Raw genomic sequence first — 54421 nt, forward strand, 5'->3', positions numbered from 1 at the left:
GGGGGGGGGGGCGCGCGGGTTGTTGTGGGTCCGGGCGCGCCCCCTCCACCTCATACCGGCTGTGGTTCGAGGTCGCGGTTGATGCGGCGCCAGGCGCGGGCCGCCTCTGCCACCGGATGGTCCACGCCCAGCTGCTTCGCGGTGGGCTCCAGGATGGAGGCCCGCAGCCGCTGGGCCTCCTCCTCCCGGCCGGCCGCCCGCAGTGTGATCGCCAGGTTGGAGCGGCAGGCGAGCACATCGGGGTGGGTGGGCCCGAACCGCTCCAACAGGCCCTTGAGCGCGGTGCGTTCCCAGCGCTCGGCGAGATCGGGACGGCCCAGGTCGCCGTAGGCGTTGGCGAGGTTGACCGCGGCGCACAGAGTGAACGGGTGGCGCGGTCCGAGGGCCTCCTCCAGTGCCGCGCGCACATCCTCGCCGCCCCGCACCGCCTCCTCCGCGGCGCCGAGGCCCCGCTGGTAGATGTGGACGTTGTTGCGGCAGGCCAGGGTGAAGGGATGCTCCTCGCCCAGCGTGCTCTGGTAGCCCTCGAAGGCCTGGAGGGCCAGGTCGAGCGCGGCTCGCTTGTCGCCGGTGGCCGAGAAGTCGGCCGCCAGGTTGAGGCAGCAGGCCAGCGCGTCGGGCGCCTTGGTCCCGTACCGGCCGCGATAGCGGTTGTACGTTTCCTCGGTCAGCCGCTTCGCCTCGTGCGGGTGGCCCGCCTTGCGCAGGGACACCGCGAGGCTCTTGGCGGTGCGCAGCGCTTCGGGCACATCGGCGTTGAGGACCCGCTCGAACGCCGCCACCACTTCGCGCAGCAGCTGCACCGAGGCCGTGTACTCGCCGCTCTCGCGCAGGTCGCGGGCGAGGTGGCCCTTGGTGGTGAGGGTGAAGGGGTGCTCGTCACCCAGTAAGGCGCTGCGGCGCTCCACGGTCTCCTCGTCCAGCCTGCGGGCCGCCTCGCTGTCGCCGCTCAGCCGGTAGTCGATGGCGAGGTTGTTCGCGGCGATCAGGGTACGCGGGTGGTTCTCGCCGAAGATCTGCCGCAGGCCGTGGTAGATCCGCAGGTCGCGGGTGAGCGCCTCGTCGAACCTGCCGAGCGCGCGCAGGTCGGCGGCGAGGCTTCCTGTGGTGATGAGGATGCTGGGGTGGTCGTCGTTGGGGTGGTCCTTGTGGAGCACGCTGATCTGACGGGCGAGGGTGTCCTCGTCCATCGTCCGCGCCTCCTGGTACTTGCCCTGGGCGCGCAGGGCGTTGGCCAGCTCGAAGCGGATGTTGAGGGTCTGGAGGTCGTTCTCGCCCAGCTCGCGGGTCCAGACCTTGTTGAGCTGGGTGCCGAGCACCCGGGCGCTCTCCAGCTCGCCGCGCTTGAGCAGGTACCGGATGCGGTCGACCATCAGCTGGCGGACCTTCTCCTCGTCGCAGTCGGCGATGCCGGAGGCGGACAGGTGCGGCCAGATCAGTTCGAAACTGGGCCAGCTCTTGGGGTCGTTGACCGGGTTGTCGCGGTCGACGCCCTCGACGGGGCGGGCCTCGGCGAGGATGCGGTGCACCTCGTGCTTGGCGGTGTCGACCTCGTCGTCGCTGAGGCCGGCCCGCACGGCGGCCTGGACGAGCCGGTGCACCTGGATGCTGCTGTCCGCGGGGTCGACCTTGGCCAGCGCGAAACGGTTCAGCGTCTGGATGACCTTGCCCAGCATGTACCGGTCGCGCAGGTCGGGGTCGTACGGCAGCAGGGACTCGAACATCGAGTCGCTGCCGATGAGCCGCATCGAGATCGGTTCGGCGGAGAAGAAGGAGCAGAGCTCCAACAGGCGTACCGCTGCCCGGGATTCATCGCGCAGGCGGCGGATGGAGATGTTCCAGGTGGCGCCGATCTGCTCCGAGTAGTCCTCGGGTTTTCCGAGCGAGAGGACCTTGGTGCTCTGCTCCCTGAGCTGTTCCACATAGGCGTCGACCGGTGTCGCCGTCTCGGAGAGCCAGGCCGCGGCGACCTCCACGGCGAGCGGCAGGTCACCGACGGCGTCGGCGACCCGGTCGGCGTCGGCCGCGGGCAGTTTGGTGACCCGGCGGCACAGGTGCTCGATGCTTTCCGGGCGGGTGAAGACCTCCACCTCGATCGCCTCGACCTGGGTGGAGGCCGGTTTGTTGCGGCAGGTCGCGAGGATGTGCCCGTAGGTCATGCCGGGGATGGGTTCGGTCTCCTCGGGGAGCAGCTTCAGCGCCCGGTCGAGGTCCTCGACGTTGTCGAAGATCAGCAGCCAGCGGGAGTAGGGCGCGCCGCGCCGCAGCGCCTGGAGGGCGGCCGTCGCCGCCTCGGCCACGACGTCGCCCGCCCTGAGGTCCATCTCCGCGGCGAGTTCGGCCAGGGAGGACACGACGCGGTCGGGCTGCTCGGCCTCGATCCACCACACCAGGTCGTAGTCGGCGCGGAAGCGGTGCGCGTACTCCCGGGCCACCTGGGTCTTGCCGACGCCGCCGAGCCCGTAGAGGACCTGCGGGAATCGCTGGGCGGAGCGGCTGTCGCCGCGCAACTGGTCCCGCAGGCGTTCCAGGACCGAGGTGCGGCCGGTGAACCAGGCGTGCCGGGGCCGTACGTTCCAGATCTTGGGCACACTGCCGGGGTAGCGGGGTCCCGCGGGCCCGGCCGCGAGGGCGGCACCCGCCTCGACCCGGTCGAAGGCCTGGAGGACGGCGGCCGCCGCGTCGTGTTCGTCGAGGCGTACGAGGTCGATGACGCCCCGGCTGCTGAGCGGCGGGCTGAGCCGTACGTCGCCGACGCGGACCGGCAGGATCTGACGCCGCCCGCCCGCCGGGTCGAGTCCGGGTCCGGAGTCCCAGGCGGTCCTGGCCCGCTCGGTGTTGAGGTAGGCCTGCGACACGACGGGGATGACCCGGTATCCGGCGCCGGCGCTGAACTCGGCTTCCGCAGCCGCCGATTGGGGCAGGCGGGCGTCGATGGGCACGACGTGGAAGCCGGCCGTGGTGAGGACGTGGACCAGCCAGTCCGCCCACATCTGGTCCTCTGCCACATGGGTCAGCACGATGTTGGAGGGCGGCATGGGGCGGCGCCTGGTGTACGCGGCGACGTGGGTGAGCCGGTCGGCCTCGTCCATCGGGGGCAGCGAGTTGACCAGGCCGCCGGTGAGCACGGAGGTGAGCCGTTCGCAGGCGCTCAGCATGGAGCTGCTCACGTTGGGCGCGTCGCCGAAGGTCGCGAGGATCTCCTCGTAGGCGTAGAAGGGCCGGTAGGGGACCTCGACGGTGCCCCAGTAGTTGCCGAGTTCGTCGGGGCCGAGGCCGCTGGGGAAGCCCGGGAAGCTCTCGCGGGCCAGGGCGCGGCCGGCGTCGGCCTTCTCCTTCTCGCCGTCGTCGATGCGCATCGGGACGGGCAGAATGCGGATGCGCCGCTCGTGGTAGCGCTCCTCGATGTCGCGGGCCACGGCGGAGGCGCCGTCGATGCTCTGGTCGCTCAACGTGAAGCAGACGACGAGGACTTCGGGCATCTGGACGGTGCAGATGTCGGCGATGTCGCTGAGTCCGGTGCGGCTGTCGATCAGGGTGTAGTCGTAGTGGCGCTGCATGTCGTCGCGCATGGCGTCGAAGAACTGGCCGCCGCCGAACCGCTCATGGAAGTCGTCCCAGTCCATCTTCCCCACGATGGAGGGGTAGTCGCGGTTGCGCCGCCCCGCCGACAGGAAGTCGAGGCTGCCGCCCTTGGGGAAGTTCCAGTTGAGGGAGGTGGCGTGGGGCCGCACCCGGGCGTAGTCGCGGTGCCAGTCGGGGTCGCGGTCGGCGGGGCGCCTCGCCTCGTCCTGGTAGTCGGTGATCAGGTTGATCAGGCCCGGGGTGGCTTCCAGGCCCGCCAGGTCGAGGAAGGGGTGGAAGAACCGGTGGAGCCCCGGCGCCTCCAGGTCCCAGTCGACGGCGAGCACCCGGTATCCGTTGGCCGCCAGGATCCATGCGCAGTTGGCCAGCGCCATGGTCCGTCCGGTGCCGCCCTTGTACGAATAGAACGTGACGACGGTCCCGTTGCGGTTCTCAGTCATCTGATGAGCCCTCCGCCTTATCACCGTGGTTCTTGTCCTGGTCCGTGCTCTGACCGCGGCCGCCGGGGTCTCTCACGCCGTAGCCGATCCCGCCCGGAAGGACGCGGGGCATCGGCCCGCCGCTGCCGGGCGGTGGGTAGGTCGGCGCGTTGGCCTCGTAGTGCCGGACCGCGGCCTTCACGGCCCCGGGTATCGCCTTGCTGAAGGCTTCGAGGGTGGGCAGTCCGGCGCCCGGTGTGCGGTGCCCGTCGCTCTCGTCGACCCGGCGAGCCAGCGCGGAGTCGGTCTGCTGCGCCAACTCCTCGTGGCGCGACCGGGTTTCGTCGTCCCCCAGGTTGCCGGGCACCAGGACGCTGATCCAGGGCCGGCGGGTGGCGCACAGCTGGTCCAGCAGTTCGCGGCGGCGCCCGGCATCGAGGGCCCAGCGGTCGAGCAGCAGCAGCCCCGGCGCGGGCGGCCCGGAGGCAAGCAGCCGCTGGGGCTCGGCCTCGAAGTCGCTGAGGTGCACCGTGAAGTTCAGGTTGCGTACGACGTCGACGGTGTGGTCGGCGAGGGGTCTGGAGGAGGCCGGATGGTACGGGTTCCAGTCGAGGGGCTCGGTGCCGTAGCAGTCCGGGCTGCGCCCGGTGGGGAGGGTGGAGCGTGCACAGGCGAGGACGGAGACCTCCATTTCGCGGGTGGGTCCGCCGGTGGGGCCGAAGGCGGACGGCACCTTGGCATAGTCCTGGTGCGGGTCGCCGGGTTCCAGCTGGGACTGCTGCGCCACGTTCACGATGCGTTTGGCCAGCCGGTAGACGGCGCGCTCGTACTGGTCGCGCAGGTAGTTGAGCTTGATGAGGCCGTAGAAGCCCTCGTCGGCGTATTCCTCGCCGAATGTGGCGTGGTTGAACTGGAGCCGCTCGGCGGGCTGCGGCAGCTGTCTCGCCGGTACGGGCACCCACAGCGCGGGCACGACGCCGGTGACGGAGTTGCTGTTGTGGTGGCTGTTACGGCTGTTCTGTGCGGCGGCCCGGCTGGAGAAGGCGAACCACTCCCGGCCGCACTGTTCGCTGAGGAAATAGCGGGGCGAATAGAGCGGGACGAACACCTTGCAGTGGGCCAGCGCTTCGGAGAGCCGTTCCTGCCAGCCCTCGCCGGGCTGCATCTGCTGGTCCATGAAGCCGGCGCTGCCGGCCGGAAGGGGCGTCAGCTGCATCACATGGGCGCAGAGATCCCGGAAGAACCGCTGGACCCAGAGGTTGGGGTCCTTGTCCTTGGGGTCGCTCTTCGGCGTGTGCGCGTAGCTGAGGAAGAAGTAGGGCTTCTGCGCGTCGTCACCGGCCCCCACTGATCCGTGCACCACTGTCTCCCCCGGTCCAAGTGGATGGGTCCTCAGTGTAGGAACGGAAGATTCTCCGAAGGAACAGAACGAACAAACCCATTGGTTGATCCACTCACGGAGCCCCGATCAGATCATGACCGAAATCATGCGGCAGCCGTCGAGTGGATCAATCAAATAGAGGGAGAATTCCCGCAATTCGCTGGGGAATTCGTTTACCTCGCTCCTTCGGTACGTGCCTTCCACTCGGCGCGGTGGCGCCGCGCGGCGTGCTCGGCGGCCGACTGCGCGGCCACGGAGACCGGTTCGGCCAGCCATCCTGCGACCGTGTCGCCCATGCTCGCTACGAAGGTTTCACCCAGGCCGGAGAGGGACCGGGAGGTGAGGAGCTCGTCGACGGCGTCCGCGGTCCGGCTCCGCCAGCGGGCGAACTGGGCCTCCGCGTCGGCGCGTTGGGCAACCGATTCCGCGGTGTCGCGGCGCACCCGCCAGAAGTCGGTCACCGCGATGTGTGCGTAGGTTCCCTGGAGCAGCCCGCCGATCGGGCGGGGATCGGGGCGCCAGGGGGCGTAGTAGAGGGCGCGGTCGGACTTGTCGTAGAGGTCCACCGCATCCAGCACTGCGGCGAGCTTCACGTGCTGGAACTCATGCACGATGAGCAGGGCGAGCTGATCGGGCGACGAGGGCCTGGCCGCGCCGATCGCACCCCAGGCCTCCTTGCAGGCGGCGCTGACGTTGCTTCCGTCGGGTGCGTACAGGGGGGTGATCAGCCGCAGGCCCGCGGCCACGCCGTCGGCGTACGCGGGCAGTTCACGCCGGATGAGCGCCCAGGCGCCGGTGAGGTCCTCGGCCCACAGTTTGATCTCGTCGGACGCGATCCGCCGCGCGACCGGCCAGCTGTGACAGTCCCGCAGCGGGTCGGTGTCCTCGATCGCCACGCTCCAGCCCTCGCCTTCGAAGAGGCGTACGGGCTGCCAGTGCGGGGCCGAGCCGTCGAGGCCCTCGTGCCGGCCGATGGAGAGCCGCCGGGTGCCGGCCCGCACCGTGAACCCTTCGGGCCCCCCGCGCACTTCGGCCTCGTCGACCCCGCCGGGGAGCCGTACGGTGCCGAGCCCGGGCAGGCGCAGCGCCCCGTCCTGCACCGGAACGGTGACGCCCCGGTCGAGTCCGGCCCGCACCACCGTGGCCGCGGCGATCTCGGCGAGGCCGCCCGCGGGGGCCGCGCGGCCTTCGAGCACGCTCAGCGCCCACGGCCGGGTGTAGGGGTGGGCGAGGACGGCGTCCAGCGCGTCGGGCACCTCGGCGTCCAGGTGCGTCAGGAGTTCCCAGGCCGCCGTTGCCTCACGGTCGGAGAGCGCGATGCAGCCGCTGACGGCGGCGAGCAGTTCCTGGTTGACGTCGAGTTGGGCGGCGGCCAGCCGCGTGATGGCGTCCGCTCCCCCGAAGCCGGTGGCCAGAGCGTCGAAGTCGCCCTGAGGGAAGGGGAGTTCGGCGGACTGCTGTCGTGGTGTGGGCGCGGCCGCCGCCCGGTCGCGGATGGTGGTGACCAGGGCCAGCAGATCGGGGCAGAAGACGGACGGGTTGTCGAAGTCGCTGCCGGTGCGGTAGCGGTGGGCGTAGAGGCCACCACCGCACGAGGCCACCACCGGGCAGGCGCGGCACTGCGCACAGAGCTGCTCGATGCCCTGCTGGCGGGCGAGCATGCCGGGGTGCTGGAGCACGTCGTCGAGTGAGTGCGTGAAGACGTCCATGCCGGTGGCCGGCGCCCCGTCGTACGAGGTCTTCAGGCTGTCGGCCTGTTCGAACGTGCCGTCGGTCTCGATCACCACGAGGTCGGCGGGGGCGAGCCCGAGGGATTCGGTGAGGCTGCTCTCGCCCCGCAGAGTGCGCAGGACGGAGTCGAAGATGCGCACCGGCACGGCCCGTCCCGCCGCGTCCCAGCGCCGGTAGACGGCGTCGAGCCAGTCCGCGTACGGGGTGGCGGCGCCGGCGGGCCGGGGCGGTGGCGTGTCCCACGTGGCGTGCGGCAGAAGGAAGTCGATCCGGGGCGGCGAGAGCTCGACGAGCGCGTCGTAGACGGCGACCGGGTCGTTCTCGACGTCGATGGTGCACAGCAGGCCCGCGAACAGGGGGCGGTAGCGCGGGCGGTTGAGCAGCTCCACGGCGCGGACGACTTTGTGGTGGCTGCTGCGGCCGTCGGCGTAGCGGCGGTGACGGTCGTTGGAGACCTTGTCGCCGTCGAGCGAGACGCCGACCTTGATGCCGAGTTCGAGGAAGAGGTCGCAGTACGCCTCGTCGAGCAGGACGCCGTTGGTGTGCATCCGCAGGTCGAGCGCGCTCACCCCGCGCAGCGCCCGCTGGAGCTCCTCGGCGGCGCGCCGCAGCCTGGTGGGACCCGCGAGCAGCGGTTCGCCGCCGTGCAGGACGACGTGGACCGTGGGGAGCCGGTGACGGCGGGCGTGTTCGGCGATGCGGTCCGCCACCTGGACGAGGATCTCGTCGGAGACGGCGCGGGGCCGCCCGCGCCAGCTCGTGTCGGCGTGCTCGTAGACGTAACAGTGATCGCATGCCAGGTCGCAGCGGCTGTGCATTTTCAGGACGAACTGCGACAGAGCAGGCTGCATCGGCCGGTCCATGGGGTGGGTCGGTCCGTTCGTCAGAGGGCCGACTGGAAGGCGGAGGTGCCGGGCACCGCCGTGTTCGTACCGGCTGCCACCACCCTGGTCAGGCTGGCCGGGGCCTTGCCGGCGCTCTGCGCCGCCGCCCGCTTCACCAGCGGCAGCCGCCGGCCGGCCGGCCTGCGGGGCGTGGGGCCGTGCCGTTCGGCCGCCGAGACGAGAGCTTCCACGTGAGCGCCTTTCGGACTGGAGCACCGTTTTTTCAGGAGCGTTGCGACCGGTGTGACCGCTGCCACCTCCTGGGACCACACAACGGTGTGGGCCCGTGCCCGGGTTCGGCGTGCGCGCTGAAATCACCCGCACGGGTGGTTTCGTTGGAGGTGAACACGGCCCGCTCGTCGCCCCGGGGCCACGAAAGCGACGATAGCCAGCGTCCACCCCGCGCGGGCCCGATTACCAGATATGGGCACACATTCACGCGGAATGCGACGGCGAACCGGTCGGAGTACGCACCGGAGCGTGGCGTTTCGCCCCACGCATCAGCCGTGTCCGCGCGGTGGTTGTGCCTTCCGGGGCCGGGCTGCGGTTCCGCTGTGCGGGCGGGCTGTGGTTCCGGTCTGCGGGCTCAGCGTTCGAAGGGTACGGAGACGGCCATCGTCATCTCGACCGTCTCGGGGTCCTCATTACCGTACGTATGGGCCGTGTTGGCCTCGAACGAGGCCGAATGGCCCGCCGGGATCCGGTGGTTGACGCCGTCCACGCGCAGGGTGAGCGTGCCCCGCGTGACATGGAGCAGCTCGATCGTGCCGGCCGGGTGCGGGTCGGAGGGGCTGGCGTCGCCGGGCGCCAGCGTCCAGTGCCACAGCTCCAGCGGGCCGGGCGCCTCGGTGCCGGCGAGCAGGGTGCTGTGGCTCCCGCGTTCGGTGGACCAGAGCCGGACGGCCTGCTCGGGCGGGATGACGCGGACGGCGGGGCCGCTCTCGTAGTCGAGCAGGGTGGTGATGCTGACGCCGAGCGCGTCGCCGATCTTCACGACGGTGCCCACGCTGGGGTTGGTCCTGGCCTGCTCGATCTGGATGAGCATGCCGCGGCTGACTCCGGCGCGGGTCGCGAGCGCGTCCAGGGTGAAGCCGCGCTCGGTGCGCCAGCGCTTGACGTTGCGGGCCAGTGACTGGGTCAGCAGTTCGAGGTCCGACACATTCCGTCCATGGGGTGGGCCCGGGGGGGCCGTCCGGTGTTCTTGGGGTGACAGGACGGGTGGTGCGCCCACCGGTCTTCGCCGCCGCCCACACTCTACTGCGGGGCACCTCGCGGCCTGGCGGCGTGATGGGGAGGTCAGGCCTCCTTCGAGGTCAACTCCGCGATGGCGAGCAGCTGTTGCGGTGTGACGCCCTCGGGGATGGGTACCGGCGCGGGCGTACGCAGCGGCGGCTGCCAGCCGTCCTGCTCGTTCCAGGTGCGTACGATCTTCGCGGGCGCCCCGGCCACCACCGCGTGGTCGGGCACCTCGCCACGTACGACGGCGCCCGCCGCCACCACGACGTTGCGGCCCAGGCGCGCGCCGGGCAGCACCACCGCTCCGGTGCCGAGCCAGCAGCCCGGGCCGATCTCGACGGGATCCATGCGCGGCCACTGCTTGCCCACGGGCTGGTGCGGATCGTCGTAGCTGTGGTTGGTCGAGGTGATGTAGACGTACGGGCCGCAGTACGTGTCCGAGCCGATGGTGACCGTCGTGTCGGCGATGACGTGGCTGCCCCGGCCGAGCACGACGCCGTTGCCCAGGGTCAGGATCGGCTCGGCCCCGAGGTCGAGGCCGGGCATCATTCCGGCGGTGAGGGTGACCTGTTCGCCGATGATGCAGTGGTCGCCCAGTTCGATCCAGGGCTCGCCGAACACGGTGCCCTGCGGGAAGGCGAGGCGGGTCCCCGAGCCGATCCGGCGAAAGCGCAGCTTGCCGGGGTGCTCGGCGGTGACCGCGCCCGCCTCCTTGATCAGGCCCCAACCGCCGTGGACCGCGCGGGAGGCGATCCGGCGCCGCCAGGCGGTCAGCGATGAGAACGTGTTTCTGTTCTTGGGCACTCGCTCACGGTACTCATCGCCGAGCGGTCGATCACCGCCGACGCCTGTGATCTTCCGCTCAGCGCGGTCTCCGGGCGGTCTCAGGGCGGCCTCTGGTCGGTCTCTGTACCGTCTCCGGGCCGCTCTTCGCGCCGTCTCCGGGTGGTCTCTGTGCCGTCCTGGGCGGTCTCTGCGTGCTCTCAGCCCGCGTGCGCCGTGCGGTGGTCCTCGGCCAGGCCGCGGTACATCAGGGCGTTGACCTTGATCCCCTCGCGCTCCTCGTCGCTCAGCTCACGCCGTACCTTCGCCGGTACGCCCGCGACGAGCGAGCCGGGCGGTACGACCATGCCCTGCGGCACGAGAGCGTGCGCCGCGATCAGCGATCCGGCGCCGATGCGGGCGCCGTTGAGGACCGTGGCGCCCATGCCGACCAGGACGTCGTCCTCGACGGTGCAGCCGTGCAGCACCGTGTTGTGGCCGACGGTGACGCGCTCACCGATGGTGACGGGGAAGCCGGGGTCCACGTGCACGGTGCAGTTGTCCTGGATGTTGCTCTCGGCGCCGATGACGATCGGCCCGCAGTCGGCCCGCAGGACCGCGTGGTACCAGACGCTCGCACCGTCGGCCAGGGTCACCTCGCCGAGCACCACCGAGGTGGGTGCGGTGAATGCGGTCGGTGCGATCTCGGGCTTCTTGCCGCCCACCGCCACGACCAACGCCTGCTCTGTCATGCGCCACTCCTTGTACGGACTTCATCGCGCCGGGTGTCACGCTAAGCGACGATGGTGCGCCCCGTGCGGCCGGGGCCCGTTTAGGATCGCGCGATGGCACTCTTCCGGATCGACCGCCGCACCGAGCTGGCCCCCGACGAGGCGTGGCGGCGGCTCACCGACTGGGAACGGCACGGCGACGGCGTCCCGTTGACCCGGATCGTCGTGCGCACCGCGCCGCCCGCCGGCCGGGGCACCGTCTTCGTGGCCCGCACCGGCCTGGGGCGGCTGTGCTTCGAAGACCCGATGGAGATCACCCGCTGGCAGCCGCCGGTCCCCGGCACGCCGGGACGGTGCCGCCTGGAGAAGCGGGGCCGCGCGATTCGGGGCTGGGCTGAGATCGAGGTGGGGGCGGCGGGGGCGGGGTCGTACGTGGTCTGGCGCGAGGAGCTGCGCGTGCGGGGCGTGCCGGGCACCCTCGATCCGCTGACCGCGGTCGCGGGGCGCCTCGTGTTCGGCCGGGCCGCGCGAGTGCTGCTCCGGGACGACGGCTGAAGATGCGCATGCCGCCCGGCATCGAGTAGTCAGGGGGGCGGGGAGGCGGGCGCTCAGTCGCCGGCCGGGACATTTTCCCGTGAGCGTGCCGCCTCCGCCTCCGCCATCGCCTTCTTCGCCCGGTTCTTGACGATCAGCATCGACGCGACGCCGATGAGGAGCGCCGCCACCAGGCCCAGGTAGGAGAAGTTCTTCAGCCAGGACTCGGCGACGATGCCGAGGTAGTAGATGACGGCCGTAGTGCCGCCCGCCCAGCAGATGCCGCCGAGCACGTTGGCGATGAGGAACTTCCAGTACGGCATGTGCAGGACGCCCGCGAGCGGTCCCGCGAAGATCCGGAGCAGGGCGATGAAACGGCCGAAGAAGACGGCCCACATGCCCCACTTCTGGAAGGACCGCTCGGCCATGGCGACATGGCCCTCGCTGAAGTGTTTGGGGAACTTGCGGCCGAGCCACGCGAGGAGTGGCCTGCCTCCCTTGCGCCCGATCGCGTAGCCGATCGAGTCGCCGACCACCGCGCCGGCGGTGGCGCAGGCGCCGAGCACGACCGGGTTGATGTGGCCCTGCTGCGAGGCGAGCAGCGCCGCGCTGACCAGGACGATCTCGCCGGGCAGCGGGATGCCGAGGCTTTCGACGCCGATGACGAGCGCCACCAGGAGATAGACACTGACGGCGGGGATGTGCTCCAGCCACTCCTGGATGTGCAACGCGCTTCCTCCCGCTGGCACCGGGTCACGGCCCGGCGTGCGCCCCCCTGGCGCACGCCGGGAAGCCTACCCGGTCAGGGCCGGGGGGCCGCCGCGCCCGACGGGACTTGGCCACGGCCGACGAGTCGCTGCTCGCGCGCGGAGACGCCCACGCTCACCTCGCGTGTTCCGGTGCCGAGCACCCAGCCGTGCCGGGCCGGGTCCCAGGAGGAGAGCGAGCGGGCCGAGACGCGTACGGTCACGCGCTCGACGGCGCCGGCCTCCAGTTCCAGCCGGCGGTAGCCGGCCAGGGCGCGGGGTGCCTGATCGAGATGGAGGTCGGGCGAGGGGCCGAGGTAGACCTGGGCCACCGTGACGCCCGTGCGGCTGCCGGTGTTGCGGACGGTGAAGCCGACGCTGAGCCCGTCGCCGTCGGGCCGCACAGTCAGGCCGGAGTAGGCGAACGTCGTGTAGGAGAGTCCGTGCCCGAAGGGGAAGAGCGGCGTCACGCCTTCCGCGTCGTACCAGCGGTAGCCGAGGTGGATGCCCTCGGAGTACTCCTGGGTGCCGTTCACACCGGGGTAGCGGCGCGGCTCCTTGGCTACCGGGTGCCGGTCGTCGGAGGCGGGGAAGGTCTGGGTGAGCCGGCCGCCGGGGTCGCACTCCCCGAACAGGACGGCCGCGGTGGCCTCGGCGCCCTCCTGGCCCGGGTAGTACATCTGCAGGACGGCACCGGTGCGGGCGAGCCACGGCATGGTGGTGCTGGACGAGGTGTTGAGTACGACCGCGGTACGGGGGTTGGCGGTCGCGACCGCGTCGATCAGCTCGTTCTGGTGGCCGGGCAGGGCGAGGCCGGTGCGGTCGGCTCCCTCGGTGGCGTCCTCGTACGCGAACAGGACGACGCTCTGGGCCGCCCGTGCGGCGCGCACCGCTTCGGCGACGTCGGCGGCCCGGGTGGCGCCGGTGCTGCGGCGGAGCCGGAAGAGCTGTCCCTTGCCGCCGCCCTTCGCGGTGACGGTGAGCCGGTGCGGGCCCGCGGTGAGGCGCAGGGGGATGCTGCGGCGGGCCTCAAGGCCGTCGGGTGCGGTGCCGACGAGTCCGCCGCCGAAGAGTTCGCCCAGGCCGGGCGCGGGCGGGAAGAGTTCGGTGGTGTCGAGGACGACCTTGGGGCGCTCGCCGCTGTAGTGGATGGTGAAGGTCCACTCGTCGGGTTCGGTCACGGCGAGGGTGCCGTCGTAGGTGAACGTGACGCCCGCGGCGACGCGCTGCCCTTCGAAGTCGGCGCCCGCCGACGTGCCGGGCAGTGGTTTGCCGTAGAGGTCCTCGCCCATGGTGTAGGTGACGTCGGCGTCCTTCCCTGCGTGGGCCCTGATGGCGTCGAGGGGGCTCTGCGCGCGGTCGGGGACGACGTGCGCGCTGCCGCCTCCGCCGATGAACGGGAGCTTTCCGGTGGGGCCGATCACCGCGATGGAGCGGGCCGCCGCGCCGGTGAGGGGCAGGGTGGCGGCCTGGTTCCGTAGCAGCGTCGCGCCCGCCTTGGCGATCTTGAGTGCCGCGTCGGCGCCTGCCTGCGGGTCCCGGGCGGGCCGGGCGGGCGCCTCCGCTGCGAGCAGCGAGAAGCGCTCCATGACGCCGAGGACACGGCGTACCGAACGGTCGACCAGCGCCTCGGGCACGCTGCCGTCTCCCACGGCCTTCTTCAGGGCGCCGCCCAAGTAGGGGCCGCTCGGCATCTCCATGTCGAGCCCCGCGGTGAGGGAGGCGACGGTGCTGTGCGCGGCGAACCAGTCAGTCATCACCCAGCCGTCGAAGCCCCAGCCGTCGCGCAGGATGTCGCTGAGAAGTGGCTTGTTCTCGCAGGCGTAGACCCCGTTGACCTTGTTGTACGCGCCCATCACGGCGCCCACTCCCGCCGTGACGGCCGCCTCGAAGCCGCGCAGCTCCATTTCGTGGAGGGGCTGTTCGGCGATTCGGACGTCGATGGAGGTGCGGTTCTCCTCCTGGTTGTTCAGGGCGAAGTGCTTGACGGTGGCGATGAGTCCCTGGCTCTGGATGCCGCGGACCTCCTCGGCGACGAGGTCCGCGCTGAGCAGCGGGTCCTCGGAGAAGGTCTCGAAGTTCCGTCCGGCGTACGGGGTTCTGATCAGGTTGACCATGGGAGCGAGGACGACGTCCTGGCCGAGCGCGCGGCCTTCGCGGCCGAGGACTTCGCCGTATGCGCGGGCGAGCTCCGGGTCGAAGGTGGCGGCGAGCAGGACGGGGGCGGGCAGCGCCGTCGCGTGCTCCTTGACGCGCAGGCCGGCGGGTCCGTCGGCGAGCCGGAGCGGGGGGATGGCGAGGCGGGGGACGCCGGCGAGGTAGCCGGCCTGGCCGAGGCCGTGCGGGTCGGCCGTGCCGTGCAGCAGGGCGATCTTCTCGTCGAGGGTGAGGCGGGTGAGCAGTGCTTCGACCCGCGGGGAGGCCGGGGGCCCGATGCGGACCCGGGGCAGGGCGGCGGCTGGGGCGGTGAGGGTGCCGGTCGCGGCCGCCGCGACCGTGGCGGCGCCACCGAGCAGGCGCAGCGCTGACCTTCGGGAAACCGGGTGGGACATGGACCGTCACTCCTTTGTGCGCGGGCTTTGTGCGCGGGCACGCCGTGATGGACCGCGGCACGGCCTGCGGTCTCCGATCAGCGTGTGAACGCACTATGCGTCACGACGGAGTTGACCTTCCGTCAGGCGCCCCGGGCGCCGCGCAACCTGGGACCGTCCGGTGGAAGAGGCCGGGACGGCGATGCGGGAGAAACGGCGAAGGCGCCCACGGCTGGGGGCCGGGGGCGCCTTCGGTTGCTTCCCGGGGGCTCGCGTTCTTGCGCCGGCCCCAGGGGCTCGCGTGGGGCCGCCTGCCGCGGGGGCTGTCGTTCGGCCGCCTGCCGCGGAGGCTGTCGTTCGGCCGCCTGCCTCGGAGGCTGTCGTTCGCGCGCCTTGCGGACCTCGGAGGGTAGGAGTTGCCTTGCGGGCCTCGGAGGGTCAGGAGTTGGGGCGCAGGGTCCACACCACCGTCATCTCGCCGGTCACGGCACCGTCCGCGCGGGTGATCTTGATGACGACCGGGAACTCCGGGCGCTGCCCCGCGTCCAGTTCGGCCACGACATCGGCGATCGGGCGGCCCAGGGTCGCGGTCGCGGTGACGACGCCCATGGCGAGCTTCTTGTAGCCGATTTCCGCCTTGACGGCGAGCGGGACCGCGCGGCTCATCTGGTCGCCGAAGGCCGCGATGACGATCGCGCCGCTGGCGGACTCGGCGAGTGTGAACATGGCGCCGGCGTGGGGGCCACCGACGTGGTTGTGGTAGTCGCTCCGGTCGGGCAGCCGTACCACGGCACGCTCGGGGGTCGTTTCGAGGAACTCCAGGTTGAGGGTCCTCGCCATGGGAACGGTGGCGGCGAGCATCTCGCCCACGGACATCTGATCAGCGCTCATGGGGCCTGATGTTACCCATGGGTAGCAGTCATTGGCCATCCCCCGGCGGGGGCGGCCGTAGCAGGAGCACCGGTGCACCTCTATGGTTACTGGCCATGTGGCCAGGACAGCAGCCGCCCGGGGGCGAGCAGAACCCGCAGGATCCGAATCAGAACCCGTACCAGCAGCCGGGGTACCAGCAGCCGAATCCCTATCAGCAGCCGGGACAGCAGCCCGCGCAGCCGGGGTATCCGCCGCAGGGTTACCAGACGCCCAACCCGTACCAGCAGCCGACGGTGCCGCAGTACCCGGTCGGTGGCCCGCCCGGGCCGCCGCAGCCGCCGAACAACGACAAGAAGAAGACCACCCTCATCGCCATCGTCGCGGCGGCCGCCGTGGTCGTGGCCGCCGCCGTGACCGGCGTCGTGGTCCTCAAGGACGACGGTAAGGGCAGCGATCAGGCCGACGGCAAGGACAAGAAGTCGCCCTTGGCGTCCAGCCCGGCCGCTCCGTCCTCCCCCGCTCCCAACCCGCGTGGCGCCGGCACCGACGTCAAGCCGGTCATCGCCGGCTGGAAGGTCGTGGTGAACCCCACCAAGGGCGACGCCTTCGACGTACCGCCGGAGTGGGAGGTCGACAGCCCCGGGATGAGCGTCGGCTGGTCCGACAAGGCGGACCCCAACGGCTTCGGCGGCATGATGATGTCCTCCCCCGCCTACTACAAGTCCAAGTGGTGCACCACCAAGAGCGGCAGCGGCAGCGACGAGAACACCGCGCTCGCCAGCGTCGGCACGAAGGGTGCCAACGGCGCCAAGTCGACCGCCGACGCGGCGGAGCAGGCCGACGACTGGCTGTACTTCGCCTACACCCAGCCGGACAAGAACCACATCACCTCGGAGAAGCCGGTCCCCTACACGACCAAGTCCGGACTTCAGGGCAGCGTGGTCCGGGCCAAGACGACCGGCGTGAAGAAGACGGACAAGTGCTCCACCGAGGGCCAGGCCGTGCTCTTCGGCTTCAAGACCGCCAAGGGCGACCTCGCTGCGTGGAGCTTCATCGCCAACACGGGCGTGCCGGACGCGGTCCCCGAGGACACCATCCAGAAGATCCTCAGCACGATCCGTCTGGTGCCGACCTCCGGCTCCGATTCCTGACGCGCATCGCTTCCGGCGGCGCGGTACCTTTCCCGGCGGCGCCGTCGTTTCTCGGCGGCGCGGTTACTTTCCGGCGGCGCCGTCGTTTCGCGCACGGCTGCATGCCGGCACGGCTCCACTCCGGCACGGCCGTCGTGATCAACCTGGGCAGCCAGACTTCGCTGATCGCGACGGCGTTCGCCGTGTTGCGCTGCGCCGCCGATGCCCGCGGCTTCCAGTCAGCCGATGCTGAAGGCTCCGTGGGGCGGCTCGGGTGAGGGCTGCGCGTCGGCGTCCGTGACCGGCTGGGCGTTCCCGATGAAGCGGCGCAGCGAGTCGCCGTGCTCGACCCGGGCCGGGAAGGCGTCCCCCGCCGTACGCCGGGCCAGCGACGCCACGTCCAGAGGATGGGCCGACGCGAGCAGCACCGCGTTCCCGAAGCGCCGGCCGCGCAGGACCGACGGTTCGGCGATCAGCGCGACCTCGGTGAACACCGCCTGGAAGGTGGCGAGTTGGGAGCGAAGGAAGGTGAAGGGCGCGCCGTCCGCGAGGTTCGCCGCGTAGACGCCGCCCGGCCTCAGGACTCGCTGGGCCAGGCGCGCGTAGGCGAGGGAGGTGAGGTGCGCCGGCACGCGCGAGCCGCCGAACACGTCGGCGACGAGCAGGTCGGCCGAGGCGGCCGGCGCCCGCTCCACCCACGCCCTGGCGTCCGCCGCGTGCAGGGCGATCCCGGCATCCGGGGACAACGGGAGGTGTTCACGGACGAGTTGGACCAGTGCCCGGTCGGCGTCCACCACGTCCTGGCGCGAGCCGGGCCTGGTCGCGGCGACATAGCGGGGCAGGGTGAGGGCGCCGCCACCGAGGTGCAGTACGTCAAGGGGCGCGCCGTCGTCGGCCACGCAGTCCACGACGTGGGCGAGCCGGCGCAGGTACTCGAACTCGATGTGCGTCGGGTCGTCGAGGTCCACGTACGACTGGGGGGCGCCGTCCACGGTCAGTAGCCAGGCCCGCTCACGGTCGATGTCGGGCATCAGTTTGGCGGTGCCCCCGTCGACCTCCCGGATGACGGGAATCGGCTCGGCGTACGGGTCGTCGTTCACAGCCCCATTGTGCGCCCGGCGGCGCGGGGCTGTGACATTGCGCGGCTCCCCGCGGTGGGTGCGACCGGCCGGCACCGGGTGCCCTACAGGGGCGCGGGGCTGTGACATGTGCGCGGCTCCGCCGCGGAGGGCGCGACCGGCCGGCCCCGGGCCCCCTACAGGGGCGCGGCGAACTGCGCGGGTGCCCCAGCACGGTCCGCACCCGAAGGCCGGGTCTCACCGGCGCGGCACCCGGGAGACGAACCCCGATCGTGCCCCCGGTCAGGGTGAGGATGCCTCCGCGGAGCAGCCGGCCGACGCCCCCGGCCAGGGGCGCGGCAACGGCCCACCCCCGTCCGCGTGTTGGCGGAGGCGGGCCGTCCGGTCACAGCAGCGTGCTCACCGTTCCGGCGCCGACCGTGCGGCCGCCCTCGCGGATGGCGAAGCCGAGACCCGGCTCCAGCGGGGTGTCACGGCCGAGCTCGACCGTCATGGTGACCGTCTCGCCGGGCCGCGCGACCGCGAGCTCGCCGAGGTCCACGTCGCCGACGACGTCCGCGGTGCGGATGTAGAACTGCGGCCGGTAGCCGGTGGCGATCGGGGTGGAGCGTCCACCCTCGCGCGCGGACAGGACGTACACCCTCGCGGTGAACCTGCGGCTCGGCGTGATGCTGCCGGGCTCGGCGACCACGTGGCCGCGGCGGACCGCGTCGCGTGGCACCCCGCGCAGGAGCAGCGCGACGTTGTCGCCGGCCTGAGCCGACTCCATCGGCTTGCCGAACGTCTCCACGCCCGTGACCACGGACTCGGTGTCCGCGCCGAGGATCTGCACCCGGTCGCCGACCCGGACCGTCCCGCGCTCGACGGCTCCGGTGACTACGGTTCCGCGTCCGGTGATGGTGAGCACGTTCTCGACCGGCAGCAGGAACGGCGCGTCGACATAGCGCTCGGGCAGCGGCACATAGGTGTCGACCGCGTCGAGGAGCGCGCCGATCGCCTCGGTCCACCGTGGCTCGCCCGCGAGGGCTTTGAGCCCGGAGACCCGGACGACGGGCACGGTGTCGCCGCCGTATCCGTGCGCGGTGAGCAGCTCGCGCACTTCGAGTTCGACCAGGTCGGTGAGGACCGCGTCCTCGCCGTCATCGACGGCGTCCGCCTTGTTGAGCGCCACCACGATGTGGTCGACGCCCACTTGGCGGGCGAGCAGGACGTGTTCGGCGGTCTGCGGCATGATCCCGTCAAGCGCCGACACGACGAGGATCGCCCCGTCGAGCTGGGCCGCCCCCGTGACCATGTTCTTGACGTAGTCGGCATGGCCCGGCATGTCGATGTGCGCGTAGTGGCGGGTGTCGGTCTCGTACTCGACGTGCGCGATGTTGATGGTGATGCCGCGGGCGGCCTCCTCCGGGGCCCGGTCGATCCGGTCGAACGGCACGAACGTGCCGCTGCCGCGCTCGGCGAGCACTTTGGTGATGGCGGCGGTCAGGGTCGTCTTGCCGTGGTCGACATGGCCCATGGTGCCGATGTTGAGGTGGGGCTTGGTGCGTACGTATGCCGTCTTGGGCATGGCTGAATGTCCCTCGCGTGGTCGCAGAGCGGTGCCGGGACCCCTGAGATCCGGCCGACCCTCCCCCTGCGGGGTCCGCCGGAGTCTCCGGGAAGGGTCAGCTTCGGGCGCCGCCGAGGGGCACCGCGGGTGCGACGGCGCAGATGGCCGTGGCCCTGGTGGAGGCAGCCTTCGGCGCGGCCGCGAATGCGGACGGCGCTGCGAGGAAGGCGTACCTGGACATGTCGCCGATCATCCGTGGTGGGCGGCGGCGCGTCGAATGGTTTTCCGGGGCCGCCAGTTGGGGCGGGCGCCTCGGATCACAGGTTCTTCAGGGCCTCGCGCACGGAGGCCCACCACCGCAGTGCGACGGCCGCGCAGTCCGCTCCGGCGGGCCCGGGAAGCCCGTCGAGCACTGCTTTCGACAGCGCGCGGCGCATGGGGTCACCGTACGCAGGGCCGGTCATGGAGCCGCCGTACACAAAACGGGGGCCGGGCCGGGGCGACGGGGACGCGGTGGGGCGGGGTGGGAGACGTCGCTTACGGCGGGCGAGCACCCCGGTCGGTTAGTCTCCCGGGATGTTCGAGCCCGCCGCCCGGCCCCCGTCCGCTCTCGCCGCCCGCTGCGGCAGAGCGCTGCTGTCGCCGTGGTCGCGGTTCACCCTGCTGGTCCTCGTCCTGGTGGCCGCCGCGTCCACCGTGCTCGTCCTGCAGCCGCAGCGGATGCTCGCCGACGGCTGGCCGCCGCACGTGGGCGGGGCCGGAGCGGTGGCGCTCTTCGCGGTGGCGTACGGGTTGTGCACGGCGGCGTTCGTACCCCGCCCGATCCTCAATCTGGCCGCGGGGGCCCTCTTCGCGACCCAGGCCGGGTTGGTGGCGGCGCTCATGGGCACGGTGCTCGGCGCGGGCATCTCCTTCGGCCTGGTCAGGATGTTGGGCCAGGACGCGCTGCGCCCGCTGCTGCGCGGGCGCTGGCTGAAGGCGGCCGACGGCCAGCTGTCGCGGCACGGGTTCCGCTCGATGATGGCGATCCGCCTCTTCCCCGGGGTGCCGTTCGCCGCCGCCAACTACTGTGCCGCGGTCTCGCGCATGGGCTGGGCCCCCTTCCTGCTGGCGACGGGGGTCGGCTCGGTGCCCAACACCCTCGCGTACGTCGTCGCGGGCGGCAGCGCCGCGTCGCCGACCTCGCCCGCCTTCCTGATCGCGATGGGCTTCATCGTCCTCAGCGGTGTGGCGGCCGCCGCGGTGGCCTGGCGCAAGCGACACCGGCTACGGCGGAGCGAGGGCCCGCCCGGCGCGGACCGCCGCTGACCGGGGGCCAGGGCGAAGCGAGGCCCGTCCCGGAGCGGCCCGACGCCGACTGAGGGCTAAGGCGAAGTGAGGCCCGTCCGGGGCGGCCCGCCGGTGACCGTGACGCGGGGAGCGGTCGCGCAGCCCGCGGTCTTCCGGGGACGCAGCCGCCTCGCCGCCCCCACGCCCCGCACCCCGCACCCCGCACCCCGCAGAGACACCGCCGCCTCCCCGCCCCCGCACCCCGCACCCCGCAGGGACACCGCCGCCTCGCAACCCCGTGTTTCCCCGGGGCGCGGCCGTTCGGCAACCGTCCGTTCATCCGCGGTCGCTACCGTGCGGCTCGATCCGTGCAAGATCACCGGAGCTGTGGTGCGGCCGTGCCGCCCCGAACGCTTCGGCCGATCCGACGTGCCCGGCCGGCCCGCACCCCGACCTCTCTTGGATGGCGCAGCAACCCATGTCTTGGTTCGAATCGTTCATACTCGGGCTCGTCCAGGGTCTTACGGAGTTCCTGCCCATCTCCTCCAGCGCCCATCTGCGGCTGACCGCGGCGTTCGCGGGCTGGCACGACCCCGGGGCCGCGTTCACCGCCATCACCCAGATCGGCACCGAGACGGCCGTTCTCATCTACTTCCGCGCGGACATCGCCCGCATCGTCTCCGCCTGGTTCCGGTCCCTCACCGACCGTTCGCTGCGCGGGGACAGCGACGCGCGCATGGGCTGGCTCGTCATCGTGGGCTCGATTCCGATCGGGGTGCTCGGCATCGTCCTGAAGGACCAGATCGACACCTCCTTCCGCGACCTGCGGGTGATCGCGACGACGCTCGTCGTGATGGGCGTCGTGCTCGGAGTCGCCGACCGCCTTGCGGCCCGCGACGAGTCGGGCGGTCGCCACCGCGCGGCGAGGGAACGCAAATCGCTGCACGAACTCAGCACCAGAGACGGCCTGATCTACGGCATGTGCCAGGCGATGGCACTCATCCCCGGCGTCTCCCGCTCGGGCGCCACCATCAGCGGCGGCCTCCTCATGGGCTACACCCGGGAGGCCGCGGCGCGTTACTCCTTCCTGCTGGCCGTCCCCGCCGTCCTCGCCTCCGGTGTCTTCGAGTTGAAGGACGCGGGCGGCCCCGGACAGGCCCCGATGCTGCCCACGCTGTTCGCCGCGGTCATCGCTTTCGGCGTCGGCTACGCGGTCATCGCCTGGTTCATGTCGTTCATCTCCAACAAGAGCTTCATGCCCTTCGTGGTCTACCGGATCGTGCTGGGCGTCGTCCTGTTCGCCCTCATCGGCGCCGGCACGCTCAGCCCCGACGCGGGCGGCGGACTCTGATCCGGCGCCACCGAGGGCCAGTTGGCCGCTCAACCGGCCGCAGGGCCGGGACCCTCCCCCTTGGCCCCCTCGGCGCGCAGCGCCAAGTCCTGGAGCACATCGGCCGACGACACGTCCTGCTCCCCGGAGTCGTGGACCTGGGCGAGGGCCACGAACGCCAGGCTGAAGGCGGCCACGAGCTGACGGATGGCGCCGCCGACCTCCCGGGCCACGAGGGTCGCCATCTCCTGCGGGGTGGCGTCGGCCGGGATCTCGATGTGCGGCATCGTCTCGTTGAGCAGCGCGGTGACGATGCCGATCTCCGTGTCCCCGCCACCCCGTTCGCCGTCCTGTTCCATGCGTCGGCGGTAGTCCCCGGCCTCGGTGAGGATGCCGATCACTCGCTTGAGAACCTCGCTCTGCTCCATCTCGCGAGGATAGGCGGCGGCCACCGCGGCGTACGTGACAACGCCCCGGTCGCGCCGGGCAGTTGAGCGGGCCCCGCCCGGCCTGTCCGGATCCGGTCCCCGGCACCCGCGCGGACCGGCCCCGGTGTCCGGCTCAACCGGCCGGTGTTGGCTGAGAGTTCCTACTCCGTGGCGCTGGGTCACCTCATGGCCGTAGGCTTGTCCTCATGCCCCCGACTTTCGACCGCCGCTGCCTTCGCCCCGCCGACGTGGTGAACGCGGAGATCCGCTCGCTGTGGGAGCAGTCCGACGGACGCCTCTCCCCCGACGAGGAGGAGCGTTACCGCGGGCTCCTCGTCGAGTGGGCGGCCGCGGTACGCGACGACTCCGCCCAAGCGGCCTGATTCCGCGCCTCCCAAACCTGCCCCGCCTGTGACCTTGCCCACCCCGCACCCCGCCCACCTGGGGTTTGACGCATTCACGCGTCCGGCGGGGCGGCCGGGCCCGTAGCCTGGACGCATGTCTTCCTCCCCCGACCGGCCCGGCACGCCGCCGTCCGACGCGGATGCCGCCAACGACGCCATCCGTGCGCTCGTCGACGGCGCGGACGGCCAGTGGCCCGCGGAGGAGTACGAGCGGCTGCTCGCCGACTGGGCGGCCGCCGTGGGCGACGCGGCGCCGCTCGCCGCGGGGGCCACCGCACGGCCGCGGTCCTGAGCCGAGCCCCTTCCGGTTTTCCCGACGTGTCCCCGCAGTACTGATTCTCGGTCGCCGGGAGCCTTCCCCCGGCGCTGAACCCCCTTGCTGCGGGCCTTCCCCGTGGCGCTGTACTCCGGTTGCCAGCACCCTCCCTCGGAGCCGACTTCCGGTTGCTCCGGGCGTTTCTGCGGCGCCGAATTCCGGTTGCCGGGCCCCTTCGCGCCGCGTCGAATTCCGGTTGCCGGAGGCCTTCCCACGGTGCTGGAGTGGCCCGATGAACACCGACCCCGACCCCGGCCCCCTGGACAGCGGCACCGATGACGAGCTGCTCGCCGTCTTCGACCGGCAGATGCGCGAGTACGCCCTGCCCGACGGGCCCGGCGCCCGGATCGAGCGCAACGGCGACGTCGTGCGGCAGGTCGGCCCCGCACCCGCGTGGAACGGCATCCTCTGGTCGGACCTCACGGCGGCGAATGCGGAGGCCCAGATCGCCGCGCAGGTACGCCACTTCGCGTCCCTCGGCGTCGAGTGCGAGTGGAAGCTGTACGCCCACGACTGCCCCGCCGACCTCGGGCAGCGCCTGGTGGCCGCCGGGTTCGAGGCCGAGCCTGCCGAGTCCCTCATGGTCGCCCGCGTCGCGGACCTCTCCCTCGACCCCGGCCTCGCCCCGGGCATCTCCCTGCACCCCGTGACCGACGCGGCCGGGGTGCACCTGATGGCCGAGGTCCACGAAGGTGCCTTCGGCGGCGACGCCTCCCGCCTGCGGGAGCGGCTGCTCGCCCAGCTCGCCGAAGCACCCGACACCCTCATCGCGGTGGTGGCCATGGCCGCCGGCGTGCCGGTCAGCGCGGCCCGCATGGAGCTGTACCCCGGTACGGAGTTCGCCGGCCTGTGGGGCGGCGGCACTCTGCCCCAGTGGCGCGGCAAGGGCATCTACCGCGCCCTGATCGCCCATCGCGCCCGCATCGCGGCGGAGCGCGGCTGCCGCTATCTCCAGGTCGACGCCTCCGACCAGAGCCGCCCCATCCTGCGCCGCCTCGGCTTCACTCCGCTGACCGTGACGACCCCGTACATCCGCCGTCCGTAGCTGAGCCTCCCCTCGGGTCCGCATGTCATCAACTGCCGTGTGGAGCAGGAGCGTTGATGCCGCTTACGGCGAAGCCTCCGGTCCCGTGCCGGCCGGTTCCGGCCTCCCCGCCGTCCCATCAGGCCCCGCCGTCCCATCAGGCCCCGCCGTCCCATCAGGCCCCGCCGTCCCATCAGGCCCCGCCGTCCCATCAGGCCCCGCCGTCCCATCGGGCCCCGCTGCCCCATCAAGCCCCGTCGTCGAACCTCCCGTGCCGGCCCGCCCCCGCGGCGAACCGGGCCGCTCCCTCGCTCGCCTCGCCACCGAGCGCGTGGACGCCGTGGCGCACCTCGTTCAGGAGGGCTTCCTCCTCGCCCATCCCCTCCTGTTCGCGCAGCGACATCCGGTCGTGGCGCAGGCACGTCTGCGGGAACGCGGCGATCTCCGCGGCGAGCCGTTCCGCCGCCGCGCGGGCGGTACCGGTCGGCACGACGCGGTCGGCGAGCCCGATGGCGTGGGCCTCCGCCGAGTCGACCGGCCGCCCGGTGAGGACGAGGTCCATGGCGCGGCCCGCTCCGATGAGCCGCGGAAGACGCACCGTGCCGCCGTCGATCAGCGGCACGCCCCAGCGCCGGCAGAAGACCCCGAACACGGCGTCCTGTTCCATCACCCGCAGGTCGCACCAGAGGGCGAGTTCGAGCCCGCCCGCCACCGCGTGCCCGGCGACGGCCGCGACGACCGGTTTGGAGAGCCGCAGCCGGGTCGGTCCCATGGGGCCGTCGCCGTGCTCGGTGACCGTGTTGCCGCGTTCGGTGCCCAGCGCCTTGAGGTCGGCGCCGGCGCAGAAGGTGCCGCCCTCGCCCCACAGGACCGCGACCGCGGCCCCCGCGTCGGCCTCGAAGGCGCGGAAGGCATCGGCGAGAGCCCGGGCGGTGGGACCGTCCACCGCGTTGCGCACGCCGGGGCGCGAGAGCACCACCGTCGTGACCGGGCCGTGCCGTTCGCTGCGTACCGCCGGAGAGCTGTCATCAGTCATGGCGCCAGCGGTAACACGGCACGCCAACCGCCCACAAGTGCAGCGCTCTTGGCGTCACGGGCCCGGGGGCGGAGACTGACCCGATGACGCAGCGTGTGGATCTCGGGACCCTCTTGGACCGGCTGGCCATCGACGAACTCATCACCGGATATGCCGCAGCCGTCGACGACGGGGACTGGCCCGGCTACCGCGCCCTGTTCGCCGCCGAGGGCCGCGCGGACTACCGCGCCGCGGGCGGCATCGAGGGTGGAGCCGAAGAGGTGGCGCGCTGGCTCGGCGAGACTCTGGAGTTCTTCCCGGTGCGCCAGCATCTGATCACCAACCGGATGCTGACCCTTCAGGACCTCGGCGGCTACCCGGGCGACCGGGCCGAGCTGCGCGCCGACTACCTCAACCCGATGTGCTGCGGCACCGGGGGCGGCGTGGCGCCACCGGCCCCCGACTTCGAGGCCGGCGGCCGGTACGCGTTCTCGCTGGTCCGCACCGAGGAGGGGTGGCGGCTGCGATCGGTGACCGTGTTCGAGAAGTGGCGGCGATTGTCGGGGGCGCTCGCCGGGCACTCGGGGGGCTGAGGGGTGGACGTAACGCGCCGGGGCCTCCGGGCCGTCTGCGCGTGGTCGCCGCTCTCCCGCACACTGGCGGGGGGAGACAACTGATCACGGGGGTGGGCAAGGAGGCGCGGTATGCGGAGTCCGGTCGGCCGGCACGGTCCACGGCTGGATTCGGCCTGGTGGCGCGGCGCGGCCGCGCTGCTCGCCGGGGCGCTGCCCGCGCTCGCGTTCCCCGCACCCTCACTGTGGTGGCTGGCCTATGTCGCCCTGGTGCCCCTGCTGCTGCTCGTGCGTTCCGCGGGCAGCGTGCGGCGTGCCGCGCTCGACGGGTGGCTGGGTGGCACCGGGTTCATGCTCGCCGTGCACCACTGGCTCCTGCCGAGCCTCAATGTGTTCATCGTGGTGCTGGCCGGGCTGCTCGGGCTGTTGTGGGCGCCGTGGGGTGTCCTGGTGCGCTCGGTTCTGGGTGGGCGGCCTTCGGTGGCGCGCGCTCTGACGGCGTTGGCGGTGGTGCCGTCGGGCTGGCTGATGGTGGAGCTGGTCCGGTCGTGGCAGGGGCTCGGCGGGCCGTGGGGGCTGCTCGGCGCGAGCCAGTGGGAGGTGGCTCCCGCGCTGCGGTTGATGTCCGTGGGCGGGGTGTGGCTGGTGAGCCTGCTCGTGGTGGCGGTGAACACCGCTGTCGCCCTCTGTGTGGTGCATCCCCCGGCACGGATCTCCATGGTGTCGGCCCTCGTAGTGGGCGCGCTCACCACGAGCGCGGTATGGGTGTGGGCCCCTCTGAAGCAGGACGGTCGGTTGCGGATCGCCGTGGTGCAGCCCGGTGTGATCGAGAACGGCGATGCCCGCTTCGCCCGCAGTGAGGCGCTCACCCGCGACCTGGCGGGGCAGCGGGTGGATCTCGTGGTGTGGGGCGAGAGCAGTGTGGGCGAGGATCTGGCCGCCCGCCCGGACCTGGCCGCGCGGATCGCGAAGGTCTCCCAGGACGTCGGCGCGGACATCCTGGTGAACGTGGACGCGCGCAGGTCCGACAAGCCGGGCATCTTCAAGAGTTCGGTGCTCGTCGGCCCGCACGGGCCGACCGGTCAGCGCTACGACAAGATGCGGCTCGTGCCGTTCGGCGAGTACATCCCGGCCCGTTCGCTGCTCGGCTGGGCGACCTCGGTCGGCAAGGCGGCCGACGAGGACCGACGGCGCGGCACGACGCCCGTGGTCATGACACTGCCCTCGGGGGTGCGGGTCGGTCCGCTGGTGTGCTTCGAGTCCGCCTTCCCCGACATGAGCCGCCATCTGGTGCGCGACGGCGCCCGGTTGATCGTCGCGCAGTCCTCGACGTCGTCGTTCCAGGACACCTGGGCCCCCGCCCAGCACGCCTCGCTGGGCGCACTGCGCGCCGCCGAGACGGGCCGCCCGGTGGTCCATGCGACACTGACCGGCATCAGCGCGGTCTACGGTGCGGACGGCCACCGGATCGGCCGGTGGATCGGCACCTCGGCCAGCACCTCCGCCGTGTACGACGTGCCGCTCACCACCGGCACCACGCCCTTCGTGCGCTTCGGCGACTGGGCGGTGTACTCGGCGCTTGTGGTGCTCGCCGTGTTCTGCGCGGCCGAGGGGGTGCGGGCGCTCAGGAGGCCTGGGCCAGGGACTCCAGCACCACCCGCTCGCACAGCTCATGGGTCGCCAGCGCGTCCTGGGCGCTGAGAGTCTTTCCGGCCCGTACGGCGTCGAGGAAGGACAGCACGGCCTGCTCGATGCCGCGCTGGCGGGCGACCGGCACCCAGTCGCCGCGCCGGCGCAGCGTCGGCTGGCCCTTGTGGTCCACCACGTCGGCGAGGTTGAGCACCTGGCGCTTGGTGTCCTGCCCCGAGACTTCCAGGATCTCCTCGGTGGATCCGTTCATCCGGTTCATGGTGCCGATCGCGGTGAACCCGTCACCGGAGAGCTGAAGGACCACGTGCTCCATCAGGCCGTCGCGGATCCGGGCCCGTACGACGGTGTGCTCGATCGGGCCCGGCACCAGGAAACGCAGGGTGTCCACGACGTGGATGAAGTCGTCGAGCACCAGGGTGCGCGGGTCCTCGGGCAGCCCCACCCGGTTCTTCTGCATGAGGATCAACTCGCGCGGGTGGTCGGCGCATTGGGCGTAGCTGGGGGCGAGCCGCCGGTTGAAACCGACGGCGAGGCTGACGCCGCGCGTCTCGGCGAGCGCCACGAGCCGCTCGGACTCGGCGAGTTCGTACGCCAGCGGCTTGTCCACATAGGTCGGTACGCCGGCTTCGATGAGCCGCGTCACGATCTCCGGGTGTACGGCGGTCGGCGCGTGCACGAACGCCGCGTCGAGATCCTGCGCCAGCAACGAGTCGAGGCCGGTGTGGAGTTGAGCGGCGGGAATGCGGTGGGCGTCGGCCACCGTGGCCAGGGTGGCCGGGGTGCGGGTCTGCAGATGCAGTTCCGTGTCGGCCAGGGTGGTCAGCACCGGCAGATAGGCCTTCTGCGCGATGTCCCCGAGTCCGATGCATCCGACCTTCACGGGGTCTCCCTGTCGCCGAGCGGTGTGCTGCTTCCTTACCTGGTCAGCATACGTTCGGTGGGTGGCCGCCAGTCCATGACCTCCGCGAAGGAGCGCAGCAGCGGGCCCGGCCCGATCGCGCTGCCCGCACGGATCAGCACGTTGCGGAGCGCGATGGCGGCCGGGTCGCGCATCATCGCGAGCCGCGCGGCGCGCTGTGCCGTCCCGACGATGGCCGTGGTGCGCGGCATCCGCTCGGCGCTGTAGCGGGCGAGCCCGGCGGTGAGGTCTGCGTCGGGAGCCGCGTGGTGGGCGAGGACGACGGCGTCCTCGAGGGCCTGGTTGCCACCCTGGCCGAGCGTCGGCGCCATGGCGTGCGCCGCGTCGCCGATGAGAACGACCCGGCCGCGATGGTGGGCGGGCAGGCTCCGCGCCATCCAGTGGACGTCGTTGCGCAGCACCGCGTCTTCGTCGGCGGCCGCGAGGAGGGCGGGGATCGGCTCGTGCCAGGAGCCGAACAGCCGTCGCAGTTCGGCGAGTTCACCCTCGACGGCGCGTGCGCCGACCGGGGCGCGCGCTGCTGCGTACGCGTAGACGCGGCCGTCCTTGAGGGGCTGGGTGCCCCAGAGCCGGCCCGGCCCCCAGGTCTCGTGCGGTGCGAAGGCGCTGCCGGGTCCCGGCACCACGAAGCGCCAGGTGGTGAATCCGGCGTACGCGGGTCCCGGGTGGGCCGGGAAGAGGTCCGCGCGCAGCGCGGAGTGGATGCCGTCGGCGCCGACGACCAGGTCGGCCCGGATGTCCCCGTCGGCGGTGCGGACCACGGCCGGGCGGTCGGCGGCCCCGCGGTCGACGAGTTCCGCCGCCGTTCCGGTGCGTACGGTCCCCTCGGGGAGCGCGGCGGCAAGGGTGTCGATCAGCGTGGCCCGGTGCAGCAGCACGACCGGGCCACCGAACGCGTCGGCCGCGGCCCGCGCATCGGTGCGGGCGAGCCACCGACCGCCCGGGGTGCGGATGCCGCCGTCGCCCTGCCAGGCAGCGAGGGCTCCGACGGCGTCCCCGAGGCCGATGACATCGAGGGCGCGCTGACCGTTGGGGGCGAGCGCGATCCCCGCGCCGGCCGGCGTCAGGCCGGCGGCCAGTTCCAGGACGGTGACGCGCCAGCCGCGCCCGAGCAGGGCCAGGGCGGCGGCGAGGCCGCCGATCCCGCCGCCGACGACGACCGCGCCGGGCTTCCCGCTCCCCCGGTCCACCTTCGTATACATGACGCCCCCTGACGTGCGGTGAGACCGCATCCCGGTCACTACGGCTGTAGTGACGCGGCAACGCTACTACAGCCGTAGTAGCGTGACTACAGTTGTAGTAGCCGGGATAGATTGGCCCCATGGCCGCACGCACCCCGGACACCTCCCGTGCCGAACTCATCGCCGATACCGCGCTCGCCCTGCTCACCGAGCGGGGCATGCGCGGCCTGACCCACCGCGCCGTGGACGAGCTTGCGGGGCTGCCACAGGGCTCGACCTCCAATCAGGCACGGACCCGGCTCGCCCTCCTCGAAGCGGCCGTCGCGCGGCAGTCCGAGCGGGAGGCCTCGGTGCTCACCCCGGCTGACATGCCGGTGCCGGGGAGCGGACTCGACGAGCTGACCGCGGCGCTCGCCCACGCCCTGCACCGCTACCTCACCGGCCATCGCGATCTGCTCGTCTCCCGCTACGAGTTGGCGCTTGAGGCGACCCGCCGCCCCGAGCTGCGCGCCTACTACGACGCGGCCGGGCGGCGGTTCAGGGAGCCGCTCGTGGCACTGATGGCGGCGGCGGGGTCCCGTACACCCGAGCGCCACGCGCTGAGCCTCGTCTCTTTCAGCGAAGGCCTGATGTTCTCCTGCGTGGCCGGTTCCCACCATGCCGAGGTGCTGTCCGAGTCCGAGCTGCGCCACGGCTTCTCCGAGCTGCTGCACGGCATGCTGGCCGGGCCCGCGCCACGCTGACGGCCGGGCCCGCGCCAACACGACGGATGGGCCCCGCCACGACGACGGTGACCGCGCACCGCGACGACGGGTGGGCATCACCGGGGCTTGGCCTCACCGGTGTGACAACCGGTGCGATAACCGGTGGCCACAGCCATGGCCGTCGGCCAGGATGGCGCCATGACGACCTCCGAAGTACCGCCGGCCGCAACCGCTCGGCACGACGAGCCCGCACTCGACGCCGGCGAGCGCGACATGCTCGAAGGCTGGCTGGAACACCACCGCGACACCCTGCTGTGGAAGTGCTCCGGGCTCAGCGACGAACAGCTCAAGCGGGCCGCGGTGCCGACGTCCGCACTCACCCTGCTCGGGCTGGTGCGCCACTTGGCCGAGGTCGAACGCTGGTGGTTCGTCTCGGTGTTCGCGGGCGGCACCGACGAGGCCGTGTACGGGACCGACGAGGACCCCGACGCCGACTTCCACTTCGGCCCGGACGACACCTACGCCGAGGCGCTGGCCACCTTTCGGCGCGAGGTCACGGCGGCCCGGGAGCACGCGGCCGGCCACGGGCTCGACGAGCTCAGCGCCGGCACGGCCCGCAATGGACAGCACTTCAGCCTGCGATGGATCTACACCCACATGATCGAGGAGTACGCCCGCCACAACGGCCACGCCGATCTGCTCCGCGAAGCCATCGACGGCGCCACCGGAAGCTGACGGTTCCGGGAGGGCGGGCCCGGACGGCCGGGTCACTCGTGTGGGCCATTGTGGCCCGGTGGGCTCGCTCAACAGCCTTCGTAACCAGCAGAGTTGTCCGGTGCATCGAACCGGGAACGCGCTGAGGCTCCTGACGACCCTGGCCGCCCTGGCCGTCTGCGGATGCGCCTCGGGGTGTGTCTCCGTCGAGGCCGGCCCCGCGCCCTCCCCGCCACCGGACCCGGCCGTCGGCCGGCGCAGCCACGTCTCCCCGCAGATCGTGCAGCCACCGGCGCGCGAGGCCCTGGACGCGATCACGCCCACCGGCCCGGCCGCCACGCCACCCCTGGCCCCCTCGCCCCCGCCTCCGCCCGCCGTGACCGACCGGCCGGAAGCGGCCCACCACGGCCGTCGCCACCGCACCGAACAGCCACGGCACCAGCCCGCCGCCCCCGGGAAGCGACACTCCGGGGCCGCCCCCGCGACGCCCGTTTCCGGCGACGTCTGCGCGCTCGGCCAGGGGTATGGACACTGGCGGGACGACAGCCCCGAGGCGCGCATCTGCCATCAGGTCTACGGCCCTTGACCCGCCACGGCCGCCACGGCCGTCACGGCGCCGCCTCCGTCACCGGGCCGCCGCCGATGGGCCCGCCGCCACCTTCCGCCGTCACACGGCGTCCAGCTGTCGCTCCAGCCGGCGCAGCGCCTCACGGATGTCGTTGCCGTACGCGTCGTCGTTCAGTACGTCCAGGGCGGCGTGGGCCCGGTCGAGATGGAGACGGGCCTCCGCGGGGCGGTGCAGCTTCGCGTAGTCGGCGGCGAGGTTGAGGTGGAGCGAGGGGTAGAAGGCGCGTACGGCGAGCGAGGCGCGGTGTGCCGTGAGGCGGTCCTGGCGCAGTCCGTCGGCGGCCGCCAACGCCCTCAGATCCCACGCCAGTTCGTCCCCGGCGTCGTCCTGTGCGTCGGCCATGTAGTGGGCGAGGGTGCAGCGGTGGAGCGCTTCACCGCGCTCGCCGATCTCCGACCACAGGGCGGCGAAGCGGTTGCGGGCCTCCTCGCGGTCCCCGCCGTGCAGCAGCATCATCGCTTGCCCGATCCGGGTCATCACGACGTCCCCCGGGGCTTCCTGCATGTCCGTCACACCGTCTCCACCAGTCGTCACGAAAGCCGAACGGTTTCGACGCTAGCGGCAGCCACTGACAATCGGCCTCAGGCTCGGGCCGGGGCACCGGCCTGTCAGCCGGACGCCGTCACACGCCACGGCCGGCCGGCGTCCCCGCTCGCCTCGGCCGGGCCCCTCAGCCCAGGTTCGGAATCCGCCAGTCGACGGGGGTGTGGCCCTGCTCCGCGATCGCCTCGTTGATCTGCGTGAACGGGTGGGAACCGAAGAACTTCTTCGCCGAGAGCGGCGAGGGGTGGGCGCCCTTGACCACGATGTGGCGCTCCTCGTCGATCAGCGGGAGCTTCTTCTGCGCGTAGTTGCCCCACAGCACGAAGACCGCCGGGTCGGGCCGCGAGGCGACGGCCCGGATCACCGCGTCGGTGAACCTCTCCCAGCCCTTGCCCTTGTGCGAGTTGGCCTCGCCGGAGCGCACGGTGAGGACCGCGTTGAGCAGCAGCACACCCTGCTCGGCCCACGGCATGAGGTAGCCGTTGTCCGGGATGTCGAGGCCCAGCTCGTCGCGCATCTCCTTGTAGATGTTGCGCAGGGACGGCGGTGTCCTGACGCCCGGCCGCACCGAGAAGCACAGTCCGTGGCCCTGGCCCTCGCCGTGGTAGGGGTCCTGGCCGAGGACCAGGACCTTCACCTTGTCGTACGGCGTCGCGTCCAGGGCGGCGAAGACCTCGTCGCGCGGCGGGAAGACGGGGCCCTTCGCCCGCTCCTCCTCGACGAATGCGGTGAGCTCCTTGAAGTACGGCTTCTGGAGCTCCTCGCCGAGGACGCCCTGCCAGGACTCGGGCAGCATGGCGGTATCGGTCACGTCAACAACCTCCGTGGGACATTCGGATCCACACCCTCGGTGCGGAGTTCCGAACCTACCGGCCGCCACTGACAACGCCGCCCGAGCCCGCCCCCCTGCCCCGGCCGACGCACCGCACGGCAGTGCCCTGCCGCGTCGACCGACGGACGGGGCAGGGCACTTGGCAGATACCGGCGGCCGGTACTTTCAGTGCCCTCCCGCGTTGAGGAAGAGCCCGCCGTCGACGACCAGGGTCTGTCCGGTGACCCAGGCCGACTGGTCGGAGGTGAGGAACGCGGCGGCGCCGCCGATGTCCGAGGGCACGCCGAGCCGGCCCATCGGGTACACCGCGGCGGCCTCCGCCTCACGGCCCTCGTAGAGCGCCTGGGCGAACTTGGTCTTCACGACGGCCGGGGCGATCGCGTTGACCCGTACCGTCGGCGCGAACTCGTGGGCCAGCTGGAGGGTCAGGTTGACCATGGCCGCCTTGCTCATGCCGTACGCGCCGATGAAGGGCGAGGCGGAGACGCCGGCGATGGAGGCGATGTTCACGATCGCGCCGCCGTTCTCCTTCTGCCAGGCCTTCCAGGTCTGCTGGGCGAAGCCGAGCGCCGAGATCACGTTGGTCTCGTACACCTTGCGGGCCACGTTCAGGTCGAGCTCGGCCATCGGGCCGAAGACCGGGTTGGTGCCCGCGTTGTTGATCAGGAAGTCGACGCGGCCGAAGGCCTCCATGGTGCGTTCCACGGCGGCGGCCTGGTGGGTCTCGTCGGCGGCCTTGCCCGCCACCGCGACGACCCGGTCGGAGCCGAGCTTGTCGACGGCCTCCTTGAGAGCGTCCTCGCCGCGTCCGGTGATGCACACCCGGTCGCCGCGCGCGACGAGCGCCTCGGCGATGCCGTAACCGATGCCACGGCTGGCGCCGGTGATCAGGGCCACCTTGCCCGACAGTTCGGGAAGTTCAGTCATGTTCCGTATCCCTGCGCTTAGTTGAGCGGTCCGCCGGCCACGTACATGACCTGGCCGGAGACGAAGCCCGCGGCGTCGCCCGTGAAGAAGGCGATGGCGTTGGCGATGTCCTCGGGGAAGCCGACGCGCTGGACGGGGATCTGGGTGGCGGCGGCGGCCTGGAACTCTTCGAAGCCCATGCCGACACGGGCGGCGGTCTGCGCGGTCATCTCGGTGACGATGAAGCCGGGGGCGACCGCGTTGGCGGTGATGCCGAACTTGCCGAGCTCCTTGGCGAGGGTCTTGGTGAAGCCCTGGAGGCCGGCCTTGACGGCGGAGTAGTTGGCCTGGCCGCGGTTGCCGAGCGCGGATGACGAGGAGAGCGAGACGATACGGCCCCACTTGGCGTCCACCATGTGCTTCTGACAGGCCTTGGCCATCAGGAAGGCGCCCTTGAGGTGCACGTTCATGACCAGGTCCCAGTCCGACTCGCTCATCTTGAAGAGGAGGTTGTCGCGGAGCACGCCGGCGTTGTTGACGAGGATGGTCGGCGCGCCGAGCTCGGCGGCGACGCGCTCGACGGCGGCATCCACCTGCGCGCTGTCGGAGACGTCGCAGCCGACGGCGAGGGCCCGGCCGCCGGCCGCGGTGATCGTGTCGACGGTGTCCTTGCAGGCCGCCTCGTCGAGGTCGAGTACGGCGACGGCCCGGCCCTCGGCCGCAAGCCGGACGGCGGTCGCGGCGCCAATGCCCCGCGCCGCCCCCGTCACGATGGCGACACGCTGCTCGGTGGTGGACATGCTGTTCTCCTCGCCCTGGGATCCGCGGTCCTCACTCGCTGAGCAACCGCTTAGTAGCTTCAGCAGACGAGACGCTAGAAGCCCTGGCACGCGGTGTCAACGGCCCACGGATCCCGCGGCGCATGTCACACCCCCGCAGCACCCCCGCCACACCCCTGTCACGCCCGGTCGAGGGGCGACCAACGGCGTGATCAGCGGCGTGGTCAGCGCACCAGCAGGTCGAGCAGCCGCTCCGTCTCGGCGGCCGGATCCGCGGTCAGACCGGTGTGCACCGGGCCCGGCTGGACCACGGTGGAGCGGGGTGCGATCAGCCAGCGGAAGCGGCGGCCCGGATCGTCGCCGGCCGCCTGCCCGGCGCCCTCGCCGCCGCCGCAGACGCCCTCGACGGCGCGCAGCGCGGCCCGTACGCCCACCACGTCCGCGGCCGGGTCGAGCGCCCTCAGTTTCGCCTCGTCCAGGTGCGTGCGGGCCGCGACGAAGGAGTGGGCGCGGCAGTAGACCAGCACGCCCGCGTTGAAGCATTCACCGCGCTCGACGCGCGGCACCACGCGCAGCAGCGCGTACTCGAAGACATCGCGCTTGCTCAACGGTCGGCATCCTTCTTGGTGGTCGCGCTGTTCTTGCTGTTCTCGGTGTTCTCGGTGTTCTCGGTGTTCTTGGTGGGGTGCGGCCAGGGCTTGACGTGGTCGGTCAGCCACCCCGGGGCCCGCGAGGGCCTGGTGGCGGTGGGGGCGTCCAGGATGATCCGCTCGTGGATCGTCGCGGCGCGGGCGAGCAGCGGCTCGACGTAGGCGCGGCGCAGCGCGTCGGTGGAGTCGAAGCCGGGCTCGTCGACCAGCCATTCGTCGGGCACGAGGGCGGTGACCTCGGTCAGGAGCTCCTCGGTCACCAGCGGCGCCAGGCCGGCGGCGGCGGAGGCGATGTCGGGTCCGAACGGCGCGAGCGCGTGGTCGGAGGCGTTGTAGGGCTTGGCGGCGGAGGCCGCGGCACCGGGCCAGTTGTGCTGCCAGATCATCGTGGCGCCGTGGTCGATGAGCCACAGGTCGCCGTGCCAGACCAGCAGGTTGGGGTTGCGCCACGAGCGGTCGACGTTGTTGATCAGCGCGTCGAACCAGACGATCCGGCCCGCCTCGGCCGCGTCCACCTGGTAGGCGAGCGGATCGAAGCCGAGCGAGCCGGGCAGGTAGTCCATGCCGAGGTTGAGGCCGCCGCTCGCCTTCAGGAGTTCCTGCACTTCCTGGTCGGGTTCGGACAGGCCGATGACCGGGTCGAGCTGGATGGTGACGAGCTCCGGCATGCGCAGTCCGAGCCGCCGCGCGAGCTCTCCGCAGACGACCTCCGCGACGAGCGTCTTGCGGCCCTGGCCGGCGCCGGTGAACTTGATGACGTACGTTCCGAGATCGTCGGCCTCGACGATGCCCGGAAGCGACCCGCCCTCACGCAACGGCGTGACGTACCGGGTCGCGGTGACTTCAGTGAGCATGGGCCCAGGCTACGTCCCGCCCCTTCGGGCGCCCGCTCCTTTTCCCGTCCCGCCCCCGCCGGCCCCGCAAGAAGTCACCCTCGCGCTGAACACCCCGTGCCTCACTCCCGTACTCCCCCACGCAGTCACGCGTCGTACGTCGAGAGGACAGTCAGCATGAGCACCGAAGCGCACTCCGTACCCGTGCGGGTAACGGCTCCCGCGCCCGCGCAGGTACCGGCGCGCCGTACCGTCATCGCGTGTGTCGGGGCGGCCGGGCTCGCCGCCGCGCTCACGGCATGCGGGGGCAGCTCGGACAGCGCGGCCGGGTCGAGCCCGGCCGCACCCGCCGGGGGCGGCGGGGCCAAGGGCGGCGGTGGCGTCCTGGGCAAGACCTCCGACATCCCGCAGGGCGGCGGGAAGATCTTCGCCAAGGAGGGCGTCGTCGTGACCCAGCCCACCGCCGGCCAGTTCAAGGCGTTCTCGGCGAAGTGCACCCATCAGGGCTGCGCCGTGTCGTCCATCGCGGACGGAACCATCAACTGCCCGTGCCACGGCAGCAAGTTCGACGTGACCGACGGCAGCGTGAAGGCCGGTCCCGCGCCGTCCCCGCTGCCCGCGGCCGCGATCTCCGTCGAGGGGGACTCGATCAAGCTGGCGTAGCGCGCCCCGCTTCCTTGAAGCAGCCCAGGATGGCGTCGGTGGTGGTCACGGTGGCGACGAGGGCGAGGGTGTTGCGGACCATCGCGGGGGTGTAGTCGGCCGGCAACCCCGCGATCGCGTCCGAGGCGACCACCGCCGTGTAGCCGAGGTTGACCGCGTCGAAGACGGCGTTGGGGATCGCGACGTTCGCCGAGACACCGGTGACGATCAGGGTGCGGCAGCCGAGGTTGCGCAGCAGCGGGTCGACGTCCGTGCCGGACACGGGCGAGAGGCCGTGCAGACGGCGTACGACGAAGTCCTCGTCGGCCACCTCGATCGGCTCGGCGATACGCACCGCCCGCGAGCCCGAGTACTGCTGGACCGGGAGCCGTTCGGCGGCCCGGAAAAGCCGTGCGTTGCGGTTGGCCCCGCGTCCGTCGGGGCGGCGCTCCGCGACCGCGTGCAGCACCTGGACACCCGCCTCGTGCGCGCCCGCCACGAGCCGCGCCACGTTGATCAGCATCCCCGATTCCCGTGCCTGCGCGGCGAGTTCGGGCAGTGCGCTGTCGTTGCCGACCACGCCCTGCTGGCACTCGACGGTCATCAGTACCGTGGTCGCGGGGACGAGTTGCTGTGCGAGGAGTTCCTTCGTCGCCATGGCGCCGGAGGCTAACCGCCATTGCGCGACGAGGGAAGAGCGCGCCATGATTCCTGACGTACCGTCAGACGCCGTGCCGGCGTGGGACCTTCGAAGGGATGGAGCGGATGACCGACACACAGCGCCGGGGCCGCCGGATCATGATGACCGACGCGGAGCGCGACGCCTTCCTGGGTGAACAGCGCACGTGCCGGGTCGCCACGGTCGCCGCGGACGGCAGCCCGCACGTCGCCCCGCTCTGGTACGTCTGGCACGGCGGCTCGCTCTGGCTGTACTCGATCACGCGCAGCCGCCGCTGGACCCAGCTCGGCAAGGATCCGCGCGTCGCGGTGGTCGTGGACGACGGTACGGAGTACGGGGAGCTGCGCGGGGTGGAGCTGAGCGGCCGCGTCGTCCCGGTCGGCGAGGCGCCCCGCGCCGGGGCGTCGTGCCCCGAACTCACCGATGTGGAGCGGCTGTTCGCGGCGAAGCACTTCGGCCTCGACGAGATGGTGCACGACGGCCGGCACGCATGGCTGCGGCTGACCCCGTCCACGGTCGTCTCATGGGACTTCCGCAAACTGGGCGGCGTGTTCGGACAGTGAGTTCGGGCGGCGCGTTCGGGCAGTGAGTTCGGGCGCCGAGTCAGCCCGCCCGGACCAGCCGCTCGCCCGCCGCGGTCAGCGCGTCGACGGCGGCCCGGATCGAGGGCCTGCGGTCGGCGTCCGCGCGCCACACCGCGTAGACGTGGCGGTTCATCGCGTCCCGCACCGGGATCACGCGCACCCCGCCGGGGACCGGGCCACGGCCCAGACGCGGGGCGATGCTCACTCCCAACCCGGCTTCGACCAGGGCAAGTTGAGTGGCGTGCTCGCGGGCGACATGGGCGATCCTCGGCTCGATGCCCTTGCCGCGCAGGGTGAACATCAGCCACTCGTTGCAGAACTCGCCCTCGGGCCAGGTGATCCACTCGTCCTCGGCGAACTCCTCCAGGTCCACCACATCGCGGCCGGCGAGCGGATGGTCCGCGTACAGCGCGACATCCGCGAGGTCGTCGAGGACGGCCCGCTTGGCGAGCCCGTCGGGCAGCGGGAGCGGCTTGTTGTACCAGTCGAGGACGAGCGCGAGGTCGAGGTCGCCGAGGAGTACGCCCTGGACCGACTCGTCGGCCTCCAGCTCGTCGGAGCGGACCGCGAGCTGCGGGTGGTCGGCGCGCAGCGCCGCGAGCGCCGCGGGGAAGAGCCCACGGGCGGCGGTGGCGAAGCCCGCGATCCTGAGCTCGCCCACGACCCGGCCCCGCTGCTCTTCCAACTCGGCCTGTGCCACCTGGACTTGGGACAGAATGCGGGCCGCATGATCGGCGAGCAGCCGGCCGGCGTCGGTGAGCCGCACCCCGCGCCCATTCTTGGCGAGCAGCGGCTGGCCCGCCTCCCGCTCCAGTTTGGCGAGCTGCTGGGAGACGGCGGAGGTCGTCACGTGCAGGGTGTCGGCCGCGCCGCCCACCGAGCCGTGCCGGGCCACCGCGTCCAGGGTGCGCAGGCGCTCCAGATTCAACATGTAAGCGATGCTAATCCATCTGCGTACTGAAGTCTCGCTTGTGCTACGCGGTCTCGGGCCCCATCGTGGTCGTCATGAGCACTGCCACCCCGCCCCGGCCTTCCGCCACACCCTCCACACCCTCTTCGGCCCCGGCCCATCCCCCCTCGCACGCCGCCCGCGCTGCGACCGGTGTGCCGGCCGGACAGCGCCGCCCCGCCCTGGACTGGCGGGTCCGGTTCGCGGGGCTCTCGCTGATCTGGGGCTTCAGCTTTCTGCTGATCAAGGTCGGCACGGACGGCTTCGCTCCCTTTCAGGTCACGTTCGGACGGCTGCTCTTCGGCACCCTGGTATTGGCCGTCGCGATGGCGGTCAAGCGTGCGCCGCTGCCGCGCGGACGCCGCACCTGGCTGCACCTCACGGTGGCGGCGTTCTTCCTGAACGCCGCGCCGTTCTCGCTGTTCGCGTACGCGGAACTGACGATCCCCTCGACGCTGGCCGGCATCTGCAACGCGACCTCGCCGCTGTGGGGCATGGCTCTGTCGATGGTGGCGCTCTCCGAGGACCGCCCGACGCGGCGCCGGGTGGCGGGGCTCGGCCTCGGCTTCCTCGGGGTGCTCACGGTGCTCGGCGCCTGGCAGGGCTTCCAGGGGCTGGACGCCAAGGGCACCGCGATGGCCCTGCTCGCCTCGCTCTGCTACCCCGTCGGCTGGATATACGTGCGTCGCACCCTCGCCGGCACCGGGCACTCCAGCCTGTCCCTGATCGGCCCACAGCTCGGCGTCGCCACCCTGCAACTCGCCCTGGTCACCCCGCTGTTCGCCGGTTTCCCGAGCTCGTTCCCGGTGGTTGCGCTGCTGGCCGTCGCCGCGCTCGGCGCGCTCGGCACGGGGCTCGCGGTGCTCGTCCAGTACGGGCTCGTCAACGAGGTGGGACCGACGACGGCGCAGATGGTCACCTACTTCATCCCGGTGATCGCCACGGCCGCCGGCGTCGCGGTCCTCGGCGAGAGCCTCAGCTGGAACACGCCGGTGGGAGCGGCCATCGTCCTGGCGGGCGCCGCCCTTACGCAGAGCCGGCCCCGCGCGAGGGCGAAGGCTCAGCAGACATAGCTGCTGCCGGGGCCCGGGCCGACCGCGGAGGCGATGGCGTCCGCGAGCGGCCCGAGGTCGTCCGCGGTCAGGCTCGACACGGTGATCCGCACCCCGGGCGCCGAGGCAAGGCGGAAGCGGGCGCCGGGCGCCACCGCCCAACCCGCGTGCAACAGCCGGGAGACAGCGCCCGTCTCGTCGGGCACCGGCACCCACACCACGAAGCCGCTCCGCCCATGGGCCTCCACCCCCCGCTCGCTCAGCGCCCGCAGCAGGCCCTCGCGCCGCTCGCGGTACGAGCGCGCCACCTTCGCCGCGTCGACGGCGCCGGAGCTCCACAACTCGACGATGGCCCGCTGGAGCAGCCGGCTCACCCAGCCGGGCCCGAGCCGCTGACGCCCGCGCACCCGGTCCAGCGTGACGGCGTCGCCGGTGAGCACGGCGAGCCGCAGGTCCGGCCCGTATGCCTTGGCCACGGACCGTACGAACGCCCAGTGTTCGGTGGCGGGTGCGATGGGGTGCAGCGGCAGATCGACCATCCCGTGGCCGTGGTCGTCCTGGATGAGCAGCACGCCCGGGTGCGCGGCGAGCACGTCGTGCAGCGCCCGGGCCCGGGCCGCGCTCACGGTCGCGCCGGTCGGGTTCTGTGCGCGGCAGGTGACCACGACGGCTCGGGCGCCCGCGGCCAGGGCGCGTTCGAGCCCGTCGGGCAGCGGGCCCTCGTCGTCGAGCGGCATGGGTTCGGGCCGCAGGCCGAGCGCCGGTACGAGGTCGAGCAGCGCACCCCAGCCCGGATCCTCGATCGCCACGGCGTCGCCGGGACGCAGATGGGCGGTGAGTACCCGCTCGATGGCGTCGAGCGAACCCGAAAGCACCCCGACCGGGCCGCCCGGCACGCCCTGCTCGTCGAAGACGGCGCGGGCGATGCGGGCGAGATCCTCGTCCACGGGGTCCTGCCCGTACATGTACCGGGCGGGCCGTTCGGCGTTGGCGCGCGCGGCGGCGGCCAGCGCGTCGCCGAGCGGCGGGAGCAGCCGCGCGTCCGGGTTGCCGTCGGCGATGTTGCGCACCCCTTCGGGCACGTCGACGCGGATGAGGTCGCGGGCGGTGCTCGCCGGCCTCGGGCGCACCCGGCTGCCGCGACGGCCGGCCGTCTCGATCACTCCGCGGTCGCGCAGCAGGCGGTAGGCGGCCGCGACGGTGTTGGGGTTGACGCCGAGCTCGGTGGCCAACTCCCTTAGTGGGGGCAGCAGTTGACCCGGTTCGAGCCCGCCGGAACCCACCGCGCGCTCCACGCTCTCGGCAATCTCCGATGCACGCCGCCCTGCGATCCGATATTCTCCTAGCACAAACATCAGTATGCACTAGTGCAATGGAGACTGCAATGCCGGACACCGTGACCGCACAGCCCTACGAGGCGACCGACCGCACCGTGCCGACCCGGTCGCGCGAGCGGGCCTCGTACGACCGGGAGCTGGTGCACTCCGTCCTCGACACGGCGTACGTCTGCCACCTGGGGTTCGTCCGTGACGGCGCGCCCGTCGTGCTGCCGACGCTGTTCGCCCGGGTCGGCGAGCGGCTGTACATACACGGCTCGACCGGTTCGCGTCCGCTGCGCGCGGCGGGCCAGGCCGACCCGGGGCTTCCGGTCTGTCTGACGGTCACCCATGTCGACGGCCTGGTGCTCGCCCGGTCCGCCTTCCACCACTCGATCAACTACCGCTCGGTCGTGGTGCACGGCATCGCGCAGGAGGTCACCGACCCCGAGGAGCGGCGCACCGCCCTGGACGCGCTGGTGGACCACGTCGTCCCGGGCCGCGCCCTCGACTCGCGGCCGGCCAACGCGAAGGAGCTGGCCGCGACGGCGGTGATCAGCCTCGATCTGAACGAGGTCTCGGCGAAGCTGCGCACCGGCGGCCCGAACGACGACGCCGACGACCTCGCCCTGCCCCACTGGGCCGGCGTCCTGCCCCTCACCCCGTCCTACGGCACGCCGATCCCCGCGGCCGACCTCGACGCGTCGGTGCCGGTCCCCGGATACATCAGCGCGCTCTGAGACCGGACCCAGGCGGGACGGGCCGGAAGGGCGATCGGGCGCCGCGCTCCCTCAACGCCCTTGCCCCGCACGGGCCTTCGTCGCCCGCTCCTGCACGGCCACGCCGCGCCGGGCCCTCGCCGCCTGCCTGGTTTCGGACGCGGCCAGGCCGACCACCGCGAGCAGGAGCAGCGCGGTGCCCGTCGCCGTGGCCGCGGTGATCCGTTCACCAAGCACCGATACGGCGATCACGGCCGCGCCAACCGGTTCGAGCAGCATGATCACGGAGACGGTCGCGGACCGGACGACCGCCGCTCCGGCGAAGTAGAGGGCGTACGCGAGCGCCGTCGGCACGGCCGCCACGTACAGGAGCAGGATCACCACGCGCACCGGTTCGACCGTGTGCGGCAGCAGCCCCTCGGTGCTCGCGAACGGCAGCAGGCAGAGCGCGGCGACACCGAACGCCCAGGCCGTGGTCGACGAAGCGTCGGCGGCGCCGCCGTCGCGCCCGAGCCACCGGGTCAGCAAGGTGATGGCGGCGTAGCCGGCGGCCGACACCAGCGCGAGGACGACCCCGGTGGGCCGCACCGTGCCGCCGCCGTTGCCGGTCCACAGCACAGCGAGGCCGGTGAGCGCGCCGGTGACGGCGGCGGAGCCGGCCCAGCCGATCCGTTCGCCGAGGGTGAGGCGGGCGCCGAGGGCGATGAGGACGGGCCCCGCGCCCAGGGTCACCACGGTCGCGACGGCGAGCCCGGTCGCTTCGACGGCCGCGAAGTACGCGCTCTGGAAGATCATCAGGCCGATGCCGTTGCCGAGGATGCGCAGCAGCCGCCGACCGCGCGCTTCAGGTGCGGCGAGGGCGGCGGGTGCAGCGGGCACGGCGGGTGCGGCGGGTGCGGTGAGTACGGGGGGTGCAGCGGGTACTGCGGGCGCGGGGCGGCGGCGCAGCGCCATCGCGCCGAGCAGCAGGACGAGCCCGCCCGCGCAGCGCCAGAAGGAGAGGGCGAGGGGTCCGAGGTCGCTGGCCCCGAAGACCAGGGCCGCCGCGCCGCCGGCGGTGCCCCAGGCGAATCCGGCGAAGGCGAGATAGAGCAGACCGCGCTGGACGGGCAGTGGGGCATTGGGCAACGGCTCGGTGGGGACCATGGCGAGGCCCGTGGAAGAGTTCGGCACGTACGTACTCCGATGAGGAAGACAGCTGACTGGTCGCCGGCGTGGAGTGCGCGGGCAGCGACGAGCCGCTCGGCAACCGGCCGAGCAGGGTCTTCGTCAGGGAGCGAGCCGCCCGCGTTACGCGGCGGGAGGCGGCAGTACGGTCGCGTGCATGAGCGCCACCCTAGGGGATGTCTGACGGATCAGGGCCGGGGGCGCGGCAATCAGCACTACTGGGCGGCGGAGCGTCCGGCCGCCAACTCCCCTTCGGCGGACCCGGGTCCGCCGGAGGCGACGGGCCCCGAGGCCGCTTTCGGCGCCGACAGCTGGGCGATGAACGCCCCGCACAGGACCACCACGCCGCCGACGATCTGCGGCGCGGCGAGGTGCTCGCCCAGCAGAACCCAGGCGAAGACCGTCGCGATCACCGCCTCAAGGCAGGCGACGACTCCCGCCACCTGCGGGGAGAGCCGGCGCACCGAGGTGACGCCGGTGACGTAGGCGAGCACGGTGGCGATCAGCACGATCCAGCCCAGCAGCAGGGCCGCGGGCACCGTCGTGCCGTTCATGTCGGCGCTGCCGCCGAGCACCGCCCACTTCATGCCCCAGGGCCGGGCCAGGACGGTCAGGACGAGGGCGCCAATGAGGAGTCCGTAGGCGATGACGCCGATGGGGTCGGCCGCGTCGTCGCCCTCGCCGCCCTGGTCGGACAGGACGAAGTAGCCGACCTGGCAGCAGGCCGCGCCGAGCGCGAGGAGCAGCCCGAGCGCGTCGAAGCTCAGTCCGGACCAGATCTCCACGACGCAGGCGAGTCCGCCGGCGGCGAGCACCACACCGACCGCGGCGGCCCGCGTCACGGGCCTGCGCTGGACGAAGCGGACCCAGCCGAGGACGAGCGCGGGCGCCAGGTATTCGACGAGCAGGGCCACGCCCACGGGTATCCGGGAGAGTGAGGCGAAGTAGCAGGCCTGGACTCCGGCGACGGCAAGGAGCCCGAATCCGGCGAGCAGAGCGGGCTTGCGCAGCACCAGACCGCGGTGGCGCCAGGCCACCGGGAGCATCATGAGCGCGGCCCCGGTCACCCGCAGCCACACCACGTGCAGCGGGTCGAGCCCCGCTTCGATGAGCGGCTTGGCCGCCACACCGGAACCACCGAATGCGAAGGCCGACACCAGGGCGAGTCCCAGGCCGGCGCTTCTTCCCTGAGACGCGTGCATCGGCACATCATGGCAGGCCGGGTCAGGACCGTCATATGCGTGACGCCTGTCGAGACGGCGGCCCGGGAGGCGGGGCCGGCGGCTCGTGCCGGCGGCCCAGGAGGCGGGGCCGGCAGCTCGTGCCCCCTGGGGCCGGTGCCGTGGTTGTCAGGCCTGGCGCGAGGGCTCCGGGAACCGGTCGGTGAGCCCGGGCTCACGGAGGTGGTCGGTGAGCGAGGTCGCGTCCACCCCGGCGCGGGTCAGGACCTCGATGGCGCGGCACTCCGGATCGGCGGCCAGCGCCGCCAGCAGGTCCCGCCCCTCGGCCCGCTGGTCGCCCCGGGCCGCGGCGCGGCGCAGCGCGTGCTCCATCGCGGTGAGCGCGCTCGGCGACCAGCCGGGCTGGGTCATCAGGGGCACCGCCCCCGAGTCCTCGACGGAGCCCTGCCAGCGCAGCCCGTATCCGATGCTGCGCTGCACGAGGTAGCCGAGCACCCGCGCCACCTGCGGCCCGCTCTCGAAGGCGGCCCGCACCTCGGGGTCGCTCTCCATCAGCGAGTGCAGCAGATGGGCAGTGTCCAGCTGCCGGTCCCCGTCGCGCAGCGCACGCCTTCGGGCACCTGTGACCATCGAGGCCAGCTCGTCGGTGAGCCGGGCCTCGATGTCCGCCGGGGCCGGCGCGGCTACGGGGCCCGGGGCGTCCGCGGGGTCTGCGGAGACTCGGGGCTCGGCGGACTCCACGAAGGAAGAGACCTGGCGCGCCGCTCCGGGGGGAGAACTGTGCACCCCTCAACCTCACCAGCCGCCGGCTCGCAGGGCATCCGCGTGCGGGAGCATTCGTCCATCCGACAGAAGGTGGGCACGGATGACCGGGTTCTCCTCCTTACGGATGAGATCGCGCGAATCTTCCCCGCAAGGGCAACCTTTCACCGTGCGGCCGCCACCCACCCCCGACGCAACCATGGCGGCGTCCAGGCTCGTCCCTCCCGGTGACGCATGACTCAGCCGTCCCCACCGCCCGCCGAGGGAGCGCCGATGTGCTGGATGGTCGCCCTCCTCGCCGAGGACGGACTGCAGTACGTGTACCGGGTGTACGCGCCTCGCGACGCGCTGCCGGGCGATCTGTTCTGGGCCGCGTTCCACTGTCACGACGAGTCCGCGCGACCGCGCGCCTGCGATCTGTTCGACTCCGCCGAGATCTGGGCGATGGAGACCCAGAGGATCTGAGGAGCCCAGACCTGACGGTTCATCAGTATTGAATGTTCACGCCACTGCCGCTACGTTCCGCGACACGTCCCCGTCACAGTCCCCACGAAGGAGTGGTCGCATGGCCGAGGTCAGCGCGGAGGCACGTATCGAGGCCCCGGCCGAGAAGGTCTGGGCGCAGCTCACCGACTTCTCCTCGTACGGCGAGTGGAACGCCACCCACACGAGCTTCCCGGCGGGCGGCCCCGACAAGCTGGAGCTGGGCGCGACCTATGCGGAGAACATGAAGCTCATGGGCTTTCCCGCCGAAGTGGCGTGGACGGTGGACGAGTTCGAGGCCGGCCGGGTCTTCGGCATCCGCGGCAAGGGCCCGATGGGCGTGAACGTCATGAACCGCTACACGGTCGTCCCCGACGGCGCGGCCACCACGGTCCGGGTCGACGGCGAGTTCACGGGGGCCGCGGTCTCCCTCATGGCGGGCAAGCTGAAGGACTCGGCGACGGCCGCCCTCAACGAGTCGCTGCGCAAGCTCGGGGGGCTGTGCGCCTGAACGGCCGGGCGCGCCCGAACATGTGAAAGCCCCGCGGCCGGTCGGCCGCGGGGCTTCACTACGGCGAGGGCTCAGCCCTCGTCGGCAAGGATCAGATACAGCTTCTTGCGGGCGTCGTTGATGACGGCGAGCGCCTTCTGGCGCTGATCGGCGGAGCCGGTCTTCCAGACCTGCCCGAACGCTTCCATCAGGCCGAAGCCGGCCTGCCGGATCTCGTGCATGGCCTCCCAGTCGACCCCGCGCCCGGCGTCCTCCCAGGGAGCGTCGGCTCCCGATTCGGCCTCCGCGCGCCCGCCGTCGGTGAGCGTGAACAGCTTCTTGCCGCCCTCGCTCTCGCTGGTGATCAGACCCTCGTCCTCCAGGAGCTGGAGGGTGGGGTAGACCGAACCCGGGCTGGGCTTCCAGGCTCCGCCGCTGCGCTCGCCGATCTCCTGGATCATCTCGTAGCCGTGCATCGGCCGGTCCTTGAGAAGGGCCAGGATCGACGCACGGACATCGCCGCGCCGCGCCCTGCCCCGCGGGCCGCCCCGGCCACCGCGGCCGGGACCGAACGGCCCGCCCCACGGCCCACCGCCGCCGGGCCCGAACGGCCCGAAGGCGGCACGCCGCCCCTCGAAGTCACCCCGACCGTGATGGCCGGGTCCTTGCTGTCCGTGTCCATGTGAACGCATGATTTCGTTCCTTCCATCGTTGATCTGTCGCGATGCATCAACGATATATCGCCGACTTACGCTTGGCAAGCACCTGGGACACGACCGTGGTGGATCCGGGGCCTGGACCGAGGCGGAAACGGGCTCCGGTCCGTTCGCTCCCTCCGCGGATCGGGCGCAGTCTTGAAGGAACGGAGCTGAAGCCGACAAATCGACTTGCCGGTTCCGAACGCCTCCGCGAACCCGGAAGGAGGTGCGACGCCATGTCCCAGTTCATGGACGTCCACCACGGGATGAAGGGCATCACGGCCGACCAGCTGCTCCAGGCCCACAAGGCGGACCTCGCCATAGAGAAGGAGGAGGGCGTCCGCTTCGAGAAGGCGTGGGCCGACCCGGAGTCGGGCACGGTGTACTGCCTGTCCGACGCGCCGTCGGCGGAGGCCGTCCAGCGCATCCACGAGCGAGCCGGTCACCCGGCCGACGAGGTCCACGCGGTCCCGCTCACGGCCTGACGACCCGCGGAATCGGCAAGCGGTCCAGTCGTCCCGGATTGGCCTTGGCCCGCGCGATTCCGCCTCCCGTACGGTGCGGACATGCGCATCCGAATCGTCGACGCCTTCACCGATCGCCCCTTCGCCGGCAACCCGGCCGGGGTCCTCCTGCTCGACGCCTTCCCGGCCGACGACTGGCTTCAGGACGTGGCCCGCGAGGTCAACCACGCCGAGACCGCCTTCGCGCATCCGCTGCCGGCGGGCGGCGAGGCCGACTGGGCGCTGCGCTGGTTCACCCCGGCCGCCGAGGTCGACATGTGCGGCCACGCCACCCTGGCCACCGCGCACGTCCTGCACTCCACGGGCGCCGCGAGCGGCACGGTCCGGTTCGCCGCGCGCTGCGGCCTCCTCACGGCGACCGCCGCCGACGACGGCACCATCACCCTCGACTTCCCCACCTCGACGCTCAGGGAGGAGGCGGTCCCGGACGGGCTCACCGAGGCGCTGGGCGCGCCCATCCGCTCGGTGCACGACACCTCGGCCGACATCGGCGACCTGCTGGTGGAGCTCGCCGACGAGCAGGCCGTACGCGCTCTCGCGCCCGATCCGCGTGCGTTGGGCCGCCATTCCAAGCGCGGCATCATCGCCACGGCCGCAGCGGCGGATCCGGCCGCGGGCTACGACTACCTCTCGCGCTGCTTCTTCCCCAACGTGGGCATCGACGAGGACTCGGTGACGGGCAGCGCCCACACCGCGCTCGCCCCGTTCTGGTCGGCGCGCCTGGGCCGCACGGAGCTGACCGGCCTCCAGGCCTCGCCCCGCTCCGGTCTGGTACGCACCGAAGTGCGCGGCGAACGCACGCTGCTCACCGGCCGCGCCGTGACCGTCATCGACGGCGAGCTGCTGACCAGGCCGTAGCCCCGCACGGCGGGCCGCTCCCTCACATCGTGGGCAGCCAGCTCACCTTGCCGGCGAGCAGCGCGTACCCGACGAAGGCACCGATGTCGAGCAGTGCGTGTGCCACGACGAGCGGGCCGACCCGCTGCCAGCGCCGGTAGAGCAGCACGAAGACCACGCCCATCACCATGTTGCCGAGGAAGCCGCCGATGCCCTGGTAGAGGTGGTACGAGCCGCGCAGCACTGAGCTCGCGACCAGTGCGGCCATCGGCGTCCACCCCAACTGGCCGAGCCTGCGCAGCAGATAGCCGACGACGATCACTTCTTCGAGCACGGAGTTCTGGAGCGCGGAGAGAACCAGTACCGGGTACTTCCACCAGACGCTGGGCAGCGATTCGGGTACGACGGTCAGGTTGCCCCCCACCGCCCGCGCGACGAGGTAGAAGGCGAGGCCGGCGCTGCCGATCCCGGCGGCGATCAGGACGCCCCTGGCGAGGTCCGGCCAGGGCCGTGTCCGGTCGAAGCCGAGCACGCGAAGACCGCCGACGCGTTCGCGCAGGAGAAGGTGCGCGACGAGCGCGACCGGCACGAGCGCCGTCGCGATGCCGAAGAGCTGCCAGGCGAGATCGAGCCACGGCCGCCCGGGAGCGTACGAGGTGTTGAGGTTGGCCGCCTGGTGCTTGAGTCCACCAGGCTTGGTGAGCGATCCGACAAAGCTGATCAGGGCCGACACGCCGCTCGCGCCGAGCGAGAGCGCCAGCACGAGCACGGTCTCGGACCGCAGGATCTGCGGTGAACTCCCCTGCTCGGGAAGAGAATCAGCCACGCGCTCGGCCTCCACCTGCACACCTGCCTCCAGTTGACGAATCCCGTTCCATCCCCACCGCCGCCCCGCTAGGGTCTCGAAGGACACTTCGAAGATCGCGCGCGACAGGCCGGGGGACGGGCGCCATTGCGAGGGCGTGGTCTCCCTTTTCCTTGTTCACCAGTCAAGGAGGGGCACCACCGCCATGGGACGTCACAGCTTGCCCGACGACGCCGCGACGCCGAGCAGCGGGGCTGCCCGGGTGGCCGCCCGGCGCCGCACGGTCGCCATCGCCACCGCCCTGGTCATGGCGGTGGCCGGGGGCACGGCCATCGCCGTCCAGCGCGGACTGCTCTCGTTCCGCCGCTCCTGCGCGGCCTCCGCGGTGCGGCTCGATCTGGTCGCCTCGCCCGACATCGCGCCGGCCGTGCGGGCCGTCGCCGACCGGGCCCGTACCGAGAAGATCACTTCGGACGGCTCCTGCATGGACGTACGGGTGAGCGCCCGCGACTCCTACGAGGTCGCGGCTTCGCTGGCCTCCCCCGCCCCGCCCGATTTCTCGGTGTGGATACCCGACGCGTCGCTCTGGGTCGACCGGGCGAAGGACGCGGGCGAGTCGGCGGGGGTGGTGACGGCGGGGCACATCGCCGCGTCGCCGGTCGCCCTCGCGGTGGTGCCCGAGGCCGCGAAGCCGCTCGGATGGCCCCAAAGGACGTACACCTGGGCCGAGTTGGCCACAGCCACCGCGCAGGACGACAAGCTGCGCCTCGGTTCGGCCGATCCGGCGCGCAGTGCCTCCGGGCTGCTCGCCCTGAGTTCCATCGCCACATCGGCAGCGAGCGGCGGCGCGGACGGCGACACGCGGGCGGCCGCCCTCGCCAAGGTGCTCGCGCAGCGCATCTCCCCGGGCGACGGCCAGGCGGTGCAGACGCTGGCCCCCGACGGCTCGGGCGACCCGCACCGCAATCAGGCGCTGGTCCTTTCCGAACAGTCGGCGTTCGCCTACAACGCCGCCCACGACACCGGCCGGCACCTGCGGCTCTTCTACCCCAAGGACGGCGCGCCGCAGCTCGACTACCCGTACACGATGGTCCGCGAGACGCGGATGAGCACCAACGAGAGCCGGGCGGCGATGCGCTTCATGACGCTGCTCGGCGAACCCGAGTCGCTGCGCGTCCTGGCCGGGCTGGGGTTCCGCACGCCGGGCCTGCCGGCCGCCGACCCGGTCGCATCGGCCGCCGGAGCGAGCTCTCCCCAGCCGTACGCGAGCGCGAGCGCCGAGCCGCCGTCGGCCCAGGAGCTCCAGGACGCGCTCGGCATGTGGACGATCACGGTGCAGAGCGCGCGTCTGACCACGGTGGTGGACGCCTCAGGCTCGATGGCCGACCCGGTACCGGGCTCGGGCGGCCGCTCCCGTATGGATGTCACCAAGTCCTCGCTGTTGCAGGCGCTTTCGCAGTTCACCCCCGACGACGAGATCGGCCTGTGGGACTTCGCCACCCACCTCGACGGCTCGCGCGACTACCGCCGTCTCGTGCCGACCGCCCGGCTCAGCGATCCCGCGGGCGGCGGGCGCACCCAGCGCGAGAAGCTGACCCAGGCGTTCGGCGCGCTGCACCCCGTGCCGGGCGGTGCGACCGGCCTCTTCGACACGACATTGGCCGCGTACGAGGAGGCGACCTCGACGTACGCGAGCGGCAAGTTCAACGCGGTGGTGCTGCTCACCGACGGCGCCAACGAGGACCCGGGGAGCATCTCGCGGGCCGATCTCGTGACCGCGCTGCACAAGCTCAGAGACCCCGCGAAGCCGGTGCCGCTGATCGCCATCGCGGTCGGCCCGCGGGCCGACCGGGGCGAGGTGCAACAGATCGCGCAGGCGACCGGCGGCGCCGGATACCAGGTGAACGACCCTGCCGACATCCAGGCCGTGATCCTCAAGGCGATCACGGCGCTCGGCGAGACCCAGGCCCACGGCTGATTCCCGCAGCCGCGGGCTCGGGGGCCACGGCTTGATGCCCGCAGCCGGAGGCTCGGCGGCCACGGCTGATGCCCGCGGCCGCCGGGGCCCGGCGCCCTCGTCGGCCGAGGTCAGCCGTGCCGTGCCTGGGGACCGGGGAAGCCCGTGGGCCAGGTGTGCACGGGCTCGCCCGCCAGCATCAGCTCCCGGTAGCGCCGGGTGGTCGCGGACAGCGCCGCCTCCCGGCCCAGCCCCGCGGCCAGCGCCCGGTGGTAGGTGTCGACCTGCCAGGACGCGCCGTTGACGCGCCGGCGGCACCGCTCCTCGATGATGCCGAGGTAGTGGTCGCGGTCGGCCGGCTCGATCCCCCACGCGTCGAGGCCCGCCGCGGCGAGCGGCAGCAGCTCCTCGCACACAAGCTTGATCGCGGGCACCCGGACGACACCGCCGCCGCGCCGCGGCGCAGGCCACAGGAGCTCGGCGTCGATGCCGTAGCGGCACGCGGCGTCGAAGTTGGAGGCCGCCGACGCGAAGGGCAGCCGCGTCCACACCGGCCTGGCGTCCTCCGCCAGGGCCCGTACCAGGCCGTAGTAGAAGGCCGCGTTGGCGAGGACGTCGCTGACGGTGGGGCCGGCCGGCAGCACCCGGTTCTCCACCCTGAGGTGCGGCACGCCGTCGGCGATCCCGTACACCGGCCGGTTCCAGCGGTAGATCGTGCCGTTGTGCAGCACCAGCTCCTTGAGCTGCGGCACCCCGCCGTCGGCGATGACGCGCAGCGGCTCCTCCTCGTCGCAGATGGGCAGCAGCGGCGGGAAGTAGCGCAGGTTCTCCTCGAAGAGTTCGTACGCGGACGACACCCAGCGCTCCCCGAACCAGGTGCGCGGCCGCACTCCCTGGGCGCGCAGTTCGGCCGGCCTGGTGTCGGTGGCCTGCTCGAACAGCGGCGGACGCGACTCGCGCCACAGCTCGCGCCCGAACAGGAAGGGAGCGTTGGCACCCACTGCGATCTGGACCGCCGTGACCGCCTGCGCCGCGTTCCACACGGCGGCGAACCGCGCCGGCGTCACCTGCAGATGCAACTGCACGGAGGTGCAGGCGGCTTCCGGAGTGATCGACGCCGAGGTGCACGTGAGCCGTTCCACGCCCTGGATGTCGAGGGTGAAATCCTCGCCGCGGGCCGCCACGATTTGATCGTTGAGCAAGGTGTAGCGATCGACGTCGGAAAGGTTGGCGGACACCAGGTCGTCCTGGGCCAGGGTCGGCAGAATTCCGATCATGATGATGCCCGCGTCGACCTCGGCGGCTTTGCGGTCGGCGTACCCGAGTCCCGTGCGCAACTCCTCCGCGAGCTGATCGAATACGCGGCCGCCGAGCCGGTGCGGGGCGATGTTCACTTCCAGATTGAACATTCCGAGCTCGGTCTGGAAATCCCGGCTCGCGATACGTTCGAGCACTTCGGCATTCATCATGCGCGGCATACCGTCGGGACCCGCGAGATTCAGTTCGAGCTCGAGCCCCATCAGGTTCCTGGGCCTGTCGAACCGCTTCTGGGCCAGCAGCATCCCGAGCCCCTCCAGGCACTGCTGCAGCTTGGATCGGTAGCGGTGCCGATCGGACAGGTCGAATCCGCCTGCCACGACCTTCTCCCCCATCGAAGGGTCCCTCCTCGAATGGGCAGCCAGCGACACCGGCCGCTCGCGTCATGGTCGATAATGCCCAGGCTGACTGATCCATAACGCCTGCGCGGGCGGCGTCGGGAGAGTAGCCTCGATGCCGCGGCCCCCGGCACATTCATCAGGCATACGGCAACGGGCAGTTACCTCCTTGTCGGCAATGGTGAAAAACACCGACGAGTTTCGGCCGACCCCCGCCGGGGCACCTTTCCAGTTCGGGGCGGTGCGCGGGACATTTCCCCGGGTAAATCACCCGCACAAGAAGCCCTGATACCGACTTGCGGGCAATATGGACGACAGCTAGACGAAACACTGTGTGAACACGTGTCGTATAAACTCTGCAAACGAGGCAGAGAGTTGGCGCCCCGGCCATCGCTCGTCGGCCCCCCTCTGCCCCCGCCCCGCACCGCAGACAGCGCCGTCCGCCCTGCCCACGCATCACCGTGTCTTTCGAAAGTGAGAGGCGACCCACCATGCCGCTGCATGTCCCCCCGGCCCCCGCGCCCGCCCTGCGCAGCGTCCTCGCGGCACTCGGTTCCCCCACCGCCGTCCGCGAGGCCCGCACGCCGGCCCTCCGCACCGCCACCGGTCCGCTCACCCCCGAACTGCCGCTCCCGCTCCACGTCCTGGACGGGATCACCTCGGGCGGCCGGACCGCTCGCACCCGCCTGGCGGGATGGCGCTTCCTGATCAGCGACCCCGACCACCCGGTCGCCGCCGCGGACACCCGGATCACGCCGGACGGCTGGGCCTTCTCGCACTTCTTCGAAGGCCCCTACATCGCCTCGACCGGGCGCGCCCTGCGCCAGGCCGAACTGCTCGCCACCCACTTCCAGCCCCGGCTCCTGTCGATTCCCGAGCTGTACATGCTCACGCTGTGGCTGCACGGCGACACCACCGCCGACGGCGCCTCGGGTGCCCCCGCGCCGCACGACCTCCTGGTGCCGCTCGCGCCCGCACCGCCCGGCATCTGCTCCCACCGTCCGCTGCGCGTCAGCGAACTCCTGCCCGTCCTCACGCTGCGGCTGGCGCCCGCTCCGCTCCTCGGGCAGCCCGTCTGACCCCACCTGCGCGACCCGGGTGGCCGCCGCGCGAAAAAATGTGCCCCGCGACCGGTGTGGTCGCGGGGCCTGGTGTGTCTATGCTGCGTACGCGCCGCCTGCGCCATCCGGCCTAGTCCGCTCGGGCCACTGCGAACCACCCGAAAAGACAGGCCAGTTGAGCTGAACCGTCCGCACGGGTGATACGTCATTAAGCAGTAGGAAGCGCTGCCGCGAAATCCCTGCGGATTGACGCCCGTGGGGCAACACTGGGATCGGACCGACCGACTGACTACGGGGGGGCGGCCATGAACAACGCATCGAGCCGCAGCACACTCACCACGACGCAGCGAAAGAACGCATCCATGTGCAAGCACCTGCCAGCCTGCCCGACAGCCTTCTCCGCCGACCGGGAAGCCGCGAAGCCCGTGGCACACCACCCGGAGCAGGGCTGGAGCCTGCTGTGCAACGGCGTCCTGCTCTTCGAGGACACCGGTGAGCTGTTGCCGGACGGGCAGATCATCGCCCCGCACCGGCCGCTCACGGCGGAACAGGTGGCGACGGCCGCCTAGGCGGCCTCGTACGGGCAGTTCCCGTACGGACCGGTCCTCAGCGGGCTCGTCCGGTACGGACAACACGAGGGCCGGCCCGGGGAACACACCCCGAACCGGCCCTTACGCATGCGTGGGATCAGTGGTCGTACTCGTCCATCGGCGGGCAGGAGCAGACCAGGTTGCGGTCACCGAAGGCGCCGTCGATGCGGCGCACCGGCGGCCAGTACTTGTCGGCGGCCGACACACCGGCCGGGAAGACGGCGTCCTCACGGCTGTAGGCGTGGTTCCACTCGCCGCCGAGCGCGGCCGCGGTGTGCGGGGCGTTGGCGAGCGGGTTGTCGTCGGCCGGCCAGGCGCCGGATGCGACCTTCTCGATCTCGCCGCGGATCGCGATCATCGTGTCGCAGAACCGGTCGATCTCCCCCAGGTCCTCGGACTCGG

At 72.1% G+C, this 54421-nt stretch carries 56 protein-coding genes (1 of these 56 cut by a window edge); 23 read left to right on the forward strand and 33 right to left on the reverse strand.

Features of this window, described 5'->3' with window-relative positions; all coding sequences use genetic code 11:
- Positions 1–50: 50 nt before the first annotated feature.
- From fxsT to AB0D31_RS23860, 7 genes are all read right to left on the reverse strand, one after another.
- Complete coding sequence (fxsT, locus tag AB0D31_RS23830; protein WP_362726550.1) at positions 51–4025, reverse strand: FxSxx-COOH system tetratricopeptide repeat protein; 3975 nt, start codon at positions 4023–4025, stop codon at positions 51–53.
- Positions 4018–5364 carry a TIR-like protein FxsC gene (locus AB0D31_RS23835; protein WP_362726552.1) on the reverse strand — a complete coding sequence of 449 codons (1347 nt, stop codon included), beginning with the start codon at positions 5362–5364 and terminating at the stop codon, positions 4018–4020. Before AB0D31_RS23835 ends, fxsT begins: the two co-directional genes overlap by 8 nt.
- Positions 5365–5558: 194 nt before the next feature.
- Complete coding sequence (locus tag AB0D31_RS23840) at positions 5559–7967, reverse strand: FxsB family cyclophane-forming radical SAM/SPASM peptide maturase (protein WP_362726554.1); 2409 nt, start codon at positions 7965–7967, stop codon at positions 5559–5561.
- Between the two features lie 32 nt (positions 7968–7999).
- Positions 8000–8191: a hypothetical protein gene (locus AB0D31_RS23845; RefSeq protein ID WP_362726557.1), complete on the reverse strand. Its 192-nt coding sequence runs from the start codon at positions 8189–8191 to the stop codon at positions 8000–8002.
- Positions 8192–8586: 395 nt separating this feature from the next.
- The gene (locus AB0D31_RS23850) at positions 8587–9159 is read right to left on the reverse strand and encodes an XRE family transcriptional regulator (protein WP_362726560.1); all 573 of its coding nucleotides are present in this window, start codon (positions 9157–9159) and stop codon (positions 8587–8589) included.
- Between the two features lie 137 nt (positions 9160–9296).
- Positions 9297–10040: an acyltransferase gene (locus AB0D31_RS23855; protein ID WP_362726562.1), complete on the reverse strand. Its 744-nt coding sequence runs from the start codon at positions 10038–10040 to the stop codon at positions 9297–9299.
- Positions 10041–10219: 179 nt separating this feature from the next.
- The gene (locus AB0D31_RS23860; protein WP_362726565.1) at positions 10220–10750 is read right to left on the reverse strand and encodes a gamma carbonic anhydrase family protein; all 531 of its coding nucleotides are present in this window, start codon (positions 10748–10750) and stop codon (positions 10220–10222) included.
- A gap of 93 nt (positions 10751–10843) precedes the next feature.
- On the opposite strand from AB0D31_RS23860, the gene AB0D31_RS23865 reads away from it, so the two are divergent.
- Complete coding sequence (locus AB0D31_RS23865) at positions 10844–11284, forward strand: SRPBCC family protein (RefSeq protein WP_362726568.1); 441 nt, start codon at positions 10844–10846, stop codon at positions 11282–11284.
- A 53-nt stretch (positions 11285–11337) separates the two neighbouring features.
- Here AB0D31_RS23865 and AB0D31_RS23870 read toward each other — a convergent pair whose 3' ends face one another.
- The 3 genes from AB0D31_RS23870 to AB0D31_RS23880 form a co-directional block, all read right to left on the reverse strand.
- Complete coding sequence (locus tag AB0D31_RS23870; protein ID WP_362726571.1) at positions 11338–11991, reverse strand: DedA family protein; 654 nt, start codon at positions 11989–11991, stop codon at positions 11338–11340.
- 74 nt (positions 11992–12065) lie between these two features.
- The gene (locus AB0D31_RS23875; RefSeq protein WP_362726573.1) at positions 12066–14561 is read right to left on the reverse strand and encodes a beta-glucosidase; all 2496 of its coding nucleotides are present in this window, start codon (positions 14559–14561) and stop codon (positions 12066–12068) included.
- 417 nt (positions 14562–14978) lie between these two features.
- Entirely contained in the window at positions 14979–15416 is a 438-nt protein-coding gene (locus AB0D31_RS23880; RefSeq protein WP_362726702.1) for a DUF4442 domain-containing protein, read from the reverse strand.
- Between the two features lie 110 nt (positions 15417–15526).
- On the opposite strand from AB0D31_RS23880, the gene AB0D31_RS23885 reads away from it, so the two are divergent.
- Positions 15527–16564 carry a hypothetical protein gene (locus tag AB0D31_RS23885; RefSeq protein ID WP_362726576.1) on the forward strand — a complete coding sequence of 346 codons (1038 nt, stop codon included), beginning with the start codon at positions 15527–15529 and terminating at the stop codon, positions 16562–16564.
- 218 nt (positions 16565–16782) lie between these two features.
- Here AB0D31_RS23885 and AB0D31_RS23890 read toward each other — a convergent pair whose 3' ends face one another.
- The 3 genes from AB0D31_RS23890 to AB0D31_RS23900 form a co-directional block, all read right to left on the reverse strand.
- Positions 16783–17574 (reverse strand): fused MFS/spermidine synthase, encoded by a 792-nt coding sequence (locus AB0D31_RS23890; protein ID WP_362726705.1) that lies wholly within the window; start codon positions 17572–17574, stop codon positions 16783–16785.
- A gap of 433 nt (positions 17575–18007) precedes the next feature.
- Positions 18008–19189, reverse strand: a complete 1182-nt coding sequence (gene tuf / locus AB0D31_RS23895; RefSeq protein ID WP_362726579.1) for an elongation factor Tu — start codon at positions 19187–19189, stop codon at positions 18008–18010.
- Positions 19190–19286: 97 nt separating this feature from the next.
- On the reverse strand, positions 19287–19412 hold the full coding sequence (locus AB0D31_RS23900) for a hypothetical protein (RefSeq protein ID WP_362726581.1): 126 nt from the start codon (positions 19410–19412) through the stop codon (positions 19287–19289).
- 335 nt (positions 19413–19747) lie between these two features.
- Here AB0D31_RS23900 and AB0D31_RS23905 point away from each other — a divergent pair, with 335 nt between their 5' ends.
- Complete coding sequence (locus tag AB0D31_RS23905; protein ID WP_362726584.1) at positions 19748–20479, forward strand: TVP38/TMEM64 family protein; 732 nt, start codon at positions 19748–19750, stop codon at positions 20477–20479.
- Positions 20480–20918: 439 nt separating this feature from the next.
- A complete protein-coding gene (locus AB0D31_RS23910) occupies positions 20919–21791 on the forward strand; it encodes an undecaprenyl-diphosphate phosphatase (protein WP_362726587.1) in 873 nt (290 codons plus the stop codon).
- Positions 21792–21820: 29 nt separating this feature from the next.
- Here the strand turns inward: AB0D31_RS23910 and AB0D31_RS23915 are convergent, their stop codons facing one another.
- Positions 21821–22198, reverse strand: coding sequence for a hypothetical protein (locus AB0D31_RS23915; RefSeq protein WP_362726590.1), 378 nt, complete (start codon positions 22196–22198; stop codon positions 21821–21823).
- Between the two features lie 206 nt (positions 22199–22404).
- Here AB0D31_RS23915 and AB0D31_RS23920 point away from each other — a divergent pair, with 206 nt between their 5' ends.
- From AB0D31_RS23920 to AB0D31_RS23930, 3 genes are all read left to right on the forward strand, one after another.
- On the forward strand, positions 22405–22581 hold the full coding sequence (locus AB0D31_RS23920) for a hypothetical protein (protein WP_362726593.1): 177 nt from the start codon (positions 22405–22407) through the stop codon (positions 22579–22581).
- Positions 22582–22696: 115 nt separating this feature from the next.
- On the forward strand, positions 22697–22894 hold the full coding sequence (locus AB0D31_RS23925; RefSeq protein ID WP_362726596.1) for a hypothetical protein: 198 nt from the start codon (positions 22697–22699) through the stop codon (positions 22892–22894).
- Between the two features lie 256 nt (positions 22895–23150).
- The gene (locus tag AB0D31_RS23930) at positions 23151–23963 is read left to right on the forward strand and encodes a GNAT family N-acetyltransferase (protein WP_362726599.1); all 813 of its coding nucleotides are present in this window, start codon (positions 23151–23153) and stop codon (positions 23961–23963) included.
- 226 nt (positions 23964–24189) lie between these two features.
- Here the strand turns inward: AB0D31_RS23930 and AB0D31_RS23935 are convergent, their stop codons facing one another.
- Positions 24190–24978: a crotonase/enoyl-CoA hydratase family protein gene (locus AB0D31_RS23935; protein WP_362726602.1), complete on the reverse strand. Its 789-nt coding sequence runs from the start codon at positions 24976–24978 to the stop codon at positions 24190–24192.
- Positions 24979–25061: 83 nt separating this feature from the next.
- On the opposite strand from AB0D31_RS23935, the gene AB0D31_RS23940 reads away from it, so the two are divergent.
- Both AB0D31_RS23940 and lnt read left to right on the forward strand, forming a co-directional pair.
- Complete coding sequence (locus AB0D31_RS23940) at positions 25062–25550, forward strand: nuclear transport factor 2 family protein (RefSeq protein WP_362726605.1); 489 nt, start codon at positions 25062–25064, stop codon at positions 25548–25550.
- A gap of 111 nt (positions 25551–25661) precedes the next feature.
- Positions 25662–27230 (forward strand): apolipoprotein N-acyltransferase, encoded by a 1569-nt coding sequence (gene lnt, locus AB0D31_RS23945; RefSeq protein ID WP_362726608.1) that lies wholly within the window; start codon positions 25662–25664, stop codon positions 27228–27230.
- Here the strand turns inward: lnt and AB0D31_RS23950 are convergent.
- Positions 27154–28059 (reverse strand): Gfo/Idh/MocA family oxidoreductase, encoded by a 906-nt coding sequence (locus AB0D31_RS23950; RefSeq protein ID WP_362726611.1) that lies wholly within the window; start codon positions 28057–28059, stop codon positions 27154–27156. The two genes, lnt and AB0D31_RS23950, sit on opposite strands and share 77 nt — an antisense overlap.
- 35 nt (positions 28060–28094) lie before the next feature.
- Positions 28095–29300, reverse strand: coding sequence for an FAD-dependent monooxygenase (locus AB0D31_RS23955; RefSeq protein WP_362726614.1), 1206 nt, complete (start codon positions 29298–29300; stop codon positions 28095–28097).
- A 119-nt stretch (positions 29301–29419) separates the two neighbouring features.
- On the opposite strand from AB0D31_RS23955, the gene AB0D31_RS23960 reads away from it, so the two are divergent.
- From AB0D31_RS23960 to AB0D31_RS23970, 3 genes are all read left to right on the forward strand, one after another.
- Positions 29420–30022 (forward strand): TetR/AcrR family transcriptional regulator, encoded by a 603-nt coding sequence (locus tag AB0D31_RS23960; protein ID WP_362726616.1) that lies wholly within the window; start codon positions 29420–29422, stop codon positions 30020–30022.
- Positions 30023–30181: 159 nt separating this feature from the next.
- Positions 30182–30718 carry a DinB family protein gene (locus AB0D31_RS23965; protein WP_362726619.1) on the forward strand — a complete coding sequence of 179 codons (537 nt, stop codon included), beginning with the start codon at positions 30182–30184 and terminating at the stop codon, positions 30716–30718.
- A gap of 100 nt (positions 30719–30818) precedes the next feature.
- Positions 30819–31283, forward strand: coding sequence for a hypothetical protein (locus AB0D31_RS23970; protein ID WP_362726622.1), 465 nt, complete (start codon positions 30819–30821; stop codon positions 31281–31283).
- An 81-nt stretch (positions 31284–31364) separates the two neighbouring features.
- Here the strand turns inward: AB0D31_RS23970 and AB0D31_RS23975 are convergent, their stop codons facing one another.
- From AB0D31_RS23975 to AB0D31_RS24000, 6 genes are all read right to left on the reverse strand, one after another.
- The gene (locus tag AB0D31_RS23975) at positions 31365–31838 is read right to left on the reverse strand and encodes a hypothetical protein (RefSeq protein ID WP_362726625.1); all 474 of its coding nucleotides are present in this window, start codon (positions 31836–31838) and stop codon (positions 31365–31367) included.
- Positions 31839–31995: 157 nt separating this feature from the next.
- Entirely contained in the window at positions 31996–32679 is a 684-nt protein-coding gene (ung, locus tag AB0D31_RS23980; protein ID WP_362726628.1) for a uracil-DNA glycosylase, read from the reverse strand.
- A 186-nt stretch (positions 32680–32865) separates the two neighbouring features.
- Entirely contained in the window at positions 32866–33627 is a 762-nt protein-coding gene (locus AB0D31_RS23985) for an SDR family oxidoreductase (protein WP_362726631.1), read from the reverse strand.
- Between the two features lie 17 nt (positions 33628–33644).
- On the reverse strand, positions 33645–34406 hold the full coding sequence (gene fabG, locus AB0D31_RS23990; RefSeq protein ID WP_362726633.1) for a 3-oxoacyl-ACP reductase FabG: 762 nt from the start codon (positions 34404–34406) through the stop codon (positions 33645–33647).
- A gap of 203 nt (positions 34407–34609) precedes the next feature.
- The gene (locus AB0D31_RS23995; RefSeq protein ID WP_267054354.1) at positions 34610–34993 is read right to left on the reverse strand and encodes a DUF3037 domain-containing protein; all 384 of its coding nucleotides are present in this window, start codon (positions 34991–34993) and stop codon (positions 34610–34612) included.
- A complete protein-coding gene (locus AB0D31_RS24000) occupies positions 34990–35889 on the reverse strand; it encodes a HipA family kinase (RefSeq protein ID WP_362726636.1) in 900 nt (299 codons plus the stop codon). The genes AB0D31_RS23995 and AB0D31_RS24000 overlap by 4 nt, the downstream gene beginning before the upstream one ends.
- Before the next feature lie 156 nt (positions 35890–36045).
- Here AB0D31_RS24000 and AB0D31_RS24005 point away from each other — a divergent pair, with 156 nt between their 5' ends.
- Positions 36046–36531, forward strand: coding sequence for a Rieske (2Fe-2S) protein (locus AB0D31_RS24005; RefSeq protein ID WP_362726639.1), 486 nt, complete (start codon positions 36046–36048; stop codon positions 36529–36531).
- Here the strand turns inward: AB0D31_RS24005 and AB0D31_RS24010 are convergent.
- Positions 36518–37168 carry a cysteine hydrolase gene (locus AB0D31_RS24010; RefSeq protein WP_362726642.1) on the reverse strand — a complete coding sequence of 217 codons (651 nt, stop codon included), beginning with the start codon at positions 37166–37168 and terminating at the stop codon, positions 36518–36520. The genes AB0D31_RS24005 and AB0D31_RS24010 overlap by 14 nt on opposite strands.
- 107 nt (positions 37169–37275) lie before the next feature.
- On the opposite strand from AB0D31_RS24010, the gene AB0D31_RS24015 reads away from it, so the two are divergent.
- The gene (locus AB0D31_RS24015; protein WP_362726644.1) at positions 37276–37752 is read left to right on the forward strand and encodes a pyridoxamine 5'-phosphate oxidase family protein; all 477 of its coding nucleotides are present in this window, start codon (positions 37276–37278) and stop codon (positions 37750–37752) included.
- Positions 37753–37792: 40 nt separating this feature from the next.
- Here AB0D31_RS24015 and AB0D31_RS24020 read toward each other — a convergent pair whose 3' ends face one another.
- A complete protein-coding gene (locus AB0D31_RS24020; protein WP_362726647.1) occupies positions 37793–38704 on the reverse strand; it encodes a LysR family transcriptional regulator in 912 nt (303 codons plus the stop codon).
- 38 nt (positions 38705–38742) lie between these two features.
- Between AB0D31_RS24020 and AB0D31_RS24025 the strand changes: the two genes are divergently transcribed.
- A complete protein-coding gene (locus AB0D31_RS24025) occupies positions 38743–39795 on the forward strand; it encodes a DMT family transporter (RefSeq protein ID WP_362726650.1) in 1053 nt (350 codons plus the stop codon).
- Here AB0D31_RS24025 and AB0D31_RS24030 read toward each other — a convergent pair.
- On the reverse strand, positions 39783–41123 hold the full coding sequence (locus AB0D31_RS24030; protein ID WP_362726653.1) for an aminotransferase class I/II-fold pyridoxal phosphate-dependent enzyme: 1341 nt from the start codon (positions 41121–41123) through the stop codon (positions 39783–39785). The two genes, AB0D31_RS24025 and AB0D31_RS24030, sit on opposite strands and share 13 nt — an antisense overlap.
- A gap of 23 nt (positions 41124–41146) precedes the next feature.
- On the opposite strand from AB0D31_RS24030, the gene AB0D31_RS24035 reads away from it, so the two are divergent.
- Complete coding sequence (locus tag AB0D31_RS24035; RefSeq protein ID WP_362726656.1) at positions 41147–41830, forward strand: pyridoxamine 5'-phosphate oxidase family protein; 684 nt, start codon at positions 41147–41149, stop codon at positions 41828–41830.
- Between the two features lie 51 nt (positions 41831–41881).
- On the opposite strand, the gene AB0D31_RS24040 is transcribed toward AB0D31_RS24035, so the two are convergent.
- From AB0D31_RS24040 to AB0D31_RS24050, 3 genes are all read right to left on the reverse strand, one after another.
- On the reverse strand, positions 41882–42955 hold the full coding sequence (locus AB0D31_RS24040) for an EamA family transporter (RefSeq protein WP_362726708.1): 1074 nt from the start codon (positions 42953–42955) through the stop codon (positions 41882–41884).
- A gap of 236 nt (positions 42956–43191) precedes the next feature.
- Positions 43192–44178 (reverse strand): EamA family transporter, encoded by a 987-nt coding sequence (locus tag AB0D31_RS24045; protein ID WP_362726659.1) that lies wholly within the window; start codon positions 44176–44178, stop codon positions 43192–43194.
- A gap of 147 nt (positions 44179–44325) precedes the next feature.
- Positions 44326–44820, reverse strand: a complete 495-nt coding sequence (locus tag AB0D31_RS24050) for a Clp protease N-terminal domain-containing protein (RefSeq protein ID WP_362726711.1) — start codon at positions 44818–44820, stop codon at positions 44326–44328.
- A 372-nt stretch (positions 44821–45192) separates the two neighbouring features.
- Between AB0D31_RS24050 and AB0D31_RS24055 the strand changes: the two genes are divergently transcribed.
- Positions 45193–45384, forward strand: coding sequence for a hypothetical protein (locus AB0D31_RS24055; protein WP_362726714.1), 192 nt, complete (start codon positions 45193–45195; stop codon positions 45382–45384).
- A gap of 100 nt (positions 45385–45484) precedes the next feature.
- Positions 45485–45913, forward strand: a complete 429-nt coding sequence (locus AB0D31_RS24060) for an SRPBCC family protein (RefSeq protein ID WP_362726662.1) — start codon at positions 45485–45487, stop codon at positions 45911–45913.
- Between the two features lie 71 nt (positions 45914–45984).
- Here the strand turns inward: AB0D31_RS24060 and AB0D31_RS24065 are convergent, their stop codons facing one another.
- Positions 45985–46584 carry a PadR family transcriptional regulator gene (locus AB0D31_RS24065; protein WP_362726665.1) on the reverse strand — a complete coding sequence of 200 codons (600 nt, stop codon included), beginning with the start codon at positions 46582–46584 and terminating at the stop codon, positions 45985–45987.
- A 242-nt stretch (positions 46585–46826) separates the two neighbouring features.
- On the opposite strand from AB0D31_RS24065, the gene AB0D31_RS24070 reads away from it, so the two are divergent.
- Both AB0D31_RS24070 and AB0D31_RS24075 read left to right on the forward strand, forming a co-directional pair.
- On the forward strand, positions 46827–47075 hold the full coding sequence (locus tag AB0D31_RS24070; protein WP_362726668.1) for an SCO4226 family nickel-binding protein: 249 nt from the start codon (positions 46827–46829) through the stop codon (positions 47073–47075).
- Positions 47076–47156: 81 nt separating this feature from the next.
- Positions 47157–47972, forward strand: coding sequence for a PhzF family phenazine biosynthesis protein (locus AB0D31_RS24075; protein ID WP_362726671.1), 816 nt, complete (start codon positions 47157–47159; stop codon positions 47970–47972).
- Positions 47973–47994: 22 nt separating this feature from the next.
- On the opposite strand, the gene AB0D31_RS24080 is transcribed toward AB0D31_RS24075, so the two are convergent.
- A complete protein-coding gene (locus tag AB0D31_RS24080) occupies positions 47995–48777 on the reverse strand; it encodes a type II CAAX endopeptidase family protein (RefSeq protein WP_362726673.1) in 783 nt (260 codons plus the stop codon).
- 184 nt (positions 48778–48961) lie between these two features.
- Here AB0D31_RS24080 and AB0D31_RS24085 point away from each other — a divergent pair, with 184 nt between their 5' ends.
- Complete coding sequence (locus tag AB0D31_RS24085; protein ID WP_362726676.1) at positions 48962–50734, forward strand: substrate-binding and VWA domain-containing protein; 1773 nt, start codon at positions 48962–48964, stop codon at positions 50732–50734.
- 110 nt (positions 50735–50844) lie between these two features.
- On the opposite strand, the gene AB0D31_RS24090 is transcribed toward AB0D31_RS24085, so the two are convergent.
- On the reverse strand, positions 50845–52365 hold the full coding sequence (locus tag AB0D31_RS24090; protein WP_362726678.1) for a glutamate--cysteine ligase: 1521 nt from the start codon (positions 52363–52365) through the stop codon (positions 50845–50847).
- Between the two features lie 494 nt (positions 52366–52859).
- Here AB0D31_RS24090 and AB0D31_RS24095 point away from each other — a divergent pair, with 494 nt between their 5' ends.
- Both AB0D31_RS24095 and AB0D31_RS24100 read left to right on the forward strand, forming a co-directional pair.
- The gene (locus AB0D31_RS24095; protein WP_362726680.1) at positions 52860–53447 is read left to right on the forward strand and encodes a hypothetical protein; all 588 of its coding nucleotides are present in this window, start codon (positions 52860–52862) and stop codon (positions 53445–53447) included.
- A gap of 344 nt (positions 53448–53791) precedes the next feature.
- Positions 53792–53998, forward strand: a complete 207-nt coding sequence (locus tag AB0D31_RS24100) for a DUF5999 family protein (RefSeq protein WP_323177886.1) — start codon at positions 53792–53794, stop codon at positions 53996–53998.
- A 118-nt stretch (positions 53999–54116) separates the two neighbouring features.
- Here the strand turns inward: AB0D31_RS24100 and gcvP are convergent, their stop codons facing one another.
- Positions 54117–54421 carry the end of an aminomethyl-transferring glycine dehydrogenase gene (gcvP, locus tag AB0D31_RS24105; protein ID WP_362726683.1) on the reverse strand. 2581 nt of this gene lie beyond the right edge of the window, so the window shows 305 of its 2886 coding nt (coding positions 2582–2886); the start codon falls outside the window, past its right edge; its stop codon occupies positions 54117–54119.

It is taken from the genome of Streptomyces sp. NPDC048361 (assembly GCF_040651795.1).
Taxonomy (GTDB): domain Bacteria; phylum Actinomycetota; class Actinomycetes; order Streptomycetales; family Streptomycetaceae; genus Streptomyces.

Excerpts from the sequence above, each read along its gene's own strand:
- AB0D31_RS24060 (WP_362726662.1), top strand. The coding sequence starts at position 45,485 with ATGGCCGAGGTCAGCGCGGAGGCACGTATCGAGGCCCCGGCCGAGAAG.
- AB0D31_RS23905 (WP_362726584.1), top strand. The coding sequence starts at position 19,748 with ATGTTCGAGCCCGCCGCCCGGCCCCCGTCCGCTCTCGCCGCCCGCTGC.
- AB0D31_RS23930 (WP_362726599.1), top strand. The coding sequence starts at position 23,151 with ATGAACACCGACCCCGACCCCGGCCCCCTGGACAGCGGCACCGATGAC.
- AB0D31_RS24070 (WP_362726668.1), top strand. The coding sequence starts at position 46,827 with ATGTCCCAGTTCATGGACGTCCACCACGGGATGAAGGGCATCACGGCC.
- lnt (WP_362726608.1), top strand. The coding sequence starts at position 25,662 with ATGCGGAGTCCGGTCGGCCGGCACGGTCCACGGCTGGATTCGGCCTGG.
- AB0D31_RS24000 (WP_362726636.1), bottom strand. The coding sequence starts at position 35,889 with ATGCTCACTGAAGTCACCGCGACCCGGTACGTCACGCCGTTGCGTGAG.
- AB0D31_RS23955 (WP_362726614.1), bottom strand. The coding sequence starts at position 29,300 with ATGTATACGAAGGTGGACCGGGGGAGCGGGAAGCCCGGCGCGGTCGTC.
- AB0D31_RS23865 (WP_362726568.1), top strand. The coding sequence starts at position 10,844 with ATGGCACTCTTCCGGATCGACCGCCGCACCGAGCTGGCCCCCGACGAG.
- fxsT (WP_362726550.1), bottom strand. The coding sequence starts at position 4,025 with ATGACTGAGAACCGCAACGGGACCGTCGTCACGTTCTATTCGTACAAG.
- AB0D31_RS23985 (WP_362726631.1), bottom strand. The coding sequence starts at position 33,627 with ATGACTGAACTTCCCGAACTGTCGGGCAAGGTGGCCCTGATCACCGGC.
- AB0D31_RS23960 (WP_362726616.1), top strand. The coding sequence starts at position 29,420 with ATGGCCGCACGCACCCCGGACACCTCCCGTGCCGAACTCATCGCCGAT.
- AB0D31_RS23935 (WP_362726602.1), bottom strand. The coding sequence starts at position 24,978 with ATGACTGATGACAGCTCTCCGGCGGTACGCAGCGAACGGCACGGCCCG.
- AB0D31_RS24045 (WP_362726659.1), bottom strand. The coding sequence starts at position 44,178 with ATGCACGCGTCTCAGGGAAGAAGCGCCGGCCTGGGACTCGCCCTGGTG.
- AB0D31_RS24100 (WP_323177886.1), top strand. The coding sequence starts at position 53,792 with ATGTGCAAGCACCTGCCAGCCTGCCCGACAGCCTTCTCCGCCGACCGG.
- AB0D31_RS24055 (WP_362726714.1), top strand. The coding sequence starts at position 45,193 with ATGTGCTGGATGGTCGCCCTCCTCGCCGAGGACGGACTGCAGTACGTG.
- AB0D31_RS23860 (WP_362726565.1), bottom strand. The coding sequence starts at position 10,750 with ATGACAGAGCAGGCGTTGGTCGTGGCGGTGGGCGGCAAGAAGCCCGAG.
- AB0D31_RS24075 (WP_362726671.1), top strand. The coding sequence starts at position 47,157 with ATGCGCATCCGAATCGTCGACGCCTTCACCGATCGCCCCTTCGCCGGC.
- AB0D31_RS23915 (WP_362726590.1), bottom strand. The coding sequence starts at position 22,198 with ATGGAGCAGAGCGAGGTTCTCAAGCGAGTGATCGGCATCCTCACCGAG.
- AB0D31_RS23900 (WP_362726581.1), bottom strand. The coding sequence starts at position 19,412 with ATGTCCAGGTACGCCTTCCTCGCAGCGCCGTCCGCATTCGCGGCCGCG.
- AB0D31_RS24040 (WP_362726708.1), bottom strand. The coding sequence starts at position 42,955 with ATGGTCCCCACCGAGCCGTTGCCCAATGCCCCACTGCCCGTCCAGCGC.
- AB0D31_RS23875 (WP_362726573.1), bottom strand. The coding sequence starts at position 14,561 with ATGTCCCACCCGGTTTCCCGAAGGTCAGCGCTGCGCCTGCTCGGTGGC.
- AB0D31_RS24090 (WP_362726678.1), bottom strand. The coding sequence starts at position 52,365 with ATGGGGGAGAAGGTCGTGGCAGGCGGATTCGACCTGTCCGATCGGCAC.
- AB0D31_RS24010 (WP_362726642.1), bottom strand. The coding sequence starts at position 37,168 with ATGGCGACGAAGGAACTCCTCGCACAGCAACTCGTCCCCGCGACCACG.
- AB0D31_RS23925 (WP_362726596.1), top strand. The coding sequence starts at position 22,697 with ATGTCTTCCTCCCCCGACCGGCCCGGCACGCCGCCGTCCGACGCGGAT.
- tuf (WP_362726579.1), bottom strand. The coding sequence starts at position 19,189 with ATGCCCAAGACGGCATACGTACGCACCAAGCCCCACCTCAACATCGGC.
- AB0D31_RS24095 (WP_362726680.1), top strand. The coding sequence starts at position 52,860 with ATGCCGCTGCATGTCCCCCCGGCCCCCGCGCCCGCCCTGCGCAGCGTC.
- AB0D31_RS24065 (WP_362726665.1), bottom strand. The coding sequence starts at position 46,584 with ATGCGTTCACATGGACACGGACAGCAAGGACCCGGCCATCACGGTCGG.
- fabG (WP_362726633.1), bottom strand. The coding sequence starts at position 34,406 with ATGTCCACCACCGAGCAGCGTGTCGCCATCGTGACGGGGGCGGCGCGG.
- AB0D31_RS24015 (WP_362726644.1), top strand. The coding sequence starts at position 37,276 with ATGACCGACACACAGCGCCGGGGCCGCCGGATCATGATGACCGACGCG.
- AB0D31_RS24005 (WP_362726639.1), top strand. The coding sequence starts at position 36,046 with ATGAGCACCGAAGCGCACTCCGTACCCGTGCGGGTAACGGCTCCCGCG.
- AB0D31_RS23890 (WP_362726705.1), bottom strand. The coding sequence starts at position 17,574 with ATGCCCGACATCGACCGTGAGCGGGCCTGGCTACTGACCGTGGACGGC.
- AB0D31_RS23910 (WP_362726587.1), top strand. The coding sequence starts at position 20,919 with ATGTCTTGGTTCGAATCGTTCATACTCGGGCTCGTCCAGGGTCTTACG.
- AB0D31_RS23880 (WP_362726702.1), bottom strand. The coding sequence starts at position 15,416 with ATGTCCGTGGGCGAGATGCTCGCCGCCACCGTTCCCATGGCGAGGACC.
- AB0D31_RS23840 (WP_362726554.1), bottom strand. The coding sequence starts at position 7,967 with ATGCAGCCTGCTCTGTCGCAGTTCGTCCTGAAAATGCACAGCCGCTGC.
- AB0D31_RS23920 (WP_362726593.1), top strand. The coding sequence starts at position 22,405 with ATGCCCCCGACTTTCGACCGCCGCTGCCTTCGCCCCGCCGACGTGGTG.
- AB0D31_RS24035 (WP_362726656.1), top strand. The coding sequence starts at position 41,147 with ATGGAGACTGCAATGCCGGACACCGTGACCGCACAGCCCTACGAGGCG.
- AB0D31_RS23885 (WP_362726576.1), top strand. The coding sequence starts at position 15,527 with ATGTGGCCAGGACAGCAGCCGCCCGGGGGCGAGCAGAACCCGCAGGAT.
- AB0D31_RS23965 (WP_362726619.1), top strand. The coding sequence starts at position 30,182 with ATGACGACCTCCGAAGTACCGCCGGCCGCAACCGCTCGGCACGACGAG.
- AB0D31_RS24085 (WP_362726676.1), top strand. The coding sequence starts at position 48,962 with ATGGGACGTCACAGCTTGCCCGACGACGCCGCGACGCCGAGCAGCGGG.
- AB0D31_RS24020 (WP_362726647.1), bottom strand. The coding sequence starts at position 38,704 with ATGTTGAATCTGGAGCGCCTGCGCACCCTGGACGCGGTGGCCCGGCAC.
- AB0D31_RS23940 (WP_362726605.1), top strand. The coding sequence starts at position 25,062 with ATGACGCAGCGTGTGGATCTCGGGACCCTCTTGGACCGGCTGGCCATC.